This is a genomic window from Bacillus sp. NPDC057893 (assembly GCF_042796455.1).
GTDB lineage: Bacteria > Bacillota > Bacilli > Bacillales > Bacillaceae_G > Bacillus_A.
Window position 1 is genome coordinate 249526 of the sequence record NZ_JBHVNG010000004.1, and the last position, 56056, is coordinate 305581.

At 33.1% G+C, this 56056-nt stretch carries 65 protein-coding genes and 5 pseudogenes (1 of these 70 cut by a window edge); 49 read left to right on the top strand and 21 right to left on the bottom strand.

What is annotated here, in order from left to right:
• Positions 1–111 precede the first annotated feature (111 nt).
• The 5 genes from ACFVQC_RS19720 to ACFVQC_RS19740 all read right to left on the bottom strand — a co-directional run bounded on the left by ACFVQC_RS19720 (position 112) and on the right by ACFVQC_RS19740 (position 3380).
• Complete coding sequence (locus ACFVQC_RS19720) at positions 112–477, bottom strand: hypothetical protein (protein ID WP_377898992.1); 366 nt, start codon at positions 475–477, stop codon at positions 112–114.
• 178 nt (positions 478–655) lie between these two features.
• A complete protein-coding gene (locus ACFVQC_RS19725; protein WP_377896210.1) occupies positions 656–958 on the bottom strand; it encodes a hypothetical protein in 303 nt (100 codons plus the stop codon).
• Positions 959–1125: 167 nt separating this feature from the next.
• Positions 1126–2328, bottom strand: coding sequence for an MFS transporter (locus ACFVQC_RS19730; RefSeq protein ID WP_377898993.1), 1203 nt, complete (start codon positions 2326–2328; stop codon positions 1126–1128).
• A 294-nt stretch (positions 2329–2622) separates the two neighbouring features.
• Positions 2623–3057, bottom strand: a complete 435-nt coding sequence (exsC, locus tag ACFVQC_RS19735; RefSeq protein ID WP_219919051.1) for an exosporium protein ExsC — start codon at positions 3055–3057, stop codon at positions 2623–2625.
• A 170-nt stretch (positions 3058–3227) separates the two neighbouring features.
• Positions 3228–3380, bottom strand: a complete 153-nt coding sequence (locus ACFVQC_RS19740; RefSeq protein WP_080001761.1) for a YqbF domain-containing protein — start codon at positions 3378–3380, stop codon at positions 3228–3230.
• A 458-nt stretch (positions 3381–3838) separates the two neighbouring features.
• Here ACFVQC_RS19740 and ACFVQC_RS19745 point away from each other — a divergent pair, with 458 nt between their 5' ends.
• The 8 genes and pseudogenes from ACFVQC_RS19745 to ACFVQC_RS19780 all read left to right on the top strand — a co-directional run bounded on the left by ACFVQC_RS19745 (position 3839) and on the right by ACFVQC_RS19780 (position 8653).
• Positions 3839–4213 (top strand): hypothetical protein, encoded by a 375-nt coding sequence (locus ACFVQC_RS19745; protein WP_016095638.1) that lies wholly within the window; start codon positions 3839–3841, stop codon positions 4211–4213.
• Positions 4214–4400: 187 nt separating this feature from the next.
• Positions 4401–5186, top strand: coding sequence for a class I SAM-dependent methyltransferase (locus ACFVQC_RS19750; RefSeq protein WP_377896021.1), 786 nt, complete (start codon positions 4401–4403; stop codon positions 5184–5186).
• Positions 5187–5255: 69 nt separating this feature from the next.
• Complete coding sequence (locus ACFVQC_RS19755) at positions 5256–5444, top strand: DUF3970 family protein (RefSeq protein ID WP_377896020.1); 189 nt, start codon at positions 5256–5258, stop codon at positions 5442–5444.
• 74 nt (positions 5445–5518) lie between these two features.
• Positions 5519–6484 carry a nucleoside hydrolase gene (locus ACFVQC_RS19760; RefSeq protein ID WP_215573430.1) on the top strand — a complete coding sequence of 322 codons (966 nt, stop codon included), beginning with the start codon at positions 5519–5521 and terminating at the stop codon, positions 6482–6484.
• Between the two features lie 124 nt (positions 6485–6608).
• The gene (locus ACFVQC_RS19765) at positions 6609–6851 is read left to right on the top strand and encodes a GlsB/YeaQ/YmgE family stress response membrane protein (RefSeq protein ID WP_002013368.1); all 243 of its coding nucleotides are present in this window, start codon (positions 6609–6611) and stop codon (positions 6849–6851) included.
• A 92-nt stretch (positions 6852–6943) separates the two neighbouring features.
• Positions 6944–7339, top strand: a complete 396-nt coding sequence (locus tag ACFVQC_RS19770; RefSeq protein ID WP_002110404.1) for a hypothetical protein — start codon at positions 6944–6946, stop codon at positions 7337–7339.
• A 247-nt stretch (positions 7340–7586) separates the two neighbouring features.
• Positions 7587–7793: pseudogene (locus ACFVQC_RS19775) on the top strand (hypothetical protein); the annotation flags it as partial.
• 155 nt (positions 7794–7948) lie between these two features.
• Positions 7949–8653, top strand: a complete 705-nt coding sequence (locus ACFVQC_RS19780; protein WP_377896019.1) for a YjgB family protein — start codon at positions 7949–7951, stop codon at positions 8651–8653.
• Between the two features lie 15 nt (positions 8654–8668).
• Here the strand turns inward: ACFVQC_RS19780 and ACFVQC_RS19785 are convergent, their stop codons facing one another.
• Complete coding sequence (locus ACFVQC_RS19785) at positions 8669–9874, bottom strand: MDR family MFS transporter (RefSeq protein WP_377898994.1); 1206 nt, start codon at positions 9872–9874, stop codon at positions 8669–8671.
• 62 nt (positions 9875–9936) lie between these two features.
• Here ACFVQC_RS19785 and ACFVQC_RS19790 point away from each other — a divergent pair.
• From ACFVQC_RS19790 to ACFVQC_RS19810, 5 genes and pseudogenes are all read left to right on the top strand, one after another.
• Positions 9937–11713 (top strand): annotated as a pseudogene (locus tag ACFVQC_RS19790) (ABC transporter substrate-binding protein).
• 157 nt (positions 11714–11870) lie between these two features.
• Complete coding sequence (locus ACFVQC_RS19795) at positions 11871–12494, top strand: YhbD family protein (RefSeq protein WP_377898995.1); 624 nt, start codon at positions 11871–11873, stop codon at positions 12492–12494.
• A gap of 13 nt (positions 12495–12507) precedes the next feature.
• Positions 12508–13218 carry a bactofilin family protein gene (locus ACFVQC_RS19800; RefSeq protein WP_002065925.1) on the top strand — a complete coding sequence of 237 codons (711 nt, stop codon included), beginning with the start codon at positions 12508–12510 and terminating at the stop codon, positions 13216–13218.
• Between the two features lie 17 nt (positions 13219–13235).
• Entirely contained in the window at positions 13236–13943 is a 708-nt protein-coding gene (locus tag ACFVQC_RS19805; RefSeq protein ID WP_219919040.1) for a polymer-forming cytoskeletal protein, read from the top strand.
• Positions 13944–13966: 23 nt separating this feature from the next.
• Complete coding sequence (locus ACFVQC_RS19810; RefSeq protein ID WP_002065927.1) at positions 13967–15502, top strand: MDR family MFS transporter; 1536 nt, start codon at positions 13967–13969, stop codon at positions 15500–15502.
• 55 nt (positions 15503–15557) lie between these two features.
• Here the strand turns inward: ACFVQC_RS19810 and ACFVQC_RS19815 are convergent, their stop codons facing one another.
• A complete protein-coding gene (locus tag ACFVQC_RS19815) occupies positions 15558–15878 on the bottom strand; it encodes a hypothetical protein (RefSeq protein ID WP_002065928.1) in 321 nt (106 codons plus the stop codon).
• Positions 15879–16016: 138 nt separating this feature from the next.
• Positions 16017–16118: pseudogene (locus tag ACFVQC_RS19820) on the bottom strand (isochorismate family cysteine hydrolase YcaC); the annotation flags it as partial.
• Between the two features lie 279 nt (positions 16119–16397).
• On the opposite strand from ACFVQC_RS19820, the gene ACFVQC_RS19825 reads away from it, so the two are divergent.
• The 4 genes and pseudogenes from ACFVQC_RS19825 to ACFVQC_RS19835 all read left to right on the top strand — a co-directional run bounded on the left by ACFVQC_RS19825 (position 16398) and on the right by ACFVQC_RS19835 (position 18846).
• Positions 16398–17168 (top strand): GNAT family N-acetyltransferase, encoded by a 771-nt coding sequence (locus ACFVQC_RS19825; RefSeq protein ID WP_264541045.1) that lies wholly within the window; start codon positions 16398–16400, stop codon positions 17166–17168.
• 73 nt (positions 17169–17241) lie between these two features.
• Positions 17242–17337, top strand: a pseudogene (locus ACFVQC_RS19830) (HD-GYP domain-containing protein); the annotation flags it as partial.
• Positions 17337–17483, top strand: a pseudogene (locus ACFVQC_RS30235) (CsxC family protein); the annotation flags it as partial. The pseudogenes ACFVQC_RS19830 and ACFVQC_RS30235, both read left to right, overlap by 1 nt.
• Before the next feature lie 127 nt (positions 17484–17610).
• Positions 17611–18846: a BC_2427 family protein gene (locus tag ACFVQC_RS19835; protein WP_377898996.1), complete on the top strand. Its 1236-nt coding sequence runs from the start codon at positions 17611–17613 to the stop codon at positions 18844–18846.
• Positions 18847–19215: 369 nt separating this feature from the next.
• Here the strand turns inward: ACFVQC_RS19835 and ACFVQC_RS19840 are convergent, their stop codons facing one another.
• The gene (locus tag ACFVQC_RS19840; protein WP_377898997.1) at positions 19216–19647 is read right to left on the bottom strand and encodes a GNAT family N-acetyltransferase; all 432 of its coding nucleotides are present in this window, start codon (positions 19645–19647) and stop codon (positions 19216–19218) included.
• Positions 19648–19871: 224 nt separating this feature from the next.
• Here ACFVQC_RS19840 and ACFVQC_RS19845 point away from each other — a divergent pair, with 224 nt between their 5' ends.
• Positions 19872–20732 carry a DegV family protein gene (locus tag ACFVQC_RS19845; RefSeq protein ID WP_377898998.1) on the top strand — a complete coding sequence of 287 codons (861 nt, stop codon included), beginning with the start codon at positions 19872–19874 and terminating at the stop codon, positions 20730–20732.
• Between the two features lie 448 nt (positions 20733–21180).
• Here ACFVQC_RS19845 and ACFVQC_RS19850 read toward each other — a convergent pair whose 3' ends face one another.
• Positions 21181–21384 carry a hypothetical protein gene (locus tag ACFVQC_RS19850; RefSeq protein WP_377898999.1) on the bottom strand — a complete coding sequence of 68 codons (204 nt, stop codon included), beginning with the start codon at positions 21382–21384 and terminating at the stop codon, positions 21181–21183.
• Positions 21385–21848: 464 nt separating this feature from the next.
• Between ACFVQC_RS19850 and ACFVQC_RS19855 the strand changes: the two genes are divergently transcribed.
• Entirely contained in the window at positions 21849–23117 is a 1269-nt protein-coding gene (locus ACFVQC_RS19855; RefSeq protein WP_377895887.1) for a helix-turn-helix domain-containing protein, read from the top strand.
• 218 nt (positions 23118–23335) lie between these two features.
• Here the strand turns inward: ACFVQC_RS19855 and ACFVQC_RS19860 are convergent, their stop codons facing one another.
• A complete protein-coding gene (locus ACFVQC_RS19860; protein ID WP_377899000.1) occupies positions 23336–23923 on the bottom strand; it encodes a GNAT family N-acetyltransferase in 588 nt (195 codons plus the stop codon).
• A gap of 285 nt (positions 23924–24208) precedes the next feature.
• Here ACFVQC_RS19860 and ACFVQC_RS19865 point away from each other — a divergent pair, with 285 nt between their 5' ends.
• The 6 genes from ACFVQC_RS19865 (at position 24209) to ACFVQC_RS19890 (ending at position 29006) form a co-directional block, all read left to right on the top strand.
• The gene (locus tag ACFVQC_RS19865; protein ID WP_002110384.1) at positions 24209–24577 is read left to right on the top strand and encodes a DUF3888 domain-containing protein; all 369 of its coding nucleotides are present in this window, start codon (positions 24209–24211) and stop codon (positions 24575–24577) included.
• 209 nt (positions 24578–24786) lie between these two features.
• Complete coding sequence (locus ACFVQC_RS19870) at positions 24787–26406, top strand: M3 family metallopeptidase (protein WP_377899001.1); 1620 nt, start codon at positions 24787–24789, stop codon at positions 26404–26406.
• Between the two features lie 33 nt (positions 26407–26439).
• Positions 26440–27141 (top strand): 5'-methylthioadenosine/adenosylhomocysteine nucleosidase, encoded by a 702-nt coding sequence (locus ACFVQC_RS19875; protein WP_377899002.1) that lies wholly within the window; start codon positions 26440–26442, stop codon positions 27139–27141.
• Between the two features lie 29 nt (positions 27142–27170).
• Positions 27171–27845, top strand: a complete 675-nt coding sequence (locus ACFVQC_RS19880; RefSeq protein ID WP_377899003.1) for an HAD family hydrolase — start codon at positions 27171–27173, stop codon at positions 27843–27845.
• Positions 27846–27942: 97 nt separating this feature from the next.
• Positions 27943–28401 carry a GNAT family N-acetyltransferase gene (locus ACFVQC_RS19885; protein WP_377899173.1) on the top strand — a complete coding sequence of 153 codons (459 nt, stop codon included), beginning with the start codon at positions 27943–27945 and terminating at the stop codon, positions 28399–28401.
• A gap of 98 nt (positions 28402–28499) precedes the next feature.
• Positions 28500–29006, top strand: coding sequence for a DinB family protein (locus ACFVQC_RS19890; RefSeq protein ID WP_377899004.1), 507 nt, complete (start codon positions 28500–28502; stop codon positions 29004–29006).
• A 52-nt stretch (positions 29007–29058) separates the two neighbouring features.
• Here ACFVQC_RS19890 and ACFVQC_RS19895 read toward each other — a convergent pair whose 3' ends face one another.
• Positions 29059–29475 carry a hypothetical protein gene (locus ACFVQC_RS19895; protein WP_377899005.1) on the bottom strand — a complete coding sequence of 139 codons (417 nt, stop codon included), beginning with the start codon at positions 29473–29475 and terminating at the stop codon, positions 29059–29061.
• A 121-nt stretch (positions 29476–29596) separates the two neighbouring features.
• On the opposite strand from ACFVQC_RS19895, the gene ACFVQC_RS19900 reads away from it, so the two are divergent.
• The 7 genes from ACFVQC_RS19900 (at position 29597) to ACFVQC_RS19930 (ending at position 35639) form a co-directional block, all read left to right on the top strand.
• On the top strand, positions 29597–30244 hold the full coding sequence (locus tag ACFVQC_RS19900; RefSeq protein WP_377899007.1) for a response regulator transcription factor: 648 nt from the start codon (positions 29597–29599) through the stop codon (positions 30242–30244).
• Positions 30237–31613: a sensor histidine kinase gene (locus ACFVQC_RS19905; RefSeq protein WP_377899008.1), complete on the top strand. Its 1377-nt coding sequence runs from the start codon at positions 30237–30239 to the stop codon at positions 31611–31613. The genes ACFVQC_RS19900 and ACFVQC_RS19905 overlap by 8 nt, the downstream gene beginning before the upstream one ends.
• A 136-nt stretch (positions 31614–31749) precedes the next feature.
• The gene (locus tag ACFVQC_RS19910) at positions 31750–33546 is read left to right on the top strand and encodes a Xaa-Pro dipeptidyl-peptidase (RefSeq protein ID WP_377899009.1); all 1797 of its coding nucleotides are present in this window, start codon (positions 31750–31752) and stop codon (positions 33544–33546) included.
• A 310-nt stretch (positions 33547–33856) separates the two neighbouring features.
• Positions 33857–34120, top strand: a complete 264-nt coding sequence (locus ACFVQC_RS19915; RefSeq protein ID WP_002147285.1) for a hypothetical protein — start codon at positions 33857–33859, stop codon at positions 34118–34120.
• A 195-nt stretch (positions 34121–34315) separates the two neighbouring features.
• Positions 34316–34531: a hypothetical protein gene (locus ACFVQC_RS19920; RefSeq protein WP_377895906.1), complete on the top strand. Its 216-nt coding sequence runs from the start codon at positions 34316–34318 to the stop codon at positions 34529–34531.
• A gap of 210 nt (positions 34532–34741) precedes the next feature.
• Positions 34742–35233 carry an invasion protein gene (locus ACFVQC_RS19925; protein ID WP_377895908.1) on the top strand — a complete coding sequence of 164 codons (492 nt, stop codon included), beginning with the start codon at positions 34742–34744 and terminating at the stop codon, positions 35231–35233.
• A 175-nt stretch (positions 35234–35408) separates the two neighbouring features.
• The gene (locus tag ACFVQC_RS19930) at positions 35409–35639 is read left to right on the top strand and encodes a hypothetical protein (RefSeq protein WP_000789035.1); all 231 of its coding nucleotides are present in this window, start codon (positions 35409–35411) and stop codon (positions 35637–35639) included.
• A gap of 256 nt (positions 35640–35895) precedes the next feature.
• Here the strand turns inward: ACFVQC_RS19930 and ACFVQC_RS19935 are convergent, their stop codons facing one another.
• Entirely contained in the window at positions 35896–36327 is a 432-nt protein-coding gene (locus ACFVQC_RS19935; protein ID WP_377899010.1) for a cytidine deaminase, read from the bottom strand.
• 159 nt (positions 36328–36486) lie between these two features.
• Between ACFVQC_RS19935 and ACFVQC_RS19940 the strand changes: the two genes are divergently transcribed.
• Positions 36487–36978, top strand: a complete 492-nt coding sequence (locus ACFVQC_RS19940; RefSeq protein ID WP_377895831.1) for an ankyrin repeat domain-containing protein — start codon at positions 36487–36489, stop codon at positions 36976–36978.
• Positions 36975–37565, top strand: a complete 591-nt coding sequence (locus ACFVQC_RS19945; protein WP_377899011.1) for a DJ-1/PfpI family protein — start codon at positions 36975–36977, stop codon at positions 37563–37565. Before ACFVQC_RS19940 ends, ACFVQC_RS19945 begins: the two co-directional genes overlap by 4 nt.
• A 53-nt stretch (positions 37566–37618) precedes the next feature.
• Here ACFVQC_RS19945 and ACFVQC_RS19950 read toward each other — a convergent pair whose 3' ends face one another.
• Positions 37619–38545 carry an aldo/keto reductase gene (locus ACFVQC_RS19950; protein WP_377899012.1) on the bottom strand — a complete coding sequence of 309 codons (927 nt, stop codon included), beginning with the start codon at positions 38543–38545 and terminating at the stop codon, positions 37619–37621.
• 288 nt (positions 38546–38833) lie between these two features.
• Between ACFVQC_RS19950 and ACFVQC_RS19955 the strand changes: the two genes are divergently transcribed.
• The 7 genes from ACFVQC_RS19955 to dltD all read left to right on the top strand — a co-directional run bounded on the left by ACFVQC_RS19955 (position 38834) and on the right by dltD (position 45193).
• Entirely contained in the window at positions 38834–39190 is a 357-nt protein-coding gene (locus ACFVQC_RS19955; protein WP_377899013.1) for an FtsB family cell division protein, read from the top strand.
• Positions 39129–39404, top strand: a complete 276-nt coding sequence (locus ACFVQC_RS19960; protein WP_341306544.1) for a hypothetical protein — start codon at positions 39129–39131, stop codon at positions 39402–39404. Before ACFVQC_RS19955 ends, ACFVQC_RS19960 begins: the two co-directional genes overlap by 62 nt.
• An 88-nt stretch (positions 39405–39492) precedes the next feature.
• The gene (locus tag ACFVQC_RS19965; protein WP_219919005.1) at positions 39493–39819 is read left to right on the top strand and encodes a DUF3870 domain-containing protein; all 327 of its coding nucleotides are present in this window, start codon (positions 39493–39495) and stop codon (positions 39817–39819) included.
• Positions 39820–39938: 119 nt separating this feature from the next.
• On the top strand, positions 39939–40991 hold the full coding sequence (locus tag ACFVQC_RS19970; RefSeq protein ID WP_377899014.1) for a dipeptide epimerase: 1053 nt from the start codon (positions 39939–39941) through the stop codon (positions 40989–40991).
• A gap of 39 nt (positions 40992–41030) precedes the next feature.
• A complete protein-coding gene (locus ACFVQC_RS19975) occupies positions 41031–42032 on the top strand; it encodes a C40 family peptidase (RefSeq protein ID WP_377899015.1) in 1002 nt (333 codons plus the stop codon).
• Between the two features lie 20 nt (positions 42033–42052).
• The gene (locus ACFVQC_RS19980) at positions 42053–43675 is read left to right on the top strand and encodes a peptide ABC transporter substrate-binding protein (RefSeq protein ID WP_377899016.1); all 1623 of its coding nucleotides are present in this window, start codon (positions 42053–42055) and stop codon (positions 43673–43675) included.
• Between the two features lie 336 nt (positions 43676–44011).
• Positions 44012–45193, top strand: coding sequence for a D-alanyl-lipoteichoic acid biosynthesis protein DltD (dltD, locus tag ACFVQC_RS19985; RefSeq protein ID WP_377895816.1), 1182 nt, complete (start codon positions 44012–44014; stop codon positions 45191–45193).
• Between the two features lie 47 nt (positions 45194–45240).
• Here dltD and ACFVQC_RS19990 read toward each other — a convergent pair whose 3' ends face one another.
• Positions 45241–45465 (bottom strand): hypothetical protein, encoded by a 225-nt coding sequence (locus tag ACFVQC_RS19990; RefSeq protein ID WP_002136772.1) that lies wholly within the window; start codon positions 45463–45465, stop codon positions 45241–45243.
• A 148-nt stretch (positions 45466–45613) separates the two neighbouring features.
• Between ACFVQC_RS19990 and ACFVQC_RS19995 the strand changes: the two genes are divergently transcribed.
• On the top strand, positions 45614–46114 hold the full coding sequence (locus tag ACFVQC_RS19995; RefSeq protein WP_377899017.1) for a DinB family protein: 501 nt from the start codon (positions 45614–45616) through the stop codon (positions 46112–46114).
• A gap of 24 nt (positions 46115–46138) precedes the next feature.
• Here ACFVQC_RS19995 and uptA read toward each other — a convergent pair whose 3' ends face one another.
• A complete protein-coding gene (gene uptA / locus ACFVQC_RS20000; RefSeq protein ID WP_377899018.1) occupies positions 46139–46744 on the bottom strand; it encodes an undecaprenyl phosphate transporter UptA in 606 nt (201 codons plus the stop codon).
• Positions 46745–47018: 274 nt separating this feature from the next.
• Between uptA and ACFVQC_RS20005 the strand changes: the two genes are divergently transcribed.
• From ACFVQC_RS20005 to ACFVQC_RS20015, 3 genes are read left to right on the top strand one after another with little or no spacing between them, the layout of a single operon-like run.
• Entirely contained in the window at positions 47019–48134 is a 1116-nt protein-coding gene (locus ACFVQC_RS20005) for an HD domain-containing protein (RefSeq protein ID WP_377899020.1), read from the top strand.
• 38 nt (positions 48135–48172) lie between these two features.
• The gene (locus tag ACFVQC_RS20010) at positions 48173–48670 is read left to right on the top strand and encodes a GNAT family N-acetyltransferase (RefSeq protein ID WP_377895804.1); all 498 of its coding nucleotides are present in this window, start codon (positions 48173–48175) and stop codon (positions 48668–48670) included.
• Between the two features lie 54 nt (positions 48671–48724).
• Positions 48725–49561, top strand: a complete 837-nt coding sequence (locus ACFVQC_RS20015) for a metallophosphoesterase family protein (RefSeq protein WP_377899022.1) — start codon at positions 48725–48727, stop codon at positions 49559–49561.
• Positions 49562–49739: 178 nt separating this feature from the next.
• On the opposite strand, the gene ACFVQC_RS20020 is transcribed toward ACFVQC_RS20015, so the two are convergent.
• A complete protein-coding gene (locus ACFVQC_RS20020) occupies positions 49740–50504 on the bottom strand; it encodes a DUF1836 domain-containing protein (protein ID WP_377895799.1) in 765 nt (254 codons plus the stop codon).
• 260 nt (positions 50505–50764) lie between these two features.
• On the opposite strand from ACFVQC_RS20020, the gene ACFVQC_RS20025 reads away from it, so the two are divergent.
• The 4 genes from ACFVQC_RS20025 to ACFVQC_RS20040 all read left to right on the top strand — a co-directional run bounded on the left by ACFVQC_RS20025 (position 50765) and on the right by ACFVQC_RS20040 (position 52922).
• Positions 50765–51214 carry a hypothetical protein gene (locus ACFVQC_RS20025; RefSeq protein ID WP_002012966.1) on the top strand — a complete coding sequence of 150 codons (450 nt, stop codon included), beginning with the start codon at positions 50765–50767 and terminating at the stop codon, positions 51212–51214.
• Positions 51202–51510, top strand: a complete 309-nt coding sequence (locus tag ACFVQC_RS20030) for a YxcD family protein (protein ID WP_016095605.1) — start codon at positions 51202–51204, stop codon at positions 51508–51510. Before ACFVQC_RS20025 ends, ACFVQC_RS20030 begins: the two co-directional genes overlap by 13 nt.
• Positions 51511–51896: 386 nt before the next feature.
• On the top strand, positions 51897–52409 hold the full coding sequence (locus tag ACFVQC_RS20035; protein WP_377899174.1) for a DUF6609 family protein: 513 nt from the start codon (positions 51897–51899) through the stop codon (positions 52407–52409).
• Between the two features lie 39 nt (positions 52410–52448).
• Positions 52449–52922, top strand: a complete 474-nt coding sequence (locus ACFVQC_RS20040) for a hypothetical protein (RefSeq protein ID WP_235713302.1) — start codon at positions 52449–52451, stop codon at positions 52920–52922.
• 101 nt (positions 52923–53023) lie between these two features.
• Here the strand turns inward: ACFVQC_RS20040 and ACFVQC_RS20045 are convergent, their stop codons facing one another.
• The 4 genes from ACFVQC_RS20045 to ACFVQC_RS20060 form a co-directional block, all read right to left on the bottom strand.
• Positions 53024–54259 (bottom strand): NAD(P)/FAD-dependent oxidoreductase, encoded by a 1236-nt coding sequence (locus tag ACFVQC_RS20045; protein ID WP_377899023.1) that lies wholly within the window; start codon positions 54257–54259, stop codon positions 53024–53026.
• Complete coding sequence (locus tag ACFVQC_RS20050) at positions 54256–54588, bottom strand: (2Fe-2S)-binding protein (protein ID WP_002110336.1); 333 nt, start codon at positions 54586–54588, stop codon at positions 54256–54258. Before ACFVQC_RS20050 ends, ACFVQC_RS20045 begins: the two co-directional genes overlap by 4 nt.
• On the bottom strand, positions 54585–54857 hold the full coding sequence (locus tag ACFVQC_RS20055) for a (2Fe-2S)-binding protein (protein ID WP_002065856.1): 273 nt from the start codon (positions 54855–54857) through the stop codon (positions 54585–54587). The genes ACFVQC_RS20050 and ACFVQC_RS20055 overlap by 4 nt, the downstream gene beginning before the upstream one ends.
• Positions 54858–55083: 226 nt before the next feature.
• On the bottom strand, positions 55084–56056 hold the 3' portion of the coding sequence (locus ACFVQC_RS20060; RefSeq protein WP_377899025.1) for a sigma-54 interaction domain-containing protein. The gene runs 689 nt beyond the window's last position; 973 of the gene's 1662 nt are visible here — the last part of the coding sequence; its start codon lies beyond the right edge, outside the window — the gene reads right to left on this strand; the stop codon is at positions 55084–55086.

A 56056-nucleotide genomic window follows, 5' to 3' on the forward strand; every position in this document is an offset into this window, starting at 1 on the left:
CCTACCTCAAAATTCGGCTGGAGCAAAGAAGTGAGGTGGGAGATCAACTGCCCGTAAAAGCCCGATTGGTGAGGGCTAATAATCAGTGGGGGATGAACCCCCCCCCACTGATTAAAGTTTCACTTTATATGTACATGTTTTTTCAGTTGTAAAAAAGTATACATTTAATTTATCATCGACAACCTTTAAAGTTTGATCCGATGTAAATGAGTTACCATAATCAATGTGATATACATTAGAATTTTTGACAAATGAACCTTTATATAAATCCTCTTTTTTATTGGTTGTTTGCATTTCCACTAAATTGTGAACAACCTTTTCTTTCTTTTCTTCTTTTACAACTGTTTCAAATTTATAATACACAGGGCATTCACCTTTTTTATTATCAATGACTTCCCAAGAGCCGTATATATCATTATTGCTACATCCACTAAGTAGAACGATTAATATAGGGAAAATAAGTAGAAACTTTTTCATTGTGTACTCCTTTCTTATTATTTTTTATAAACGTGCGAATACAATAAGAATATTGTAATGAATAAAGTTTAAATTTTTATAAAGAATTAATAAATTTCACATAAAAATTTGGAGAAGGGTGGGATTTCAAAATAAAAAGGCATGAATCTAGTGTAATACCAGATTCATGCCTAAAACTCTATCTTATGTTATGTCTTTTGAGGATAAATGAAGCGGAAAGAAGAATGACAATTCCATTTACAACATACATATTTGCAATAATAAAGGCTAGGTTAGCTGCGCCAAATCCACCTTTATCGAATATGGTAGCGAATGCTGTAGTAGTCAAAAAGATAATGGGAGTTAACAGTAAGAATAAGAAACCTGCAACAATCCTTCTTTTAAAGTTATTTTGAGATAGGGAAATGGCTAAAAAATTAAGGACGCCAAACATAACGAATGAAAACAGAAGGGTAATTAATAATTGCATACCAGCAGACATTTCCACAGCTCCTTTTTGAAGAATCTATAATTTATTGTATTCGAAAGTAATAGGGGATACTCCTTTAAAAATTGGAACTATACAAAGCATATAAATTTCAATCCTAGAAATTGAAAAAGAATGGAGCCATATTAAAATACTGGATCCATTCTTAAGAAGTATTAGTTTTATAAATTCGCAGATTGCGAAGGTTGTTTTTCATATTGTTTCTGTTTAGATAGGGAAATGAAAATAATTAACAATGAAATGACTCCGAAAATGAGCACCATATATTGTAACCCAATCGTATCTAAGAAGAAGCCAGTTCCAAGTAAGACAATTTGGAACATAACTCTCTCAAACATATTACGGAATGAGAAGAGGCGGCCGTGATAGCTTTTTTCTACTTTCGTTTGGAAAATTGTCGACATAATAGGGAAGAAACAGCCGACACTAAAGCCAAACAAACCAAACGATGTAAGAGCCATCCATTTTATATCGCTAAAGAACAATGAAAGGTGTGCAAAAGCGGTACAAATTGCGAAGAAATATAGTAACTTTTCAGGTTTGAAATGATCAGATAAACGTTTAATAACGAAGGCACCTAACATAAATGCTACACCTTCAATTGTATATATGAATCCTTTAATCGTTGGATCGTGTTGCATTTCGCTAATGTTAATAACCATTAAATTGAATCCAGCTATAAATAATAGAGGGATAATACTTAATATAAGTGCTGTGAAAGCAATAGGAATTCCTTTTAAAATACGAAATACTTCCATAAAGCTATTATCTTTAGCTGATTCTTTACTTGATGTAGTTGACTTTTTATCTTCAAATTGTAGGAAGAAAGTTGAGAGGAATAATAAAGCGTATGCTGCCATTGAGAAGGCATACATATACTGTAAACTCATTACAACTAAAAGAATTCCACCCAGTGAAGTACCTGCAATACGAGCGATTGTACCGATATTCATATGTACACCGTTCATCTGCAATAGTTCATGTTCCCGAACGATGAGTGGGATTACAGATTGTAATGCAGGGAAATAAAATGCCGCTGAAATTTGAAGTGCAATCATAAAAGCAATCATAAAGGCGATACTTTCATATTGAATAGCGAAAAACATGAAAATAACACTAAGAACACGACCAAATCCAGCGTAAAGAAGAACTTTTTTCTTTTCATACTGATCGATGACACGACCAGCCATAGGACCAACTAGAACACCTGCTAATAGTCCGATAAATAATATAACTGATTTCATAAAATCAGAAGGGACATATTTTTGCATAAACTCAAGGTTGCCAAGAATACCAAGCCATAACCCTAGACCAGCAATAAACTCCCCAATTAAAACGATCCAAACATTTTTATTAAGCCACATAATGTAAAACCTCTCCGTCTTTTAAAGTGAAAAACTCGTATATAAAACCTCCTTATTTATGTAGTATTTTTATACGAAATTTTTTAGAGTCAGAGTCTATATTACGTGTTTCATTAATGGATTTCAATCTTTTTGATTTGTAAAAAAATGATGAATTAAGTGATACAATGGGTAACTAAAAATACAAAAAATTCACAAGTAAATTCAAAGGAAAGGTAAGTGTGGAGAAAATAAAAAAAGTAAGAACGCAGATAATACGTCTTACTTTTCTCGAAAAAACAAAAATAGATTAAATTAGCAACACTTATGATCTTGTCCAATAGCTAAACCACTAAAAGATAGAGGGCCAACAATGTCTGCACTTGCAGCACTTGTTAGATTTTCCACAGTTAATGAATACTCGTGAGTCCCGCAGCTTACATCTTGATCTATAGCTTGAAATGTTTGCGCGTAAAATTGCTCAGAACCTGTAGATTCAATCCCTACTTGAGCGTTGAAGATTTCTGTATTGTCACGGAAAATTCTAAATAATATTTGTGCTATGTCAGTTATACCTTTAACCCCAACTGTTGCAATTAATTCTACTCGATTATTACGTGAATCTCTTCTTGAAATTTTTAATTTAATATTTGCTAGAATTGCTTTTTCTGGGGAATCGGGAATTACAAAAGTTGTTTCACCAGTTCTATTTAAAGGTTGAGTAGCTTGGTAATCAATGATATGAGTCATATTCGTCACCTCCTCATATACTAAAATATGAAGGTAACGATGAATTAGCTTGGACATATACTATAAGATTTTAAGAGAATTGAGGAGTAATGTTGAATATAGAGAGATAATATAAAAGCATCAAGAAAAAATCCCAATTATGAGAGTCATTTTTTGATGCTTTTCATACTTTAGGCAGAATATTCTTCTTTACGTACTTCGAAGAATTCATTCCGGCGTAAGTAATTAAAAATTTTTTCCGAAACCTCTTCTTCATGAGACACTAAGAATCGATGATCAAAAGCATAGAAAGATTGGCCTTTAATTAATTTTACGTAGTATATTTTACACGCCTCCTTTAAATTAGGATTCTTAAATACTTTCTATTATGATGACCTATCTGGTTGTTAATAATACTTAAAGTTTCAAAGGGAAGAAGTATAAATTCAAAAAACATTGAAACAGCTTACAAATCTGTAATGTTTTTGTCATCTTTAACGATAGTTAAAATTAACCAATATCTCCTATACTACAAATAAGTTACATAAAACAAGGAGGTAGAAAGATGGAGGAAGTAATTGGAGAAGTTGTAGCAGGGATTTGTGAATTTGTAGTTGAAGTTACGGTGGATGCTTTAGGGAATTTAGTTTCCGAAAATGAAGAGGAGAAAGAAACGTTATAAAAATTTGTAAAGGCTGATTTCTAAAGGGAAGTCAGCTTTTATATTTTTTACATTATATTAACATTATTTAAATATTCATTTGTTATGATATTGGTGAAACCAATAAAGGAGCTGATCAAAATGAATATACCGAATTTTAGATTTGATGTATCTGATACTCGTATGATTGTGGCGAATATAGATGAAAAGGAATATCACTTTATTGTTCGTGAACATTCACTTGTAGGAAAGGTTATATCGCTATTCGAAAATGGAAAAGAATATGGTTTGATAGATAAGCAAATCGCCGTTAGGGATAAATTTATTAGATCAGAACTTACTAAGTTGGAGCATTTCAACATTGATATGCTTTATAATTCACCAGGCTGGATATGGGTTGGCATGAATCAATTTGGATTGTATGCAAGAGAGGCTACACCTAACGAAGTAGAAATTTTTATGAGGTTAAAGGAGAATGTAAATTATTTAGACGTATATATAGGTACCACGATGTAAGAGTTATTTTTCGAGGTTATGGGATTTGTTCCCGTAACCTTTTTTTGTTTTGAAAATAAAAATTCACGAGTTATTTTATTTTGATACTAGTCCTCTTTTATAAGGGATAGATCCTAAAAGAGGATTTGAAATTATATAAAGAGAACTTATTAATTATATGAATACTTATAGAAAGAAGATGATAAAAATGAGTAAAGAAGAGCTTGTGAAACAACAATTTGGTAGTAATGCAGAGAAGTATGTGGAAAGTAAAATTCATGCAAAAGGACCGGATTTACAATATGTAGTTCAGCAGGTTGAAACTCGTCATAATACTCGTCTTCTTGATATTGCTACTGGTGGTGGACATGTTGCAAATTTGTTAGCCCCAATGTTTAAAGAGGTAGTCGCTCTTGATTTAACAGAAAAAATGTTAGAAAAAGCAAAAGGTTTTATAGAAGGGAACGGGCATGAAAATGTATCATTTGTAGCAGGAAATGCAGAAAATTTACCATTTGCTGATGAATCCTTTGATACAATTACATGCCGAATTGCAGCACATCACTTTGTTGATCCCTTGCAATTTATTTTTGAAGTAAATCGAACGCTAGAGGATAATGGATTATTTATATTAATTGATAACGTTTCACCAGAAAATAATGAATTTGATACATTTTATAACTTTATCGAAAAGAAGAGAGATCCGAGCCATGAACGAGCTTTGAAAAAAACAGAATGGATTACTTTATTAGAGAAACATGGTTTGCAAATGCAGTCATGTCATACTTTTGACAAGAAGTTCAATTTTGATTGGTGGTGCGATATGATGGATGTTCCTATGCAAAAACGTGTAAAGTTAACAGAGTGTATGATGAAAACATCAAATGAAATGCAGGAATTTTTCAAGATTCAATTTGAAAACAATAAAATAGAATCGTTCTATACTGAAATGGCACTGTTCGTATGTAAAAAAAGTTCAACATTAAAAAGATAAATTTCTTGCAGTCTTTCTGATGTACGATATACTTAGTACAGAGAAAATGAGAATTGAGGAATAGTAATAATGATTCGTGTACGTATTGAGGGAACTGAGGAAGAGATGCTTGAATTTTTAGAAAAAATTCCTGACATTCCTGGGTTTGAAAAAACACATATGAGGGAACCGAGAAAAGGGAATAATCCGAAATATGATTCAAGCAAAAATGTATTAGCGTATATATCGTATAAGAAGATTGAAGTCGCCAATAAATAGGCGGCTTTTTTAATTATCTTCGTTTCACCACCTTGTCTTTTTCGCATAATAATGGTAGTAGATTATTAGAGAGGGTGAGGAAAGTTAATGAAAAAATAATCTTTTTCGGAGATTTTGGTATTGACGATGCAGTTGCGTTAATTTATGCAAATAAAACATGCAAATTAGATATTATAGGTATCGTTGCAGAGTATGGTAACGTGTCGCGGGAAATTGTAACGGAAAATGTTTATTTTTTAGAAAGATACTATGCTACAAAAGTGAAGATTATTGAAGGTGCCAGTAGACCAATGACAGCTGAAGAACCTTTATTTTTCCCTGAAATTCATGGGGATCACGGTTTAGGTCCAATCATTCCACCGAAAATGAGAATTTGTGACAGAGAAAATTTTTGTGAATTGATTAAATTAATTGAGCCTTGTCCAGAAGATATTATTATAGTGGCGACGGGACGATTAACAACACTTGCAACATTATTTTTATTGTACCCCAATTTAATGAATCGAGTATGTTCTTATTATATAATGGGTGGTGCTTTTCTTTTTCCAGGAAACGTTACACCCGTATCGGAAGCTAATTTTTACGGCGATCCAATTGCCGCGAATATCGTGATGAAATACGCGAAGAATGCTACTATATATCCGTTAAATGTAACGCAGCGCGCTCTTATCACCCCTGAAATGGTCGATATTATTGATAAAGAAGGAACAGGACAGGCGAAACTTATTAAGCCAATGATCGATTTTTATTACGAGAACTTTTACAAAAAAGAATATCCAGGTATCGCTGGGAGTCCGATTCACGATTTACTTCCGTTCATTTCATTTATAAATGATGATATTTTTGAATATAAAAAATCAGCAGTTTGGATAAGTACGACAAATGATGTAACGAGAGGTCAAAGTGTTGCTGATTTTAGAAAAATAGCTGAGCCGACGACATTTGATAATCGGCCTGTACAAAGAATTGCTGTTGAATTTAATTATCAAGCTTTTAAAGACGAATTTATGAGAACAATATTGAAGCCAGATTGTCCTTAAAAGGTTGAGCAGATTTGAATGATTTTCATAAGACGAATAACTTACGAAAAATGAAACATAACTAATGGTAAGCAATTGTTTCTGATTATAATTTTTATTGGTCAATTATAAAGGAGGAAATGATATGATTTGGTCTTTAATCGTTGGTGGTATATTAGGATGGTTTGCAAGTTTGATTACTGGGAAGGATGTACCTGGCGGTGTAATCGGTAATATTATTGCAGGTATTGTCGGTTCTTGGCTTGGTACAGCGTTACTTGGTAAATTCGGACCTGTTATAGGTGGATATGCGATTGTTCCGGCTTTAATAGGTGCGATTGTTTTGATTTTCATCGTAAGCTTTATATTCCGTGCAATGCGGAAATGAATACAGGGGACTGTTTACATTTGTAAGCAGTCCCTTTGTATTATGTTGTCTAATCTGTTATGCTACTGTTATACAATCAGGAGGTGTCAGCATTGAAATCATTTACAGTAAATTTCCATCAAGAAGATAATGCAAAGGCAACAACAGTACATAAATTAAGTGAAGAGGACTTCGATAAAGCAACAGAAAAAGGTACTCGTCATCTATTTGATTTGGATACAAATGTTGGTTTCTTCGTATTCTTTGATGCTGAAGATGCAGAAGGAAACGAGCAATATTTAATGTTACAATATGAAGGGGATCATGAAGAGCCAAGTGCTTGCTACGGATTTGATTTGAAACTGTTCTATCAATTTTTAGCATTATACTTAAATGATCTTGAATTCCAAGGTGAAACAAATGAAGAAGAGGAAGAAAATGGTCCAATTCATCATTTAGCACACTTACTTTACCATATCGTTGAAGATGGTAAATCTATCGAAGTATAAAATACATAATTGAAGCTGTCCTTTAATAGGGCAGTTTTTTTAATTATATAAATAGGCAATCTCAATGGAGTTTTGATGGCGACAGGTTGTTTAATTATATTTCAGAAAAAAATTAAACCGGCAAGGAAGATTAATCACTTCCTGCTGGTTTTTAGCATTTAAAGGAGCTTTTGTGATAGTTTATTTTAAGTTATAAAAAAGGATATAACGAGTATGGAGAGAAGGTGTATACAAGGAGAGGAATAAGATGATTAACAATACAATTCCAATCTTTTTGAAGCTTTTGGAAAGCAATGAAATAGGATTACATGACTTGAACAAATATTATGATATGCACCCAGAGGCATTCGAAGAGTATTTTAAGTTTCACTGTCCTAAGACGGAAGAACGTCTTTCTAGTGCGATTGAAAAGTATCCTGCAAAACTAGAAGACATTCGTATTATTTCGGATACAACCGACTCGGCTATTTTTTAGGAACATCATATATAGAGTATATGGTCCATGCTTTCGGAGAAACCGAAGCACTTACTTTTTGGAGAAAAAATAATTTGAAGAGTAGTGTAATGGAATGGTTACAAAAGTGAATATGTTGAAGAAGGAGGCTGAAAATGATGAAAGTATATATGAAAGTACTTATATTTTTCCTAACTTTAACGTGTGTAGCGGCTTTAACCGCGTGTAATAACGCTGAGGAAAAGAAACAAACTAATTCAACATCAGAAAATAGTACGGAAAAAAAGAGCGATACGTCAGAAACGGGTAAAAAGAATGAGGACACCGCTTCGAAAAAAGAGAAAGAGTCTGTGGAAAAACCAAAAGGTCAAGATTCGGTAAAACCTTCAATGGAGTCTAATACGAAAAATACAGCGCTTAATCAAAAATCAATTAACCATGTAAAAGATTTATTTGAGCAAGCGAAAGAAGGAAAAGTACCTAATGTTCCATATGCAGCGCATACAGGAGATATTGAAGAAATAGAGAAGGCGTGGGGGAAAGCAGATAAAACTGAGCAAGCAGGAAACGGGATGTATGCAACTTTTACAAGTAAAAATGTGGCATTTGGCTTTAACAAAGGATCGCAAGTATTTGACGTCCGCTCGTATCATTCAGAACTCAAATCGATTACGTTACAAGAAATTGAAAAAGCTTTGGGAAAACCGGCGTCTGTTAAAGTCAACGGTAATGATAAAATATACATTTATAAAGTAAATAATCAGTTTGAGTTGAAATTCGTTATTCCGAAATCTACTGGTAAAGTAGATCATATTTCTGTGTTCTCACCGGAGGATAGTATTAATAAAATGGCAGGTTAAATAAAAGAGCTGTTCCTATAGGGACAGCTCTTTTACTTTGCTTTTTTCTAACGATTGAACAAAAAAAGCTTGAATGATACCGCCAATTATTAATAAGAAGGCACAAATATAAAATAGAGTACTGCCGCTAAATTTGCTTAATATTAGTGCACCTACAAAAGGCCCACAAGTCCTTGAAATGTCCCAATGTATACCGTAAATAGAAAAGTACAATCCACGTCTATGACTTGGAGCCATTTGTGAAACGAATCGTAGTAAATGATTTAAAGCAATACTTTCCCCAATTACTAAAAAGAGTAGTGTTAAGAGTAATGACCATATTGTTGTGGAATAACCGTAGCCAATAGCAGCTAAAGTAAAGCAAGTATAGGAAATAACAATGATTTTAGCCATAGAAAATTGTTCAGACCATTTCACAAGGAAAATTTGGAGAATAACTTCCATGACAGCTTTACAAGTTGAGATAAATACAAGTATGAATAGAAAATTTGGAAATACACTTTCGGCGAATATACGATAATTCGATTCGGTTTGAGCGTAGAAAAAACTAATAGGAATTGTAGAAACCATGAGCCCAAATACAGCATAATGTTTTGAAATAAATTGTTTTGGCGAATATACTTCTTTCATTTTTTCATTGTTTCTTATAAGCGGGGCAGTTTCAGGAAGCTGCGTCCAAACGAGAATGGCATATAGCGTAAGGGCTACACCTTGTAAAATAAATAAATATTCAGGATGATTATTATAGAAAAAGGCGCCGATTAATGGGCCGATTACAGAGCCAATTGCTCCCATCGTTTGCAGAACCGCAAATATTTCAGCCTGTTGTTCTTCCTTCGTTAAGTCAGCGATTTGAGCGCGCTGTGCCGGAATATATAAAGAGCGGCCAATACCATTTACGACATACAATAAGGCGAAAAAGGCGACCGATTCAGCAAAAACGAACCCGCTTACGGCGAAAGCTTGTAAAACTAATCCGAGTAACATGATTTTCTTACGACCGTATTTATCTGTTACACCTCCAGCGATTAATGTAAACACAATATCAGCGAGAGGCTGCAATCCGAAAAGAAGCATTGTAACGATGACATTACCATTTAACGCTTTATTAACGTGAACGATAAAAATGATAGCTAACATTGCTTCAGTCGTCCGGACTAACAATTCACCGAACAACCGAATGAGGATTGGCCTATTATAACGTTTTAAAAGATGATTCATTTCTAATTCCTCCTTTCTATATTAAAATGATAAGATGGAAGCTACGAATGAAAAAGGGTAGAATGAAAGGGGAAGATTTTTCATCTTTTAGGGGGGCGTTTTATGAGCATTTTGGAGCAATATATGAACCTATGGCTCCAGTATGGAAAAGGGAGAGCAGAGGGGGAGCAATTAGAAATAACAATACAAAATATATCCGAAACATTATTTTGTACAGAGCGGAATAGTAAACTAATCATAAAAAAATTAGAAGAATTACATTGGATTGTGTGGTTTCCTGGCCGAGGAAGAGGGAATCGTTCAAAGTTGTTATTTCAAAAACATCCACTTTTATTAATTTTAGAAAGAGGAAAAGAAATAACGAAACAAGGGGACGTAAAAAGCGGGATCGCTTTTATCGAACGGTATAGCTCGTATTTTCCATCGCTTCAACCACAATTTCAAACTTGGATTGATTCAATATTTGGTTATCAAGTTGAAAGGACGTCTCAAGGGAGAAGAGATGTGCTACGTTTGCAAGTTCAAATGAATCTAGACATTGCATTAGATCCTGTATACGCCACGATGCGTTCGGAATGTCATATGGTCAAACATATATATGACACGTTAGTGTATGTAGACGGAAGTACAAACAATGTAGAGCCACGACTGGCGTTTTATTGGGAATATGATGATCAGAAACATATATGGACCTTTTACTTACGAAAAGGCGTTCAGTTTCATAACAGGAAAGAATTTACCGCTTATGACGTAGTACATACATTTGAACAATTCTTGAAAGCTAAAAATAATCCGCATGCTTGGATGTTACAGCACGTTGAAAGTTTACATATTCTTGATGACTACATTGTGCAGATTCGGTTATCTACAGATAATAAGCTGTTTTTACATGCTTTAAGTGCAGAACAGTGTTCTATTATAAGTGAAGATGGAAAAGGTAATTTAATTGGTACAGGACCGTTTCGATTATGCGAAAAAAATGAGGATGTATTCGTATTAGAAGCACATGATTTTTATTTTCGCGAGCGATCTTTTCTCGATCGAATTGAATTATGGAATGTAGGGCACAGTGTAAATACGTGCGATATTTTAGCGAAAGCACACTATAACAATATAGAAAAGTATCATAAAGAACTAACTAGACTGGAGTCGAATGTAACATACATTACATTAAATACCGCAAAAGAAGGACCTATGCAAAACACGATGTTTCGGAAAGCTCTATATAAAATCATTCATAGCCATGCGCTTATTGAGGAATTGCAAGGAGCGCGCGGAGAAATAGCAGAAGAATTGGTTCTAACAAAGGATGACACATTACATATAAATGAGGATATATATACGCTTATTAAAGAGAGCTCTTACCGTAATGAAACACTGCGACTATATACATTTACAGAACAAGATCATGCTGAAGACTCATATTGGATACAAAACGAGTGTGCGAAGTATGGCGTCACTATTGAAGTCGTTTTACTTGAAACAAAAGAGTTATTGCAAACAAGTACGATACAAAAAGCTGATATAATGCATGATAGTGCGACAATTAGTGAGCGTATTGAAGAAAGTTTACTATATATGTTTCTTACAAAAAACAGCTTTATTCATCAGCATTGCAATATAAAATTTGACGAAGTATTACAGCCTTATTTTACAGAAAAACAATTAGAGAAACGGATGACACTGTTACGCGATACTGAGGACACACTGTTGCGTGAAATACATATCATTCCTTTATATCGCAATAAACAGCGAGTAAGTTCACACGAAAAAATACAAAATATAATGATTAATTCACAGGGCTGGATTGATTTTTATGATATATGGTTTAAAGCTTGATATATAAAGGTTCTTACGCATTTTAAAGGTATGCGCAAGAACCTTTTTTGTATGTAAGGCAGGTTTGTTTCACACATTGTTACGCTACTTGTTATAAAAGTCTATTTACAGCGTAACAGTGTTATGTTACATTGTTATCAGAAGGAGTGATATACAGTTGAGTACAGATTTAATTTCAAAAAAAGATTTATTAGAACTAACTGGTATTTCATACGGACAATTATATAGGTGGAAGAGAAAAAATTTAATACCGGAAGATTGGTTTGTACGGAAGTCAACGTTCACAGGCCAGGAAACATTTTTCCCGAAAGAAAAGATATTAGAACGTATTGATAAAATCCAAACGATGAAAGAGGATTTATCACTTGATGAATTAGCAAATATGTTCTCACCGAGCGTGACAGAAATTCATTTAACAAAAGATGATTTGTTACGTAGGGGTATTGCATCAGAGCCAGTTTTACAATTCTTCATAGAACAAACGAATAAAACAACAGAATTTCAATTTGTAGATATTCTTTATGTGTATATGTTAGAAGAACTTCTTCAATCAGGAGACGTTAGCTTAGAAGAAGGGAAAATGGTTTTACAAGTTTTACGTGAAAATTATGAAGCGATTAAACATAAAAATTGTGACTTAGTTATTATTCGGAAGTTAGGGATTTCTACATGCTTCTTAGTATCAAGCGTTGAGGATTTAATTTTTGAAAAGGGAACAAAGATTGTTTTACGTGTAGCAATTATGAAATATACCGAAGCATTAAAAACTAAACTGTTGTAGTGGAGGAGAAATAATGCGTACAGAAAATTTAATTATAAATGGATATGGTTCATCAAACGGTGGAGAGTTTCATAAAGTGCAACTAAATGGAAAAGGAACTGTTAATGGAAACGTTGAATGCGACCAATTTGAATGTAATGGTTACGGAACTGTTACTGGTGATTTGAAAAGTGGCGATGCGAGAATTAGCGGATCAGGCAAAGTTGAGGGTACAGTTAGTGCAGAAACGATGCGAATCGATGGGAAAGGGACAATTACACAAGATGTAAAGGCGACCACTTTGAAAATTGCAGGAAAAGGGACGATAGGTGGTAATGTAACTGGTGAAGAATTTAAAATCAATGGTCAAGCGACGATTGATGGTAATTGTGAAGTTGATATTTTTTCTTCAGAAGGACAATTTACAGTTGGTGGATTATTAAGCGCAGATGAAATTAATATAAATATTCACGGTACATGTAGAGCGAAAGAAATTGGTGGTCAAACGATTAAAGTAAGACATAGATTAAGTACTTTTAGTAGACTTTTTAAAACAGTATTTGGCCTGCAGTTAGAAGCTGAACTGCTAGAAGGTGACAATATCGATATTGATTATGCTCACATAAAAACGGTAAGAGGAAATAATGTTACAGTAGGACCGAACTGTGAGATTGAACTCATTGAATATACCGGAGTTCTTACTGTTGATAAAAGCGCAAATGTAAAAGAAATTAAGCAGGTGTAAAGAAGGGAGCAATTGATATGGAAAATCAACATAGTCTTACTGTTAATGGATCAGGTAGCTCAGCAGGTGGAGATTATAACAAAGTAAAGATTCGCGGTGAAGGAACAATTTCTAATGATATGAGTTGTAATGAATTTAAAACGTACGGCACGAGTGAAGTACGTGGCAATATGAAAGCAAAGAATTATGTCGTGTATGGAGATAGTGAAGTGCAAGGGAATATGAAGGCGGAATATGTAAAAGTATATGGTAATGCCCAAGTACAAGGCGACGGACAAATTCATAAAACAAAAATTAGAGGTATGATAGAATTTAAAGGGAAGCTATCTGGTGATTTTGTAGATGTGACAGGCGCTTTAAATGTGAAGGGAGATATAGAAGTAGAGGAATTATTACTAACTGGCGGTCTTGAGAGTGATGGTTTACTTAATGCTGAAAATATTGAAATCTCACTTCGTTATGAAGGAAGTAAAGTAAAAGAAATCGGTGGGAAAAAGATTACAGTACGTAAAAAGGCGAGATTTATTCCTTTTACAAGTCATTCAGGAAGCCTTCAAACATCAATTATTGAGGGGGATGATATTTATTTAGAACATACAATAGCAGACGTAGTAAGAGGAAATCATGTTATAATAGGCCCTGGCTGTGAAATTAGTGTTGTAGAATATCATACTAGTTTTAATCAGAAAGGTAATACAGTCGTAAAAGAACATAAACAAATATAAGTAGTATGAGGGAGAGCAAGGCTATGGTTGAGAAGAATAATAAAATCGGCTTCGTTGTTGCCGGTTTATTGCTAGGTATCTTAATGGCATCAATGGATAATACCATTGTCGTAACAGCGATGGGAACGATTGTTGGTGACTTAGGAGGTCTTGAAAACTTTGTATGGGTCGTTTCTGCCTATATGGTCGCAGAAATGGCAGGCATGCCGATTTTCGGTAAACTATCAGATATGTATGGTAGAAAGAGATTCTTTATTTTCGGTTTAATCGTCTTTATGATTGGTTCGGCTCTTTGTGGAACTGCTGAAAATATTACACAGTTAGGTATTTATCGTGCCATTCAAGGTATTGGCGGCGGGGCACTAGTGCCGATCGCATTTACTATCGTTTTTGATATTTTCCCTCCAGAAAAACGCGGGAAAATGGGTGGATTATTCGGAGCAGTATTTGGTTTATCAAGTATTTTCGGGCCATTACTTGGCGCATATATTACGGATTATATTAGCTGGCACTGGGTGTTTTATATTAACTTACCACTTGGAATTTTAGCACTTATTTTTATTACATTATTTTATAAAGAGTCACGAGTTCATAGAGAACAAAAGATTGATTGGTTTGGTGCAATTACTTTAGTTGGTGCAGTAGTTTGTTTAATGTTCGCCTTAGAATTAGGCGGACAAAAGTATGATTGGGATTCTAGCTTTATTTTAAGTTTATTTGCTGGATTCGCTATTTTAGTAATTGCTTTTATTGTTATTGAACGAAAAGTAGCAGAACCAATCATTTCATTTGAGATGTTTAAGCAACGTCTGTTTGGAATGAGTACAATTATTGCCTTATGTTATGGGGCTGCATTTATGTCAGCAACTGTGTATATTCCGTTATTTATTCAAGGTGTATACGGTGGTACGGCAACAAACTCAGGATTATTGTTATTACCAATGATGTTAGGATCAGTAGTTACAGCGCAGTTAGGTGGATTTTTAACATCGAAACTTAGCTACCGTAACATTATGATTATTTCTGCTGTTATTATGCTAATTGGATTATTCTTATTAAGCACGTTAACACCAGAAACAAGTCGTATATTATTAACAATTTATATGGTTATTATCGGTTTTGGAGTTGGTTTCTCATTCTCTGTACTAAGTATGGCTGCTATTCATAACTTCGGTATGGAGCAACGCGGGTCTGCGACTTCAACTAGTAACTTCATTCGTTCATTAGGTATGACACTTGGTATTACAATCTTCGGAATGATTCAAAGAACGGGTTTCCAGGATCAATTAGAAGAAGCGTTTAAAGGTATGAGCGGGGGAATGAATTCAAACGCTTTAGGAGATTCAAGAGCCATTTTATCAGAATCGGCTAGATCTCAAATTCCGCCACAAATATTAGATAAAATTATTGACGCTCTTTCTAGTTCAATCGTTCAAACATTCATGTGGGCATTGGTACCAGCTGGTTTAGCATTCGTATTCATTTTCTTTATGGGAAATGAGCGCATGGTGTTTCAGAAAGAACAAAAGAATATAAAGAGTGAAACATCAAAATCTTAATGAAAAAGCTCCTTTCAAATTTGAAAGGAGCTTTTGTCGTATGTACGGTATTAGATTAGCCTTCGATAATTTCGTATTCTTCGTCTGCTAATAATAAAACTTGTGTTTTCTTACCTTTGTTTTGAACTTCGATTACATCGTATGTACCTAAGTCTCTTAGTTTGTTTTGAGAAGCATTAACCATAACTTCCATAGAATCAATTAAGATATCTTCTTCAATGTATGATTCAGGCAATGCCATATCTTCAGTTTCTAATACACATGCGTATAGATTTTGTAAGTTTTCAGCAGTTGGGTTTTGTTCCTCAACATCAATGATGTTTTTTACTGCATCCATATTTTCTTCTTTTGCTTGATATACTTTAATTTTAGCCATTGTTTTAATCTCCTTTATAACGTAATCGTAGAGGCTACACCTTATTATAACGTTTTTTTCATGAAAGATGAAATTGTTATATGTATTTATAGTAAAAAATATGTGTTATTACTTATTATTGGTGTAATTCCCTTATTAATCTAATGAGTAGTGCACTAGGCTGGAAATCAGACCGGTTTGATGATCCACTAGAAGAACAGCGACATCACTTTTTGAAAGACGGGAATAGAAATCAGTCATTTTATAATCCCCCTTAAAAAGCTTATTTATAAATCAATCTTACAGTGATGCGACTTGATTGGTATATGGTTAAAATTTTATCAACAAATAGGTTTTATTTGGATTATAAGATGTACGTTTTAAAATTGAAAAAGTGAATCTTTCATTTTTGATTAGATGTTATAATAAATTTATAATTGCTCGAAATTTAAGTTTAATGAACGGATATATATAACAGAAACATATGTTACCTCATGAAAATGTAGAATTATATTGATTTTGTAGAAAGCAGGAATGTAAATGATATATGAAGCGAATATACATACAAGAAAAAAATTAGTTTCCATGTTCGAAGATTTTAATAATGTTATTTTACTTTCTTATTTACAAGGACATATGGGTACTGCTTGGGTAAACGATCTTGAAAATCCGACAGTAGCACAAGTTACAGTAGGGATTTTTACATTTTATACTGGAGATCCAAATGTGAAAGAAACAGAAGCGTTATTACGTAATATTCCTGAAAGAATGTTAGTAATCGTAAATAGTGAAGAATGGAAAAAGCGTTTAGAAACATTTTATGAAAGAAAAATAGATAAGTTTTTACGCTATAAATTCAAACGTAATTCGGAAGTTTTTGATCGTTCAAAATTACAATCTTTTATATCAACACTTCCAAAAGGATATGAGTTAAGAAGAATAGATGAGCATATCGCAAATAATCCTACACTACATAAGCTTTCTGAAGATTTTACAAGTCAATTCCAATCAATAGATGATTATGTAAATCGAGGCATAGGTTATAGTATTTTATATGATGGAGAAGTCGTATGCGGCGCATCATCATATAGTATTTATGATGATGGTATTGAAATTGAACTTGCTACTGACCCGAATCATAGAAGAAAGGGTTTAGCGAATGTAGTTAGTGCGGCCTTAATATTGGATTGTTTAGAAAATGGGAAATATCCAAACTGGGATGCAGCCAATAGCACTTCTGCTAAACTAGCTGAAAAACTAGGATATGTTTTTGATAAGGCGTATGATACTTATTTTGTGAATAATAGGTAAATGAACGGAGAGTTGTACGAATTGTACAACGTAAAGGAATTAAAGTGAAAAATAGTGACTAGAATGTTTCTATAGAATTGTTGCGAAAGCAGATGCGTTCGATGCAATGACTTCTTCGAGAGCATATCGTGCGGCTCTATCTCCTGAAGAAGCTTATAAACGTATCATTATGTCGAATTAGTAAGTGCTCAATTTTTCGAATTAGACTTTTCACCTTGTCCAACAGAATTAAACGAGCCATTTGGAACTCTTCGTGAAAAAATTGTACTAGACCTTACTTTAAAAGTTTTACAAGTACAACAAGTACAAGTATAAAACTAAAAAAGCATTGTCTTTATTAAAAAGACAATGTCTTTTTTATTATTATAAAACATATATAATGATGAAATGGTCGCGTACAAAAAGCATATTTTTAGGAATTACATCAGATGGGGGGATGGTGATGAATAAGCCATGGGTTGGTAAAGAAATATGGAACAAAGTTTACAAATGGAAAATGCTGAATGTTCAAGATGATTCACGTGAAATAAGAGAAAAAAAGAAAAGTAAAGATACAGAGTCAAAAAAAGAAGATAAAGTAACTGGAATAGAGAAAGAAAGTGAAGAAACTGAATCAAAAAAAGAAGATAAAGCAATTAAATTAGAGAAAGAAAGTGAAGAAACTGAATCAAAAAAAAAAGATAAAGCAATTAAATTAGAGAAAGAAAGTAAAGAAACAGAGTCAAAAAAAGAAGATAAAGTAATTGGATTGGAGAAAGAAAGTAAAGAAACAGAGTCAAAAAAAGAAGATAAAGTAATTGGATTAGAGAAACAAGAAATAGCAATTGAATCAAAGAAAGAAAGTGAAGAGACTGAACCAGCAAAAGAAAATAAAGTGATTGGATTAGAGAAAGTAGAAGTAGCAAATGAATCAGAGAAAAAAAGTGAAGAAACTGAATCAAAGAGAGAAAGTATAGGTTTAGGATCAAAAATAGAGACTTCAGTGCATTCAATGGTAGTGAAAACTCCATTTTCTATTATTTCAGAAGTGTCTAGCTTTAAAGTATTTCCAAAAATAAATGTGAAAAATCAAGATGCATTTGTATTTCGAAATGAAAAAGATGCGGAGGGGCGTGAATTAGATTCTAAGTTATTAACTACAGTGCAACAGCATCATTCGGAGGCTTATTGTAAATTAGTTTCTTTAAATCTTCATGAAAAGAGAGTGCTTGTTGAATTATATAATCAAAAAGTCAAAGGGAATATTGAAGAGAATCGGGTAGAGACATCTACATGGATACCTATCCACAGTATAATATTAGAGAGTGGAAATGAAGGAGAAATAAATAATAATATAACAGCCAGACTACCAATAGAAATAGGGAAATATAAAGGTGAAATTAGTTTACGAGAAAAAGTTGTATTTACAGAAAAAGTCATAGGAATAAAAGAGGTGGAACAGGAGATTGTTTTGACAAAAACTGAATTCTTAGTGCCAAAAGTAAAAAAGAATGGACAAAATGCATTTACAGTTGAAAAAGGTAGCTTATTGGTAGAAGGCTATATTTATCAATGTATTGAATACATTTCAGAACAAAGTACATTTCATGATAATGTGTATCAGTTAGTACAAAATATTGTATTAGAATTAATCATTCAAGTGATACAAGAACAGGAAGTGCAAGTGCGAATTACATAAAAATGATTATATTCCCTTGATTAGCTCATTATTTTTATTCATTGCGTACCAAGGCGTAATCTTTAGTAAATCATTTAGTGCTATAGAATATCCTCCAAACGGTTTATCCTCAATGAATTCATTTTCATATTTATGAAGGATGATATTATTGCTAGCTAGGATAGTTACTTAATTGTATGAATTTCTTCAGGGGTATGTTTTAAAAAAGTGCTAACAAGTTTGTAAACGTTCTTGCTAACACTTATTTAAAACGGACATAAAATTGGCGTACATGTTGTTTGATTAATGAAGCTAATTAAATAACATAGATAATTACATCTTATAACCTAGGGTGTAATATAAAGTATATTCACTCCTTTTTTACAAAACTCACAACTTAAATAGTAAAACATGTTTATCGTAATTTTCCAAACACCAATTATATTTTTTTAGAATAATTGGGTGGACAACTTCTTTCGTAGTATTAACTTCAGTAAAGCCATATTTTTTATAAAAACTTTCTAGTTCTTCAAAAGGAAGACAATACACATTTTGTATTTGTAATTTTTTCGCAGTTTGTACTAAAAATGAAACAAGTTCCTCAGCTAATTGTAGACCCCTGAATTTAGGAAGAATGAAAATTCCACCCATTTCAATTGTATCTTCATCTATTTGGACTAAACGTCCAACACCTGCGTACGCATTGTTGTATGTAATGATCGCAACTGTATCCCGCTTTAAATCACTTCGTACAAACCCTATCGATTCATATTGATTATTAATCCATTCTAAATCATTTGATGTAGCCAGTTGAATACTCATATGTATCCTCCTTCAGAAAACTTTTACTATTTCTGTTATACATAATATAATATCAGGAAAAAAGTGGTTTGAATGGAATGATTTTTATTAACAGTTCAAGTTTTGAAGAATAGTGCATACAATATAAAGTGTTTTCCTTTCTTCATTTAAGTTTTACGTATATAATTTAAAAGTACTATTTATATTTTATTTTTTTATATTTATAACAGAATAGAGGTTTAAAAATGGGCGTTAAAATCATTACGGATAGTGCGGCGGATTTACCGGTAGAATTGCTGCAAGCATATGATATAGATTTAATTCCACTCCGTGTATATGATGAAGCAGAAACAGAGTATTTAGATGGGGTTACATTAAAATCAGTTACATTACTGCAAAAAATGAGAGAAGGCGCAGTTTATAAAACGTCATTGCCTTCACTTGAAACATTCCAAGAAAAATTTGTTTCCTATGGAAAAGAAGGTAACCCTTGTATATATTTAGCCTTTTCATCTGAATTGTCTGGTACATATCAATCGTCAGTTCTCATTAAAAAAGAAGTGAAAGAAACATACACTGATTTAGATTTAGAAATTATTGATACAAAATGTGCCTCACTCGGTCAAGGTATTGTCGTATTAGAAGCTGCTAAAATGGCAAAAGAGGGCGCGTCAAAAGAAGAAATCTTAAACCGTGTCGCTTTTCTAATGGAGCATATGGAGCATATCTTCACTGTAGCTGATTTACAATACCTTGTAAGAGGTGGCCGTTTAAGTAAAGTAGCTGGTTTCATCGGTGGTTTGCTAAACATTAAGCCGATTTTAAATGTGGATGAAGGAAAGCTTGTACCACTTGAAAAGGTACGAGGGAAAAAGAAAGTATTAAGCCGCATTGTTGATATTATGGAAGAGCGCGGAAAAGACCTTAAAGATCAAACAATCGGTATGACTCACGGTGACGACTTAGAAACAGCTGAAGCATTAAAATCATTAATTACTGAAAGATTCGGCTGTGAAGTATTTATCGTAAATACAATTGGTGCAGCAATCGGAGCGCATACAGGACCAGGTGCGTTAACATTGTTCTTCTTAAATGAAGTAGAGTAAAGGATTGATCTTTTGATCAATCCTTTTTTTATTCTAATATAATTGTTTTTTATGAATGAAAAACATGTAATTTTTTATTAGTTAGTAGCTTTCTTTTTAGTAGGTAAGAGGGTAGATAGGAAAATGGTGAAGGCTAGTATGAAACCAAATGTTTCAGTATCATCAATTACTAAACCATTGTTCCACTGATAAAGGAAGGATGCTAGTATTAAAAGAGTTGCGGATCCTCCAGAATATCTTACTATTTTTCGTGTTGAATCGTTTTTAGGTTTTACAATCATATTTATCGCCCTTTCATATTTACTAAATAATTCGATAAACTAACTTATAAGATGTGATATTTGGAATTAATCTATTAAGCCTATTTAAATCAAGAAAGATAGTTAACATTTGATGAATCCTTTTTAACTTCTAAAATAAATGTTTTATGCGAATGAAAAATATGTAATTATTTATTAACTTTCTCTTTAAAAGGTAAGAAGGTAGATAGAAAAGTAGTGATGGCTAGTGCGAAGCTGACTCTTTCAGTATGATCAATTACTAAGTCATTTTTCCACTGATAAAGGAAAGAAGTGATTATTAAAAGTAAAACAGCGCCTCCAACATATCTTACTATTTTTCGTGCAGATTCATCTTTAAGTCTTACAATCATGTTTATCATCCTTTCGTGTTTAATAAATGATTTGATAAACTAATTTTTAGGATTTGAAATTGATAATTCGTCTATTAAGCTCATTTAATTTATTAGGATTTACAATAGATATCTTCCATGTACTAGCTAAATGTAATTAACCATACGATCTAAATTAAGAATCGTAGTTTACATGAAGTTAAATCCTTTTCATTAAGTTTATCGTAATTCAAGTATATGGCGCTGTCTTTGTTAATAACAAGTAGTAAAATTGTATGAAAAAAATAGCCGGAAAAATCGATTTTTTACCATTTAATTTAACAAGAAGTATAGAAATAATCAAAGTATGAATGTACAATTTAAATAATCGATACATTTTTTTACATATGTGAGAATGCCCATTTTATATAGTATGAAAGATTAAGAAATACATAATGACTTAATTAGTAAAAAGCATGAAATGGTTAAATAGGGAGAGTAGAGAGATGGAAATTGGGGAACGTATTCGGCAAGTTCGTATGCATAAAGGATTAACACAGGGGGAGCTCGTATCAGAAATATGCTCAGTAACCTATTTAAGTAGAATTGAGAGTGGGAAAATAAAACCATCATCTTCTTTTTTAAAGAAAGTTTCTAAGAAACTGGATGTTGATGGCGATTATCTCATAGAAGGTAATCACGAGGAGATAAAGCTTACTATTCTTGAAATATGTAATAAATATAAAAAAGATAAAAGTATAACTGAAGCTGAATTATCCTCATTAGAATTATATGTTCGTGAAGTGGATTCAATCCCTTTATTATTAAAGGTATATGGTGTACTTATATACTATCATGCCCGCCAAAAAAACTTGTTATATGTGAAGTCGTTTGTAGATCAAGCTTCGCAAATGATACCAAGTCAGGTCGAAATGCAAGATCCTGAAGATTATATTTATTATTTAAAATCTCGAGGTTATTATTTTTATAATAAACAAGACTACATTGCTGCGCATGATATTTATGTACAGGCTGAGAGTTTACTTGGAGTAGAAGAAACTGAACAACATGCTCATATATACTATAATTTATGTCATGTATATAAGGAGCTTTATAAAGATAAAAGTATTAGTCGTTTGTATGCCTTAAAAGCTTTCAATATATACAGAAAAAACGGTATGCAGAAAAACGTAATAAATGCACTTTTAATGCTTGCCGTATTGTATATTATGGATGAGTTATATGAAAAGGCACTTGAAATTTTACAGCAGGTAGAAAATAGTTTGGCTACTAATGGTGATTCAAAGTATTTACCTATCATTTCTTATGATTACGGGAAAATTTATCAAGGTTTGAAAGACTATACGAATGCCATTAAATACTATGAAGAAACTTTGGAGTTAAGTGGATTTTTATCGGAGAAAGATCAAAAGGTATATGCATTACGAAACATGATAGAGGTGTACATAGAACTTAAAGATTGGAAAAATGTTAATAAAGTTATGGATGAAGCATTTCATTTTTTATCGATTTATGATGTACCAATTGCACATGTCCAACTATATGGTTTGAAAGCTAAAGTATTCAAAATACGTGGAGATTATTATGAATACGAGAAAAATATGCAAAAAGTAATTGAAGTGGGAGTAGAAAAAAAGCAACATCGCTTAGTTGCTGAATTATCCTATGAATTAGGTAACTTTTATAATGAGAATCGCTCTTATAAATTATCTGCGAAGTACTTTAAAATTTCAGCTGAAAATAAAATGGATTAAAACAGGGTTTCAGTAATATGTTTTCTTAGTTTATAAATTATTAGAGGTTATCCTAAAGATTACGTGTTTTAACGCTCTTAGGGAGACCCTTTTTTTATCCCACATTAGCAGTTCTGTATGGGAAGGAATCACAAAATACGAATTCCGTATGTGAAGCAAAATAAAAAAGAAAAAGCCAATGTCCTTATCATATGGGAATTGGCTTTTGTTTATCTGTATTATAGAAACTGACCAACTGGAAAATCAAGATTAATAGTGGTATGGCGCAATATTGATTTATGAGATTTCGCTTTCTTTGAAAACAAACGCATTAAAACAGCAACTTCTAATGATGCACTAGATAAAGCATCTTCATCTTCTCTACCAATAAGCATTACATCCGGTATAACAGGCCAAGAACCAGCACGATTATAAAAGGGAGCTAAAGATGGTTTACACGTAAATATCCCGAAATCTATATCGCTTTGTTTTTCAATCCATTCGGTAGCGGCAGTAACTGTATGTAAACCTAAACCTTGACCATGATAATCTGGATCAGTCGCTACACAACTCAGTCCGGCTATATTAAATGGTTGTCCCTTATGATGGATAGTTTTGCGCACTACACCTGCATAGCTGACTAGCTTTTCATCTATATAGGAATAAAATGAGTGTACATTAAATTCTTTAAGATGTGTTTCAGGAATTTCCCCCTCAGGCAGGGGATCGGAATCTGGCCAAACCCGCTGTAGCATTACAGCAATTTCGCGTCGTAATGCATCAGATACTTGGCTATAGTCTGTCGATTGTACAATATGAGTAGTCATAAGTTATTTTCTCACTTTCTTCTATGTTTAAATTCACATATATATCGGTAAAATTCAGCATCTTTAGATTGTTAGGTTGGTATTTTTTTTTCGATCTGTTTGAAATATATTTAAAAATCAGTTCCAGTCATTCGAGATAGCATAAATGTTATTAAAAAGATTGACTCGCAAGTAAAAGCTCTGATTTATTTGATGCTTAGTAAGCTAAGAATAACATAAAAAGAATAGTCATTATTTTTTAGAGCATCCTAAAGTTTATCATCTAATAAGCCTGGAGTGAATCTCATGCTAAAGAGTAAACTATCCCTAATAATTTACGGGATTTTAATAATGGTCATATTTGCATCTCCGAAAGAAGGAAACGCAGCTAACATATCTGATAAAGATTTTTATGATTCATATAACACTTTATTGGCTCCGTATGCAAGTCGAACGATTCAAAGCAAACTTGGACCTTCGCATCAGTATAGTTTAACTGATGCGAAGGTTATAAAAATTGACAGATCCCCAAAATACACTTTTAACTTCATTGTCGTTGCAAAGTATCGAACTTATACAAACGCCCATAACCCACCAAATCATGTTGTAACAATTACTTATAACATTAATCCAAGTGGAGTAAAAGTTATAAACTTCAAACAAAAGAAAGAGTAAATAAACAGTGTAGTCTATACGAACCTAGAAATTCCCTAGAAGAAGTAGTAATACTTACAACTCATATAAATAGGAAGAAATAGAAAATGAAATATCAAATTACATTCATATAAGTTTGAATATTTTAAGATATTAAAATTTAGATAGTTCATATATAATAGTGAAGAGAGTGGTGTTTTGTAACTATTTGTAAAAAAGGAGGGTGCAAAATGAATAAAATAATACAAGCCCAATCTCGATGGGATTTGGACAGGCTATATCCTCAAAAACAAAACTTCACGTTTTCTATAGAAACGATAGAAAGATTAAAAATTGAATATAAAGCAACAAAAGACTCAGTAATCCTTTCACAACTTATACAGGCTATTGAAAAAGCAGAGTATTATTTATATTGCCGTGCTGCTGAAGATGAGAAGCATCCTGAAGATACTTTACTAAGTGTAAAAGTAAATCAATTAAAGAAAGAAGTTCAACTATTAATAGAATCTAGTAAGGGACAAAGTGTTAATGCAAATCATTCAAGTATTAAACTAATAGAAAATGAACTAAAAGCTTGGGAAGATATGTACATACAATTACGGAATAAATTAGAAATAACTCATGATAAAGAGACTTCATCTTTTGGACAAGCAAATTACGTTGCGATGAATAGTGATGATCATAATGAAAGGTTAAAAGTATTCGATTCTCTTACAAATGCTTTGAATAAGGAAAAAGAAATCTTTGCTACTGTATTGAATCAAATAGGAAGATTACGTAACACAAAGAGTAATGAATTAGAAAGGAGAGCAGTTCTAACTCAATCCCTTCAAATGAATGGCATTTCTGAAGTTGTATTATCACAAATGTGGGATGCAACGGAATCTAAACTTGATAAGCTAGTAAGTGCTTTAAACGCTTTTAAAAAGGAAAAGAATTCGATTACATGGCATGAACTTATGACATTAAAAGAAAGTAATGAGACCGTTATTCCTTTTTCAGTAGCAGTAAAAAATATATATGATGCACTAAAAAATATAGATGAAGAATTAGCAGAATTTGCACGAAATGCAATAGCAAATGGATGGGTAGATGCGGAACCAAGAGACAGTAAACCACCAGGTGGATTTTGCGCTCCTTTTTTCAGTGAAAAAGAATCGCGAATCTCTATGCGTTATGACGGAAGTATCGATAGTGTAAGAGTACTTGCTCATGAGTTAGGACATGCTTGGCATTTTTATAATATGAGTTTTGATCGATCTACTTCATTTTTAGATGATTATCTGCCAATGAGTACAGCAGAATCAGCGTCTATTTTCTTTGAGATGGTGCTTGTAGATCACTTAATAAAAACAGCAGAATGTACAGAAATGAAAAAGGCATTGCTTAGCTGGAAAATTAGAAATAGCTTTAATTATGTTATGGCAATTCGTGCATCGTTCCAGTTCGAAAAGAGTTTTTATGAAAAAAGTAAAGAAGGTCCTATAAGTGCTGATGAAATTGAGGAATTATCTATAGCAGTGCAAGAAAAGGCATACGGAAATGCACTAACAGAATATCAGCCGTTTGTTTGGATGAAATACGTTCAGTTTTATATAGCAGATGTTCCTTTTTATAATTATCCATACACATTTGGTTATTTAGTAAGTTTTAGTTTACTAGAATTAGCGAAAGAAAATAAAAGTGAATTTCATTTGAGGTATAAAGAATTTTTGAGAGAAACGGGGAAAGCCCCAGTTGAAGAACTTATGCAGATACATTTTGAAATTGATTTAACAAATTATGAGTTTTGGGATAAATCTTTTATACAAATAAATAAAGATATTGATGAATATTTGCAGATTATGTAGGGGGAGAACAAATTAATAAAGGGGACTACACACATGAACAGAATCGGTATTATCGGAGCAATGCAAATAGAAATAGACTTACTATTAGAAAAACTGCTTATTAAAGAGGAACATACAGTTGCCAACATGCCTTTCTATAAGGGAGAGTTCATGGGTACAGAGATTATAATTACTCGCTGTGGTGTAGGGAAAGTAAATGCAGCTGCATGTACACAAATATTAATTAGTAAGTTTGATGTAGACTCTATCATTAATACAGGTGTTGCGGGTGGATTACATCCGGATGTGAAAGTTGGCGATCTAGTTATTTCTACAAATGTTACGCATCATGATGTTAATAAAAATCAAATGAAGAATCTATTTCCGTTTCAAGAAGAGTTTCATGCAAGCGATGAATTAAGAGATTTAGCCCGAAAAGCTGTTAATAGTAGTAGTTTAAATATTACTGTTCATGAAGGAAGAATCATCAGCGGAGAATGCTTCGTCGAGGATTCAAAATTAAAGGCGCAATTAGTCACTGAATATGCACCTCATTGTACAGAAATGGAAGGAGCGGCAATTGGACATGTTGCTTATATAAATGACATACCATTTCTAGTTTTGAGATGCATTTCTGATAGTGCAGATGATGAGGCGCAAGTTTCATATGATGATTTCGCGAAAACCGCAGCGAATTATTGTTCAGAAATTATTGTTGAGATGCTTAAAAATATTTCGAGTAAAGCTGTATTGTAGTTAATACGTAAAGAATGGGAGAGTATAAAATGTTGCAAGCACTAATTTTCGATATGGATGGAACTTTATTTCAAACAGATAAAATCTTAGAATTATCACTAGATGATACATTTGATCATTTACGCTCACTACAATTATGGGATGCGGAAACACCTATTGATAAATACCGTGAAATTATGGGTGTTCCTTTACCTAAAGTTTGGGAAGCGCTATTACCTGATCATTCAAATGAAGTAAGAAAACAAACAGATGCTTATTTTTTAGAGAGATTAATTGAAAACATAAAGAGTGGGAAAGGTGCTTTATATCCGAATGTAAAAGAAGTTTTTAATTATTTAAAAGAAATTGGTTGCTCAATTTACATAGCTAGTAATGGTTTAACGGATTATTTAAAAGCAATCGTATCTCATTATGATTTAGAGCAATGGGTTACTGAAACGTTTAGTATCGAACAAATTTCATCGCTTAATAAAGGTGACTTAGTAAAAAATATTTTGAAAAAATATGATTTAAAAGGGGCAGCGGTAGTTGGAGATCGTTTATCTGATATTAACGCAGCTAAAGATAATGGCCTAATTGCGATTGGATGTAATTTTGATTTTGCACAAGAAGATGAACTTGCTCATGCTGATTTAGTAATTGATGATTTAATGGAGTTGAAGGGGATATTACCAGAATTGAAGAATACTTACATAACAAAATGAATAAGTTCACATTCAAATGAATGCTCAGGATGATATATTCTTGGGCATTTTTATTTTTCAAAAAGATACATTTGGATAGAGAAAGTGGGGGATTAAGCTGGAAGATATACAAATTAAGCAGATTGAAGATTTGTTTAAATATGAGATCAATCATCTTGTTATGGAAAGTAAAGAAGAAAGATTTAACTTCTTAATAAAACTAATAAATGAATATGAAAGTAGAAGAAATACATTTAGTAAAACGGGTGAATGTTTATATGGCATTTTTCGAGGTGATACGTTAATTGGAATTGGGGGGGTAAATCAAGATCCGTATACGAAAGATAAAAAAATTGGTCGATTAAGAAGGTTTTACATTGCAAAAGATTACCGGCGGAAAGGATTAGGGAGGTTACTGTTAGGGAGAATCTTAAGCGATGCAAAAACCTATTTTACTATTGTTGTCTTACATACAGATACAGAACAGGGGGATCACTTTTATACTTCGAGTGGATTTGTGAAAGGGACAATGTATGTAGGAACGAGCCATTATCTAAACTTAGATAAAAGGATGTAGTGAATTATTATTAACCTTTCGATAAGAACATTTGTTCCTATTCGTGTGGATTAATGGTATAATTTATCTAAATCTATTATTAGAATGGGGATTAGATGATGGGAGAAAATAAAATTATTAATGATTTTAAAGATTATTCAATTTGGATAACCACATTGAGAGATATGAAAGAAGCATTGTGGACAGCGCCATTATCAGAGGGGAAATGGACTATTGGTGAGATTGTATCTCATATTATGAACTGGGATGACTATCTTTTACGTGAGACATTATCATCAGTGAGAGATGGACAGGGAATGGAGTTCCCTGACTTTGATACATATAATAAACTAGCCTCTTATTATGCAAAATCAGGTATATCTAAGAGGAAACTTCTTGAAGAAGCACAAGCTAAAAGAGATTTACTTGTTCAAGAGCTTAACCGACTGTCTATTGGAAAGTTAAAGGAACATTTAACTGCCAATGGAGTATCATATTGTCCTCATACTGGAATGCCGTACTCTCTAATATATATTATTAAAGAATTCGTAGATCACGATAACCATCACAAAAGGCAGATTATTAATTTTTTAAATGAAAATAATATAAAAAAATCAACTTGTTAACTGATTAAGAAAGATCCCACGAATGATAATTGTGGGATCTTTCTTAAATTAATTATAATTTAACATTCATTTGTTTCAATAATCCCTTCGGATCACCTTTTACATAATAAAAATGCGGATTATTCTCATCATCGTAAAGCATAATGTAAGGTTTTTCATTAAGTGGGAGAAGGATGAGTACTTCATCGATTGTTGTATGTAACCATTGATTTGTAATAGGAACGGGTTTCGATAACGGGATTTTTATCATATGACCATCTCTCGGAACGACATTTAAGTTTTTAAATGGACCAGTAACTGATTTTGCATATTGAACTGCTTCTTTTTGAATAGCCGCATCTAAAGATTGCTTTTGGACTACCATTTCTTTTTTGCAATCAAATACTTCAATTTGTTTATTTGTATTTGCGAACGCATTTGTTGATAATAAAAAGAAGAGAAGAGTAATGACTCCTATTTTTTTGAACATGAAACAACACCTCACACTTACTATACCCTCAAACATTGTAAATATTTTTATGTCACATTGATGTAACAAAGAAGTTGTATGATAAAATTGATATTTGTTTATAGGTAATGGAGGAAATGTAATGAAAGTATTAATCGCAGATGATGAACAAGATATGTTGAAAATTTTAAAAGCTTATTTTGAAAAAGAAGGCTTCGAAGTTTTATTAGCAAAAGATGGAGAGGAAGCACTTCAAATATTTTATGATGAGAAAATTGACTTAGCTATTTTAGACTGGATGATGCCGAAAAGTAGTGGTATTACTGTCTGTCGGGAAATAAAAAAGAATTCGAGCGTGAAAGTATTAATGCTTACTGCGAAAAGTGAAAGTGAAGATGAATTAGCGGCTCTTCAAAGCGGGGCAGATGAGTACGTAAAAAAACCATTTCATCCAGGCGTGCTAATTACGCGAGCGAAAAAGCTTGTACAGCATGATGATGTGATTCAAGTTCAAGATTTAAAAATAGATTTTACCAAAAATAAAGTGTATAAAAATGAAAAAGAATTAGACATTACAAAGACGGAATTACAATTAATAAAATGCTTTTTAAATCATAAAGGCACGATTTTAACGAGGAAAAAGTTGTTAGATATCGTCTGGGGATTTGATTATTTTGGAGATGAGCGAACGGTTGATACACATGTAAGAAGATTACGTAAAAAAATAGGAGAAAATATTATAAAGACACATCGTGGTTTAGGGTATAGTTTGGAGGAAGAGTGTGAATAAGCTTGGTAAGAAGTTATTTTTCAGCATTTCCTTAACAGTCATTCTTATTTTTACGATTTCTTTATTATTGATTAACTATTTTTTACCAAAATATAATGTTCACAAAACACGTGAAAGTTTAGATGGGATTACAGCACAAATACAGTCAATACCGCGTAAAGAACTGGATGATGCTATAAATCGTATTGAAAATGAAGGTAATGTTACGATTGCTTACACATCAATAAATAGTTCAGAAGATGCAATTAATGAAGATTTACGCATGCAACTTACAAAAAAGAGAGTTGCATTGAATAAACTTTGGATTACAAAAGAAGAAATTACGAAAGTGAAGAACCTCGGACAATCGAATAAAATATATGATCAAGAAAAGATAAAATCTAGTTTTTTTGCGAAATACATTGCGAAAGATGATATGTTGATTTTAGTAGGAGTTTCTATCGCACATTCTAATGAAGTGATTAAAACGCTTAACACACTTTACTTATACATTTTAGGATTCTCAATAGTTCTTATTATTGTTCTTGTTTGGATTCTTTCAAAAACAATCACTACTCCGCTGAAAGAATTGAGTGATGTCGCAGAAGATATTTCACGTCTGAAATTTAAACGGACGAAAGTTAAAACGAATGATGAAATAGGTGATTTAGCAAATAGTATTAACATCATGAGTGATAAATTACATGAGGCACATCAAGATTTAACAGATCGAAATGACCACTTAAAACGATTTATGGGCGATGTAACTCATGAATTAAAAACACCAATCGCATTAGTAAAAGCATATTCTATGGGAATAAAAGATGGTTTAGATGATGGCACATATGTCGATACAATCATTAAACAAACAGATCAAATTTCAAATTTAATTGAAGAGTTATTGCGATTTTCTAAACTAGAAAGAGATATTTTACAAAAAGAAGAATTCCCTATTGAACCACTAGTCCAAAGTATAATAGATAAGCATAAAATTGAATTGGAATCGAAAGAAATCAAGTTGCAAGTGAACTATAGTGCTGGTGATACGATTGTTTATGCTGATTTAAATAAAATGAGAATGGCCTTTCAAAATTTAATCTCTAATGCGATAAAATATACAACGAATCAAAATATACAAATCACATTAGAAGAGAAAAATGACGTTGTGTATTTTCAAATTCAAAATGGTATTGCTACTGAGGGAATTAAAGAAATAGATAAAATTTGGGAACCTTTTTACGTATTGGAGTCTTCACGTAGCAAAGAAAAATCAGGTACTGGATTAGGATTAGCGATTGTAAAAAGTATATTAGAAAGACATGGTTTTGAATACGGAGTTTTGGTAGAAGATGGAGAAATACAATTTTATATGTATATAGAAAGGAACTAATTGTTATTAGTTCCTTTTCTATTATCTTGAAAGATTCTAATGTTTTATAATTTTCTAAACTTTCCGTAAAATATAAACTGAATTTTCTGTATTTTTGATGTATAGTAAGAGAAGGAATATATGGGGAGGGAAGGGCATGAAGAAAAAGAAATTAGCAATAACACTTTCAGCTATATTATCTTTAACAATTACTTCAGGAGTTTCTAGTATGACTGCACATGCAGAAAATAAGGAAGGGAGCTCTGTAAAAGGGAGTGATGTTAAGTTAAATGGTCAAGTTTCAGAAGCTTTAACTCCAAACACAAAAATTCAATTGGAAAATGGGATGACGAAACCAATCTATTCTCTTGATGAGGCAATTATTGAAAATTTATTTGTAGAGACAGAAGTCGATAGTGATAGAGATGGTAAGAAAGATCGAGTATCAATTAAAGTTATGCGTCCAAAGACAGAATCAAATGTAAAAGTTCCTGTTATATATGAAATGAGTCCATATCGATCTGGATTAAAAGACGTTCCTGTTTATAATGTTGATGAAGAATTGTATGCGTATGAAGGAAAACCGTATGCAGCGGTTAATCTTGGTTCATACGGCAATTATTATGTTCCAAGAGGATATGCAGTTATTTTAGGTGAAAGTATCGGAACTGGAAAATCAGATGGATGTCCGACAACCGGAGATGAACAAGAAATACTAGGGACTAAGTCTGTTATTGATTGGGTGAATGGTCGTGCAAAAGCATATACAGAGGATGGCAAGGAAGTAAATGCAAATTGGTCTACAGGAAATGTAGGAATGACAGGAGCTTCTTATAATGGGACATTGCCAAATGCTGTCGCAACGACTGGAGTGGAAGGGTTAAAAACAATTATACCAATTGCAGCAATTAGTAGTTGGTACGATTATTATCGTGCAAATGGAGCAGTTATTGCGCCAGGAGGTTATCAAGGAGAAGATACAGATAATATGGCTGAAGCAGTACTGACAAGAAAGAACCCTGAAGTTTGTGGTCCGATCATTAAAGAACTTACTGCTGGACAAGATCGTAAAACAGGCGATTATAACGACTTTTGGGATAAGCGTAACTATGTAAAAGATGCTAAAAATGTGAAGGCTAGTGTGTTTGTTGTTCACGGGCTAAATGATTGGAATGTAAAAACGAAGCAGTTTGCACAGTGGTGGGAAGCTCTTGGTGAAAATAATGTTCCTCGTAAAATGTGGTTACACCAAGGGGGACATGGCGGGACATCAAGTAATAACTGGCAGCAAACGCAAAATAAATGGTTCGATTATTGGTTATATGGAATTGAAAATGGGGTTATGGATGAACCGATGGTGGATGTACAACGTGAAAATAAGACATGGCAAAAAATAAAGAATTGGCCAGATCCAGCGGCTATACCGTCAAAAATCCGTATGTATTTAAGTAATAAAGCAGTCAATCTACCATTAAGTATGGGATCAGTAAACAAGGTTTTCTCATTAGTAGATGATGCAAAAATAAAATCGAATCAATTAGTAGAAAACCCAGAGCTAGAAATAGCGAACCGATTAGTATATACAATGCCTGTACTGCAAAAAGATATGCGAATAAGTGGGACGCCGAAAATTTCAATAACAGGTAATATTGATCGGTCTGTTTCAAATTTAACCGCTTTACTCGTTGATTACGGCGGAGCGAAGCCTGAAATTGTAACGAGAGGTTGGATGGATCCACAAAACTTGAATAGTATAAATAATTCAACAGCGATTCAACCTGGTAAAGATTATACATTTACTTGGGATATGCAGCCAGATGATTACGTATTTAAAGCAGGACATCAAATAGGAGTTGTTTTAATCGCAAGTGACTACGATTATACAATTAGACCGAAAGCAGGAACAAAGCTTACGGTGAAATTGAGTGAAGTGACATTGCCTATTGTAAAGTAAAGGTTTATTAATGAGATTGAAGAGCTTACTACTGTGAGCTCTTTTATATTTAGTGGATCTGTTTACTGATACTTCATAAATAAATGTTTCAGTTATTTTGCATTATTTTTAGAGACAAAATTTGAGTACTAAAGAAGTATCCTTAATGATTAAAGGGAAGTTTCGTAAAATACTTAAATATTGTTACACTTTCATTGTCCAAGCACTCTCCTAATAACCACATATACTATTTATATTAAAGCCAGTCACTATTATAAAGAGGGCTGTTTTTTTAATATAAATGATAATTTAGAAAGTAGGGAGAGTAAATTTGGAAAACGAAGAACAAGGAAGAATTGAAAATCAAGTGTATTCTAATCGGGTTGTAAGATCAGAATTTGATAAGCATTGGGAAACTTGTATTTCCAAAAGTGGTTATGTAATCTATGTAGCGACAAGTGACCATGCTGAAGTAATAGTGCTACTTTCAGATGGTTCAAGTAAATTATTGATCTTCGAAAAAGGCGGTAAAGTAGTAGTAGGTGGCGGTGGAACGAGTCATTACAGCAAACCACATATTGCAAGAAATATTTAAGGTAGAGCATGTTAATTGAGAAGATGCTGGTAGCCTTATAGCCTTTAATTTATGTTTGGAAATAAGCATCCTAAAGTAAGTTTTTGTTTTAGATTCTGGCGTTTTTTGTAACAAAAATAAGATGAAAAAGATCTTTAACGTATAAAGGTCTTTTTTGTTTTATTCACAAATAAAATTAATGGAGGTGAGCTAATAATGAAAAATATTGGAGTAACCTATGTTCTTTCAGGAGTTCTCCTATTCGGCCTTACATATATAACTTCCGCAATTTACGCGGGTTCATTAGAAATTTGGGATAGAGCAAGCGGAAAATTCTTTACTGCATTTTATGAAATTCATGGCACAACTTTATCGATAATTTCAATTTGTTTTATAATAGTGGGGATATACTGTATACATAAAAAAGTGTAGTGAAAAACAGTCAGCCTTTCATGTACTATACATGAAAGGCTGACCATTTTTATGTATTGAAGGAGTCTTTTTAGAAGAATTGCAGTTTTCAGATGGATAGTTAAAAATGTAACTACTTATGTATAATTAATATCATTTCGTCAAATGAATGTCACATAAAAGTTTTATAGTGTATGTAGAAAGTGAAACATACAAAAATCAGGAGATGGAATGATGAAAAAAGCGCTACAATATATATTCATATTACTTACGTTAGTTACTTTAAGTTATGTAATTTATACCAACTATGAAAAGCAGAAAGAAATTAAAAATAATAAACAAGTAATTAGTGAAGTTGCAAAGAGGTATGGTATTCCAGATTGGATACCATTATCTATTGCTGATCATGAAACGAAGTTTAATCGAAAAGCGATAGGCGATAAAGGAACATCTTTCGGTCTATTTCAATTACATCGTGGTGGTTTAGCACCAGCGCAATTATCGGAAGAGAGCTTAATGGAATCACAAATAAATGCAACAATAGCGATTTCTAATATGGTTAAATCGTATGAACGCGGTGTGAGAAAAGGATTGGTTGATTGGGATTTACTTAAATACGTTGCCAATACATCAGGATGGCCAGGAAACTTAGGGGGAGAATGGACGGATAATAATACGAAATATAATAAAGGGCTAGAACAATCATATCAATTATATAAATAAGAGAGATACATATAAAAGGCATTTCCAATTTGGGGAAATGTCTTTTATATGTTATAGTATAATAGTGTTTAAAAGGTATTCTATATCGATATATCTTTAATTTTGTTATGTATTATTTTTATATTAAATAATTGCTAAAATCATTTTTTTATATAAGGAGTAATAATTAGGGAACATGAAAAATATAGATTTTATACTAGAAAGCGACGAAACATTAAAACCGTCAGAACGATTAGTACTATTATTATTAGAGAAGCATAGAATGTTATACACGAATGATCTATTAGCTCTTTCAAATTTATCATATAAAACATTAACGGATTCACTAACAGCACTCGTTTTAAAGTCTTATGTACTGAAAGATACAGGTAAGGGAAGAAGACAGAATTGTTATAGATTAGTATGATAAGATTAGTAACTATAGATATTTTATATATGATTTTTTCAAATGTAAGGTAAAACACATTTTTTATTTTCGAATGAAAAAATCTATTATGGAGTATATATATATTTAAAATTCATTTTTTTATTGTGTTTTTTCTAGTGATAGAAATAAGAAAAAATAAACTGTATAAAAATGAAATATAAAAAAACAATCCGTTTTTAAAACGGATTGTTTTTTATTGGAATAATATTATTTGATAAATTGAAAGCATGAATGATTATTCTACTTCACTTGTATACTTTTCAGGTAATAATTCCATTACGCTACATTTTACAAGTTCACCATTATAAAAAAGTATAACGTTTGTATTTTTTCCGTAATCACTTATTAATTCTCGGCACATACCACATGGAGCGACAACCCAACATTTTTCTATATCTTCATGAGGATGTGGGTGAGCAATTGCTACAATGGTATCAAATTCATGATCACCTTCTGAAATAGATTTTCCGATTGCCATAGCTTCACCGCATACTGTTATTCTTCCAACATTTGCTTCAACATGTACTGCTGCATACACATTACCCGTTTTGGTTCGTACAGCTGAACCGATATGATGACGACCATATTTATAGTTTTTTTCGATTACTTTTTCAGCGGCTCTAATTAAATCATAGTCTCTCTCCTTTATTAAGCATAATACGACCATCTTAAAAGGAAATTTAAATATTTAAATTCAATCGCTACTATTTTTAAAAAAAATCAAATAATATTATTATGTAAACTATTAATTTAAAAAGGAAGATATAATAATGAATAGAACATATAGAAAGGGATACTCAAATAATTTGAAAACTGGGGGATTATTATGAAACATTTACAATCAATATCACAAGCTGTCATAAGCGGCGACAAGGAAAAGGTAGAGGGATTAATAAAGATGGATCCAAGTGTTGTTAACGAATTTAGTGAAGATGGCTGGACACCACTTCATTTAGCAGCTTATTTTGGACAGATAGAACTAGCAAGTTTTCTTTTAAAAAGTGGTGCAGATATACATATTAGAGCAAAGAATGAAAATGAAAATACACCACTTCAAGCGGCAATTGCGAACAAACAAAGCGAGCTTGTAGCATTCTTAATTGAAAAGGGATCAGATGTGAATGCAGTTCAAAGTGGTGGTTGGACAGGACTTCATGAAGCTGCTTTATTAGGAAATGAAGAAATAATTATATTATTACTTGAAAACCGGGCTAATAAAACGATTAAGAAAAATGATGGGAAAACAGCGTACGATATTGCATTAGAGAAAGGGCATGAGCATCTTTTACATCATTTACAGGGGGAAGTAAGTTTATGATTAATCGCTGGAATGTAGGGATTTTTCTTTTTAATGAAGTGGAAGTGTTAGATTTTGCGGGCCCATTTGAAGTTTTTTCCGTTACTACAACGAATGGTGAACAACCATTTACTGTACATACCGTTAGCCAAGACGGGGAAATGATTATAGCGCGGAACGGATTAAAGGTACAACCGGATTATAGCATTGAAAATTTACCTCCAGTTGATATTTTAATTATTCCTGGTGGATTAGGTGTTAGAGAAAACGAAGTGGAAAATGAAATTATAATAAATTGGATTCGTCAGCAAATGAAAGAAGTGAAGTTAATGGCTTCTGTTTGTACTGGAGCGCTTTTGTTAGCGAAAGCAGGTTTACTTGAGGAAAAACAAGCGACAACACATTGGGCTAGTATTGAAAACTTTAGAAATGATTTTCCAAATATTGAAGTATTAGAAAATGTAAAGTTTGTAGATGAGGGGCATATTATTACGTCTGGTGGAATTTCAGCCGGAATTAACATGTCATTTCATATTGTGAAAAACTTGTTAGGTGCTCGGGTTGCTGAAGAAACAGCGAAGAGAATGGAATATGATATTGATTTATAATATTGAAAGTAAAACAAGACCAGCAGTTGAAATATCTAACCGCTGGTCTTGTTTTATATTGACTGAATATACGCTAATTCCTCATCCGTAAGGATCGGACGGGTAGTTGCATCTGCATTTTCTTTCGCTTGTTTTTCTGTTTTTGCGCCAGGAATTGCGACCGATACTGCTGGATGAGAGAGGACGTAGCGAAGTGCAAGTTGTCCTAATGTCTGATTTTTATTTGAGAGTAACCTTAATTTTTCTACTTTTTGTAAATCTTCTTGAAACCACTTTTCTTTTGGCCATTCTTTGCGTAAATCTCCGTCAGGAAAAGTTGTTTTATTTGTAAACTTTCCGGTTAATATCCCCATTTTTAAAGGGCCGCGTATAACAGCTCCTAAATTGTTCTCTTGTAGGTAGGGCAGTATGTCGTTTTCTGGTTTTCGGTTTAATATGTTGTAATCAAGTTGCACAACATCAATATCAGCGTTTTTATTGAAGTGTTTTATATATTGTATGTCGTGAGTTGAAACTCCAACAGCTCTTACTTTTCCGTCCCGTTTTAATATTTCAAATGCGCGTAAAAATGCTTCTGTTTCTTCTCGTTTATCCCACCAAATGTGACAGAAATAAACATCAATATAATCTGTTTCTAGGCGCAGTAAGCTAGTTTCAAATACTGCGATCACTTTTTCGGCAGTATTATAAACAGGCTCTCCACTTGGATCATAGTGATGCCCAATTAAACCGCCTTTCGTTGATAAAATGATATTATTACGGTGCTCTCTTATCGCTTGAGTTACTAACCTTTCACTATGTCCTAATCCGTATACATCAGCAGTATCAATAAAGTTTACGCCGTATTCAATAGCTTTCTGCATAGCGGTTATAGATTGTTTGTCGTTAACAGGACCCCATTCATCGCCGCCAATCGCCCACGCTCCAAAGCCAATTTCAGAAACAGTAATGCCAGTGTTACCTAATGTACGGTAGTGCATCGTTTTTCCTCCTTGTATGCATGTTATAACATCGGTATGCAAAACTGGAATTTATGTGTGTAAAAATGTTTTCTACAATTGGGGAAAAAGAATAACATAAACTACTATTTTATAGCAGCATAAATAAAATTTTTTATTTTAAATACAGAGATGTCGTCGAACGCTATCTCTAATTGGTTAATTTGTGAGTTTTTTTGGTGAAGGAGCTTATTTTATAAGAATAGAATTTAAGTTAGTAAGAGATCGTGCCGATGGTAGTGAAAAAATATGGGTTAGGGGGATTTGAAAATGAGGAAACTCAAAAGAGTAAATGTTCCTAATATACCAGAGCAACTATCACAGCCTAATGACAATCGAGCAATAAATAAGAAGAAATTAAGGCGATTTATATTCATGTTTATTTTTATAGCTGCAACTACTTTGTACGTTCAATATATTTTGACGAAACAACAAGAAATAATTAATGAAAAAAAAGATACAATAACGAATCAAAAGAAACAACTAGTTTCTTTAAAGAAAGATCAAGTTTTTTTAAAGACTAACATCGAGAATTTAGGTGATAATGAAGAAGAAATTTTAAAGTTTGCGAGAAAAGAGTATCAATTTTCTAAGTCAAACGAAACAATATTCGTATTGCCAAAGTGAAGTGGTGGAACAGTTAGCGATAGCTAACTGTTTTTTGATGTATGAGGGAAAAGGTGTTTGTAGTGTGAATGTCATGGTACAAGGAGCAATGACATATTGTAAAAATGAGAAGTTTGAGCCATTTTTAATTGTTTTAAGAGACTTTCATAATTATGGAATATATGTCAAAATAAATATTGTTAAAATTCTGTCAATTGTTTATAATACAAGGTAAGCGGATACATTTCTTAATCAACGCTGAGTTAACAGCTCATACGTCTATTAAGAAAACCGTTATCCTCGTATAAGAAAGGAAGATAGCTGTGTACGCTTCAAATACAATTTACATCGTAGGAGATGCGAAAGCACCTCAAAATAATCCCATTACCGAAAAGTTTAAAAGCTATTTTGTAGCATTTGTACTTGAGAAGGATACAGGGGAAATTGTAGATGCAGATTGCTCAGCGACAATTGCATTAACATCTCAATTTGTTAAATATTTGTTTCTACATAAAAATATTAATGATCCAGCATTAGTAACAGAAATAAAAAATCGATACTTCGGTTCGTCTCAAAAGGCGCTACTTGTAGCGCTAAAGGATGCACAGAAAAAATATAATCAGATTGCTGCTTTGTCTACCCATTCATAGACAAAATCCAGCCGTAAGAATCTTCTTATGGCTGGATTTTTTTGTTTCGCATTAACGGGCAGAATAAAGCCTCCCGTGGATTAAAGTATCACGCTATAAACAACGAAAGGATGAACAAAATGAAAATTACCGATGTGAAGGTAAACCGCCGACATGTAAAGCTTCATACACCATTTAAAACAGCGCTTCGTACTGTAACGGAAATCGAAAGTATAGATGTGTTTATTCATACAGATGAAGGGATCGTTGGAAAAGGAGCTGCTGCAGCAACGCCGGTTATTACAGGTGACTTTGCGAGCGGAATGGAAGAGGCGATTTTAGGACCAATTCGTTCTGTATTAGTTGATAAAGACATATTGCAATTTCAAACGTTATTGTTACACATCCAAAAGAGCTGCGTTGGAAACACAAGTGCGAAAGCGGCGGTAGATATGGCTTTATACGATGTATATTGTCAATTTCACAACATACCGTTATACGCATTACTAGGCGGAAAGAAAGAGGTTTATACTGATATTACAGTAAGTGTGGATGAACCTTTATTAATGGCAAAAGAAGCGAAAAAGCATATCGAAAAGGGATTCCAAACATTAAAAATTAAGGTAGGTAAAGAGGCGCATTTAGATTTGGAACGCATAGAGGCAATTCGAAATGTAGTTCCAAAGAATACGACGTTACGTTTAGATGCAAATCAAGGATGGAAACCGAAAGAAGCGGTTTCTATTATTAGAGAAATGGAGAATAGAAATTTAAATATAGAATTTGTAGAACAACCAGTTCATGCGAAAGATTGGGATGGATTAAAGTACGTGAAAGACAATGTGCAAACGCCTATTATGGCAGATGAAAGCATGTTTTCAGCAAGTGATGCATTAAAGCTCATTCAAGGGGGGTATGCAGACTTACTTAATATTAAATTAATGAAATGCGGCGGCATACGAGAAGCTTGGCGTATTGCAGATATAGCAGAAGCAGCAGGTGTGAAATGTATGGTTGGAAGTATGATGGAATCTTCACTTTCAGTTAGCGCTGTTGCACATTTAGCTGCGGCTCATCCGAATATTCATTACTTTGATCTTGATGCACCGTTATGGTTAGTAGAAGAGCCAGAAGGAATGACTTACACTGGTCCAAAGGTAAACCTGCATTCTGTAGTGAATATAAAATTTTAGAAGTAGTACCTAGTAAACTATCTTTTAAGGGGGGTATATATGAAAAAAGTAGGAACTGCATTTTTAACAACTTTATTTATATTTTCAGCATTTACATCGGCAAATGCTGAAGAGAAGAAAGATAGCAAAGCATTTATAGATGTATCTGCCGCAACGTTATGGACTGCACCTGATTCATTACGGCCAATTGATGCACCGAGTGCAACAAATCCAGTTGATTTATGGAAATGGACGAAATCAATGACGCTCGATGAAAAACTATGGTTAACAAATGCAAATAAATTAGAAACGCAAGCACTACTTGGTCAAGAAGTAACGGTCATTGATAAAAAAGGTGACTGGGTAAAAGTGTTAGTACACGGACAACCGACACCACGAAATGAAGAAGGTTACCCGGGATGGATGCTGGAAAAACAATTAACGTATAATCAGGAGTTTGCAGATAAAACAAACGAACCGTTCGTATTAGTAACGAAACCGACAGCAATTTTATATATAAATCCTTCTGAAAAACAAAAAGCACTTGAAGTTAGCTATAATACGCGACTGCCGCTACTAAGTGAAGATACAATTTCATACCGCGTATTGTTGCCAAATGGACAGAAAGCATGGCTACGAAAAAATGATGGAACGGTTTACCGTTCTCAAAATGATATTCCAACACCGACAGCTGATGATTTAATCAACACAGGGAAAATGTTTTTAGGTTTACCATATATATGGGCTGGTACAAGTGGTTTTGGATTTGATTGCTCTGGATTCACACATACGATTTATAAATCGCACGGTATTACAATACCACGAGATTCTGGACCGCAATCAAGAGCGGGGGTTGCAGTTGATAAAGAAAACTTACAAAAAGGGGACTTAATCTTCTTTGCACATGATCAAGGGAAAGGTAGTGTCCATCACGTTGCAATGTATATTGGTGATGGTAATATGATTCACTCACCAAGAGCTGAAAGGTCAGTTGAAATAATCCCGTTAAATACACCAGGATATATAGAAGAATACGCTGGTGCTCGTCGTTACTTACCGTAAAAAATAGAGGGGGTTTGGAAATGAAAAAGGTAGTTCGCTACTCATTAGTTAGTACTCTATTAGTTTCTTCATTTTTAGTTGGTTGCGCAAAAGAAAAAACAGCTACAAAGCCGAAAGATGAGAAGAAAGTATTGCAGCTACTAGAAACGGGTGAAATTCCATCATTAAATTCAGGGAAAGTAACAGATGCGGTATCATTTAACGTTTTGAATAACGTAATGGAAGGGCTATTCCGATTATCGAAAGATGATGAAGTAATTGAAGCCGGAGCGCAAAAATATGAGGTTAGTAAGGATGGAAAGACTTATACATTCCATTTACGTGATACGAAATGGTCTAACGGAGATCCAGTAACGGCTCACGAGTACGTATATGCTTGGAAGCAGCTTATTAATCCAGATACAGCTTCTCAATATGCATATATTGCGTATGATGTGAAAAATGCGGAGAAAATAAATAAGAAACAACTAGGACTAGATGAATTAGGAGTAAAAGCAAAGGATGATAAAACATTTGTCGTAGAGCTAGAACATCCTGTACCTTACTTTACGAAACTATTAATATTGCCATCCTTCTATCCAATCAATGAAAAGTTTGCGAAAGAGCAAGGTGATAAATACGGTTTAGAGGCAAATAAAGCGGTGTATAATGGGCCGTTTACACTATCAGAGTGGAAGCACGAAGCAAGTTTTACAATGAAGAAAAACGATAAATATTGGGATAAAAAAGAAGTAAAGTTAGATGAAGTAAACTACCAAATTGTTAAAGAAATTTCAACGGCGGTAAATTTATATGAAACAGATAAAGTTGATAGAGCTGTCATTTCTACAGAATTCGTAGATAAATATAAAAATAATAAAGAACTGAAGCAATATACAGATCCAGTTATGTATTTCTTCCGTTTCAATGAAAATGTACCAATGCTTAAAAATAAAAACGCACGTCTTGCGCTAAGTACTGTGTTTGATAAGAAGGGACTTGCGACTTCATTTTTAAATGATGGATCGGTTGCTGCGAACTACTATGTACCAAAAGGGTTTTTAAAAGGTCCAGATAAGAAAGACTTTAGAAGTACAGCGGGCGAGTTTAATAAGACAGACGTACAGCGGGCGAAGGAATATTGGGAAAAGGCAAAGCAAGAGACGGGTACGAACGAAGTAACGCTTGAGTTATTAAACTATGACTTAGAAAACTTTAAAAAGGTAGGCGAATATATTAAAGAACAGCTTGAGAAAAACTTACCTGGATTAAAGGTAAATGTGAAATTACAACCACATACGCAAAAACTAGCGTTAGAGAAGAAAAAAGAATATGAAATGTCGTTATCACGCTGGTTACCCGATTATCCAGATCCGATGACTTATTTAGAAGTATTCCTTTCGGGAAGTACCGTAAATAATACAGGATATGCAAATCCAGAATATGATGCGTTAATTAAGAAAATTAAAACTGAATTAGGTAATGATGAAAAAGCCCGTTGGAAGGCATTGCAAGATGCGGAAAAAATGCTCCTTGATGATGCAGTAATCGCACCAGTATTCCAGCGCGGATTATCTTATTTACAAAAACCATACGTAAAAGATTTATATGTACATCAATTTGGCCCAGCAACAAGCTTGAAATGGGCAGATGTACAAAAATAAAGTGATGGAGAAACAGACTTCACGTATGTGATAGTCTGTTTTTTCTTATAGCTTCCAATGAATTATAGACATTTTATATATTTTTTCACTGTTTAAAAATAAAATTATTACTAAATTTCCAGTGTGAAATATATGTAGAATCTTGTATAATTAACGTGTTTCTTTGGAAACATTTTCTTGCGCTATTTTTATAGGATTTAATAGAACAAGGAAGGAAATACATACATGTATATAATAGATAAATAGAATAGAACATGTATAGAGAAAAAGGAGAGAAAAGATGACGTGTCAAAAACAAGGGTTACAATTTAATAGTAATGGAAAGAGGAATATTTGATGAAGATGAAGCATGCTTTCGGACCAATTATTTTAGCCTGTATACTTTTTTTCATTGTATTGCTCATTCCATCTAAAAGTTTAGTATCACTTATTAGTGATAAAAAAGTTGAAGATGCGGCAACTTCTTTACAAAAAGAAAAACTACAAAGTGTTTTCTTACAGCAGAAAATGTTAGAGAATTCGCAGTATTTGCCGATGTACGGTTCATCTGAATTTTTACGAATGGATGCATACCATCCATCTAACTATTTCAAAGTAAATCCAGCAGGTTTTACACCATTTTTAATTGGAACTGGCGGTACGCAAAGTTTAGCTCATATTTTAAATATGACCTCAACAATGGATGAATTAGAAGGTAAAAAAGTAGTGTTTGTTCTTTCGCCACAATGGTTTACAAAAACGGGTGTATCACAAGGGGATTTTACTAATAATTTCTCCAAACAACAAGCATATCATTTTATTTTTAATGATGAAATTAAACCTGAAATGAAGAAGCAGATCGCGAAACGACTATTAGATTATGAAGTTGTTCAAAAAGATGATATATTAAAAAATTCATTAGAAGGTATTGTTTATAATGATACGAAACATAACATAAAAGCAGGTCTAGTCAAACCACTTGCTTATATGCATCGAAACATTTTAGATCATAGAGATTTATTTAACTCGCTATTTAAAATCGAACCGATGAAAGAGAAAACAAATATGGGATTACGTTCACTTTCTTGGGAAGATGCACGTAAACATGCGGAACAAGAAGGTAAAGTAGGATCCACAACAAATACATTCGGAATTGAAAATCCATATTACTATAAACATAATTTAAAGAAAAAATTAAAAGGTTTAAAAAACTTTAGAGCAAATGAATCGTATGATGATTCACCAGAATATGATGACTTACAAATTGTTTTAGATCTTTTCAAAGAAAAAAATGTAAAACCACTCTTTATTTCTGTGCCTGTAAACGGACCGTGGTATGATTACGCTGGTTTCCCAAAAGAACGCCGTGATGTGTATTATAATAAGGTTCGCGATCAAGTCGAAAAAGCAGGATACCCAGTAGTTGATTTTTCTAGCCATGAATATGATAAGTATTTCTTAAAAGATACAATTCATTTAGGCTGGAAAGGCTGGATCTATTTTGATGAAGCAGTGCAAAAGTTTTACTCTGAAAAATAATGTATAAACAATGGAAATAGGAATGGCGATAAAGCCGTTCCTATTTTTTAATATATAGGATTTTGGTGCGGGCAATTTGGAAAGGCATGTATATCTTGAATTTGTCTAAAGTCATAATGTTTCATTGCGAACTGAGCTTGGTAGAGATATTCATAAACAAATAATTGATTATTTTGTACGCCGCATAAAACGCCGGATGTCCCTTGCCCATTAATGAGAGAAACACCAACAGGGCGTCCAATTAAGTAGGGTACTTTTTGCTGCCAGTGCATAGGGGAATCACTCCTTTTGAGTTACTATACGAATTATATGACTGAATTGTTGCTTATCCACGTAAATCTTAAACTGGAGGGGTTTTTATGTAATGTCTAGAAGTTATATATGAATCAATTATTAGTGTGAAAGAGGAAGGAATGAATTATGGAGAAAGAAAGTATTCTAGAAGAAAAGTTAAGACTAATAGAATGGTGCCAAACATTGAAGTGTGTAACTAATGATGTATGGTTTGAACCTTTTAGAAAAGGTTCATGGGGAATTGCGGATGTGATTTCACATTTAATCGTTTGGGATGAGTTTTTAATGAAGTTTAGAATTCCATACTTTATAAGTGGACAATCTGTATCCAATGTTCCAACAGGCGTTGAGGAAATGAATGAGGGTGCAATAAAATATGCGAGATCCGGTATTTCAAAAGAAGAACTATTAGATCAATTCAGCTTTATTCGTAAACAGTTAGTTGATCAAATTAATCAAATTTCTGCCCGTAATTTTAAAGATGATTACCAATTCGGGACGAAAAGAGTGAGATTAAACAATTATTTTTCATCACTCATTCAACATGATTTAAAACATAAAGAAGAAATTATACAATTCCTAAAACTTAGCGAAGCCAATAATAAAAACCGCTATAATTCTAAATGAATTTATAGCGGTTTGATTGAAAATTCAAGCCAGCTTTTTACGTTTCTTTGCCCATTTTTTTATTGCGAAATACAAAATAATAAGAACAACCCCGCCAATAGCGAAAGATTTCACATACGGTCCAGCAATTTCATTAATATTCTCCCAGTTTTCACCTAGTTTTTCACCTAGATAAATGAAAATGATAGACCAAGGGATTATCGCAAGTGCTGTTAATGTAGTGAAACGTGAAATTGGCATTTTAGTAATCCCAGCTGGAATTGAAATTGCATGACGAACGACAGGGATAAAACGTGCAGTGAAAATTACGCCAGTTCCGTATCGATTAAACCAATCTTCAGCAGCATCCATTTGTTTTTTATGTATGAAAATATACTTACCGTAACGTTCTAATACAGGGCGACCACCATATCGACCAATCCAGTAAACAAAGATTTGGGCAATAACACCACCAATTGTACCGAATATAACTGCGCCTACAAATGAGATACTACCATTGAATACTAAGTAACCTGCATAAGCTAGGACAATCTCACTTGGAATAATTTCAATCATAAGTCCGAGCATAATGCCCCAATAACCTAATCCTTCAAAAAATGTTAATACTGAGTGAATAAAACTACTTAACATGGTTGCACCTTCTAATTTATGAATTTTGAATATAAGCCCCTTTATTTAACAACATAAAAGGTTCACTATATGTAGATTATACCTTATTTATATAGGGGATTGCCATTTCAATTCTTTTATGTCTCTCATAAGTATTATAGTAAAGGATATAAGCCCAGTTTTCATGAAGAGATAATGAAAAGATTATTAAAAATTTCTCATATAATAATGATAATAGACTGAAAATTAAGTATAATAGTATAGGGTTTAATTTACAAAAATAGGAGGAGAATGTATGCGTGTTACAGATTCAATTTATGGCCCAATCTCTATTCATGATAGAGATATCCTTCAATTGATAGATACTAAAGCATTTCAAAGGTTGGCCTATATTAAACAACAAGGACATACATATTTTTTACATGAGAACGCAATACATACGAGGGAAGAACATTCGATAGGTGTATATGTACTAGTAAATAAAGTGATAGAACATCTTACTGAGATTGGTGATATACATTTATCGAAATATGAACGAAAGCTAGTATCTACTGTAGCTCTTCTACACGATGCTGGACATGGTCCATATTCACATTGTTTTCAGCAAATATCAGGTGAAAATCATGGTGAGTGGACAGTACGAATCATTCAAGAGGATGAAGAAATACGCACGATTTTAAATCAGACTCCTGGATTATTAGATGATGTAACGAAAGCTTTAACAGAAGAGGATGCTTTTCCAATTATAGATGAGTTATTATTTCATTCGTTAGGAATGGATCAATTAGATTTTTGGAATAGAGATTTATATTATTCCTCGCTTGAATTCGAGGGCCTACGGATAGAAGAATTGATTGCTAATATGCGTTTTATTAACGGTAAACTTGTTATCGCAGAACAAGGAATCCCTTACATCGAACAACTAATGAAAATGAAAGAAGAGCTTTACAATAATGGCTTTGGCCATCCGTTTGTAATAGGAAAAGACTTATTATTGCAATCCATTTTTCAAAAGATAAAGGAGAAAAATCTTTCGTTCTATACTCCTGAGCTACAAAATTTCTTTTATAAAAGAAAGAAGTTAGAGATAGAGGACTTTCTTCCGTTACAAGATGAAATGATTATAAATGAAATAAAATACTTTGCAAAATCAGATGACATAGAAATAGCAGCATTAATCCATCTTTATTTCTCAGCAACTAAAAGTTTGTCATTTGAAAAAGGAATAGAGGGTGATTATAAAAAGGAAAATAGCACCGCAGTGGTAATAACTGAGAAAAAGGCTTACAGTTCATACGTAGGTGGTATTTATGTTTACAGTGAGGGGCAGCTAGAGGACATTTTAGAAAAATCAAATTTCATTCAAGAGATAGTAAAATTGCCTAAAAAAGAATACGCGTATTCTTATTAATTAGGTGTAGTAATTTGAAATGTAGATGAGGTGAAAATATGGATTGGCATGAACGTTTATTACAAATAGATGATTTACCAATTATATTAGAATGGTATAACAACGAAGAATTACATAATATAGCAGATGTGAAACCATTCAAACGATATACAATAGAAGAACTTCGAAAGTATTGGACAGAAAAACTGTCTCGATCTTATGCAAGTTATCATGTGATCGTAGTAGATGATGAAGTAATAGGGAGAGTCGGATTAAAAAAGAAGAAATATGAAGATGCGTACGTGATGGAATACTCTATCCTCATTGGTGTTTCGAATTTATATTCAGAAGGGCTTGGAACGGAGATTACAAAGTATTTTATTAGTAAATCATTTTTAGATCCTGATATAGAAGTCGTTGTATTACAAGTTAGGGAAGATAATAAGAGGGCCATTCGTTGTTATGAGAAAGCTGGATTTAAAAAAGAAAAATCGTATATAGAGAATCAAGTGAAAGTGTATGATATGCACAGAGTTAAGAAAGAAGAAACAATATAGAAAAATACACGCAGTTAATTCGGAATATAATGTTAATTTAGGGGGATGAAATACATGAAACATAAAATTGCTTTACTGGCAGATGTGCATGGTAATGCGACTGCTTTAACAGCAGTTATTGAAGATACTATGAAAGAAAGTGTTACTGATTTTTGGTTTTTAGGAGATTTAATTATGCCTGGGCCTGGATCGAATGATCTATTTGAGATGTTAGATAATATTAATGTTGATACTTATGTTCAAGGAAACTGGGAAGACAGCTTCCTTGATGTGCTTAATAAAAACATTGATATTAATAACGCAACTGATATTTATGTTTCTAGATTAGTTAAGTATCAATGTGAAAATTTGGATGAAAACTATATTAATCGTATTAAAAATTTACCACTACATATAACCAAACGCGTTAATGATTTATCAATCAGTATTAGTCATAATCTACAAAATAAAAATTACGGAGGAGATTTATGGCCCACTAATAATCAGGAAAATTTTGATCAGTTATTTGATCATGATTATGATATTGCGATTTACGCTCATACCCATCATCAATTGTTACGTTATAGCAGTAAGGATCAATTAATTATTAATCCAGGAACTATTGGACAACCTTTTTATAAATGGGACAATTTAAACTCTGACCTACGTGCTCAATACGCAATTCTTGAAATTGATGAGGCAGGGATTGCCGAGGTGAGATTTAAAAAAGTTACTTATGATGTAGAAAAGGAATTAAAAAACGCTATTAGTAAAAAGCTTCCTTATATTGATTTATATCGCGAACTGCTCGAGACAGGAAAAACTCATACTCATGATATTGAATTATTGCAAGAGATTAATGATACATACGATTATGAAGATGAAGTAATTAATTTTATAGAGAAAATCTGATATGGATTTAATAGTATGAAATAAAAATTGTTGAATTCATGATAGGTTACTAATGATATTTACATAATCAAGAGCTATTGTAAAATGAAACTTAGATGTAAAACGATTTTTGTATTTTATATTGATGTAAAACAAGCATCCCCCTGTTCTACATATATGACAGGGGGATGCTTGTTTTTTACGGCTTCACATCTAAATTTTGTAAAAATAACGTTGCTGTCACATAACGTTTCGCTAACATTTGTACATATGCGGTATGTACAGATAGTGTAGCGATAATAATAGCGTTACGAATTGCTTCGCGTTGTTCGTTATTTATTTGATCGAACTTGCTTGCGATTTTATCCGCTTTTTCTTTTACAATATTTTCAATCGTATGAATTGTATCTGTAGCATTTAGTTGTATGCAATTCCCTTGATTTAGTTCTTCAAATAAAGAGGAGTAAGCAACATATAAATGAACAGGATTAATTAAATCATCACTTCGATCGGCCGGGTCATTTACGATGAGTCGTAATAGTTTACGAATAGATTCAAAATCAAGCGCTGTTTTTAAATCTTCAACAATAAATAGTAAGGCTGCTTGTTCGATTGAGTATTTCTTCCCTTTTTGAGGGGAGCCAATCATTTCTTTTATATCTCGTTTCACCCAGTTTTGCATAGCAGTTACAGAGAAACTCGTGTTTTCAATCTGATTGCCAAGCGCAACAATTTCATTTAAAGAAAAACCGACATCCGTATCATCAATCTTGATCAGTTTTTCAAAAATAGGTGAAAGTACGGTTGTAATAAAAGCAGTAACGCTTTGTCCGCTCTCAATATCTTTTTTATGTGACTTTGCCCAAGCTTCTTGTAAAATACCAAGAGGTTTTTTCGTATTCCATCCTCTTAATGATAGAAGGAGCGTTGCCATTTCGTTTCGTGTGAGATGAAATGTTTCCATCTTTTCACCTCCAAAATTATAAAAAGTTCTTATGAACTTATAATATGTTTTGTTTCATTTAAAGTCAATTCCGTTTTTCTTAATTTTTCCTTTGTTATGGAATTATTGTCGTAAGTAAATAATACTTGCATATTTCGACAAAAGTTCATATAATAAGTTCATAAGAACCTTTAAAATGGTTTTAAAACAAATCTATCATTCTGAATTTACTAGAAAGGTAGATTTCACATATATCTATATAAAAGGAGAATGGATATAATATGTTGAAAAAACTTGTAGCAGTAATGACAGCATTCATGGTTATCTTTGGGGCTAGTAGCTTTATGTTCGTAAATCACGCGGAAGCGAAAAGTTACAAATCTGGTAAAAAATCATATACACCAAGTTCTGGTCAAAATTCAAAAGTTGATTTAAACAAAAAAGATTCTAATGTAAATTCACAAAAAACGACAACAGATTCAAAAACAAAAGCAACAAACACAGCACCAAAAAGTAATAAAGGTGGCTTTATGAAAGGCTTATTACTAGGTGGTCTTGGTGGTTTACTAATGGGTAGCTTATTTGCAAATATGGGAGCTCTTGGTTCTGTATTAGCGTTTATGGTAAATATGTTAGTAATGGCTGGTATCGTAATGTTAGCAGTTCGTGCATTTAAATACTTCAAAGATCAACGTAAGAAAAAGGCAGATGAAGTAGCATGGAAACAATAAAAATTTCTGAGCAAGAATTAATAAATGCGCTTTGTGTATATATCGCTGAAAAAAGACAAGTTGGTCCAGAAGAAGTTTCAGTTGAACTAATGTATGATGACGACTACGGTTTCTCTGCAGAAGTAGAGGTAAATGGTCGCCAGCAAATTTTAATTCAAGCAAACTTAATCGAAGCACTACGCTTACTACTTGATCGAGAATACAACGTCAATTCATTTGCAGCAAGATTGCAACTTGAATTAGATGATGAAGAAGGTATTTACGCATTAGCGAAATTTAATAACGATGAACAATAAAACTGTTAGAGCCTTATGCTCTAACAGTTTTTTATTTTGATTAATATTGTTAGTATGTTTTTTCTTTTAGATTAAAATCCAGTATTTCATGTGTCTTCAATTTAGTATTTGCATCATTTTATCTATCTAATCCAAAGTTGGCTATCCAAATAAATAATAATTTTGACATGAAACGACTTTTATTTATTTATTCGACGAATTACGACAAATAAATCACAGCTATATTTGATATGATATTTCAGAAATCTTATATTTTATTATTCAAAGTGAGGTAGAAGAATGATGGTTTGAATTTAGCTGAATTTGCTCATAAGGCTTCTGGTAAAAAAGTATTTATATCAAGAATATCAGAAAAGTTCGAAAAAGTTCAAAAAGGAGAACGGAACATGGAAACACAAACTTATAAGTATCCTAGACAAAAGATTAATGGGATTTGGCTAATAATTGCTGGAGCAGCAATGTTTTTACTTTTAATAAAACATAACGGCTATCCAAATGTTTGGCCTTTTATTATTGTTTATACATTAGGAATGATATGGCAATTGAACCCTAAAACTAGGAAGAAATTTGCAGTTGATTCTGGAACATCAGAACAAAAAAAGTGGGCTAATTTTTCAATGATGCTTTTGGCTATTTTAGTTTTTCTCATTTTTCATTTTGTCGGCGATGATTATAGAAATTGCTGGCTATTAATTCTTTTAGCTGTAGGTATTCATTTCTTAATGTTTATTCCCGTACATGGAAAAATGATGTTTTTGCTGTCCATTATTTTAATATTCAATTCATTCGTAGGATTAATCATTACCAACGTAAATCTAGATGTATTTTTTGTAATAGATGGTTTAGTGAAAATTTTAGTTGGTGTAATTTTTATTAGGTTAAGTCCTATTGATTTTTAAAATACAGTTGATAAGTATATTAGAAAAGAAGGCGTAGTAATGCTATTTTTTATGTTAGCTATTAGTGTAGGATTAATATTTTTTGTTCATTATATAACGAAACAGATGTTTAAATACGAAGCAAATCACCTAAGTTCAAAAAAACGCTTTTTAATAAATCTTTTGCAATTTGTTAGATTTGCACCAGTAATTGTATTACTTGTAATATGCATACTGGTATTAACAACTTTGCACACGAAAACAGGTATTCGACTATCTCATGCATGGTATGCTGCGCAATTTTGGTCCTATTATACGTTTTTGTATTGTATTTATATGATAACTAGGAAAAAACTGCTTCTTTTTTCAATGGTTATATCCTTAATTATGGCCATTTATTACACTCCGTTGTTCCACTTTGAAAACCAATTTATAGGATTTTATGTAATTGTCGCTGATATTTGCGGAATTTTAATGTTTATAAATTTATGGATGTCGATATCGAAAGTTTTAGTCGGAATGAAAAATAGGTAATACCTTTGGTTCCTGTAATTGACAGAAATACTAGATGTAGTACAAAAATTATAAAAAAGGCGGTGGAAATGAATCCACCGCCTTTTTTATATGCTAGTATTTCACGCTTTCATTTGTTGATTTTCTTCAAATGATTGAAAATCACGCCAAATCTCATTCATCTTTTGTCTACCAACATCAACCATCGGATTAAACTGAATCGCAGCTTTCTGACGTACAGTGTGAACATTTTGAATTGCTTGTTGTAAATGTTTTTCAACCGAATTAGATGTTTTATTAGCCTGTTTTACGATTGAATATCCAGCGACAGTACCTTGCGCCATCGCGATTTTCCCGCTTTCAATTCCGGTAATATTTCCAGCTACAAATAAACCTGGAAGAGGGGTTTCCATTTCTTCTGAATGAAGCGGGACATGTCCGCCTAATTCCGGAATGTAATGGAAAGGGCATCCCGCTACAGCGGCAAGTTCAGCAAGCGGATATAGCCCTCCGGCAATACAAACGAAGTCAGCCTCATATATCTTTTCTGATCCATTAATAATATTTCCTTTAGAATCAATATTAGCTACACGGACACCTTCAACTTGATCCGTTCCGATAATTTCAAGCGCAGCTTTACGAAGATGAAGTGGTGTTCCGTTTATTTTCATTCCGCTATTTGGATAAAAGGTTAATCCGGCTTTTCGAATCCAATCATACTTCATAAAACGACTACCTATACGTAGGAAAGCAGATGGGGCAAGGTGAGCCGCATTTAAGAGTGAGTTTAATACTTCTTCTGGTTCACTAGCTTTTCCGCTCAACTCGCTTTTTTCAGGGAGTACAATATGATCCACTGTAATTCCAGCTAATTGCAATTCATTTAAAATGGCGAAAGATAAAATGTTAGCGCCAATTATGATTCCTTTTTTCCCAACTTGAACTCGGTGAACATTTGTCATAACTTGAGCTGCTCCAATTGACATAACTCCTGGAAGTGTCCAGCCAGGAAGGGGAATAGAATACTCGGCAGCCCCAGTAGCAATTAGTACGAACGCTGCTTCTAACGTACCGATATTTGTATGTACGAACCAAGAACTCTCATCTTTATCTAAATTATAGACGGAAACACCGCACCGGATATCGACTGAAAGTGATTTTGCTTCTTCTCGAAGGCGTTTTGATTCTTCTATTCCGTTCCACCATTCCCCAGTAGGCTCTTGATGTAACTGTCCTAACAATCTCCCGCCCGGCTTCATAAATTCATCAATAACAAGTACGTTAAGTCCAAAACGTGCACAAGAGATGGAAGCTGATAATCCTGCTGGTCCTGCGCCAATAATAATTACATCGATCATCGCTTTTTCACCATCTCTCTCACGATATTTGGATGTTGTTTTCCGCTTTCAACAACCATATCGTTTTCTACAACCGTTAAGCATGCTCGTACGTTCGTTTGATTGTTTACTGTCACACGGCATTCAGAACAATGTCCGATATTACAATAAATACCTCGCGGCGTCCCGCTATCTTCATGGACTCTTAACGTTCTTATTCCGTTTGCAAGTAGAGCGGCCGCTATCGTTTCATGTTCATATGCTTCATATTGTTGACCATTAAATTGAAAATTGATACGCTGACTACTATTTAAACTACCTAAAATAGGGTGATTTATAATTCTATTCATTTATTTTCACCTACCGCCCCAAAAGTAACTGCACGCACTGGTGGTTGATATTTTAATGGAATCTCGTCAGGAGATGTACCAGGGTTAGCGTTTTCGATCATTCGATCTAGGGTTGTTCTACATGTACGTCCCCCGCAAAAACCCATACCAGCACGCGTTCTTAGTTTTAACTCACGAGCTGAGCAATTATATTCAGCAATTGTCGATTGAAGTTGTCCGTATGTAACTTCTTCACAACGACAAACAATTAAATTCTCTTTATTCGTCATATGTATTCCTCCTCTAGTTCGGTTTACACAAATTATTATGCAATAACTATGCCAATATAGAGGAGGAGAAGGGGTTATCCCACATTAACGGGCAGTAAGACCTCACCTCAAAATTCAGTGAAAGCAAAGAAGTTAGGTGGGGGTCGGGCTGCCCGTAAAATTCCGATTGGTGAGGGCTGATAATCAAGTGGGGATGAACAAAACCCCCACTGATTAAAGTTTCACTTTATTGTAACCCAAGCCTTTTTAAGCGGTTATATAAAGTGGCCCTCGTTACCCCGAGTTGTTTCGCACATTCTAATTTATTACCATCTAAAATGTGTAAAGCTCTTTCAATTACCTTTTTCTCGTGCTCATCCATTTCTTCTTGTAAAGAAAGAATCATATTATTATTGCTGAGTAATAGGGAATGAGATGTTTTGTTCTCTAAAGTATCATTTGTATGAAACGGTAAATATTCTTGTTTTATAATGCCGTCTGTCGCAAATACGACGAGTCTTTCAACTACGTTGCGGAGCTCGCGAATATTACCAGGCCAATCGTAATGAAGTAGTTCATGCATAATACTTGAAGGTAAGTCGCGAATAGGCCTGTTATAGTTTATTGAAAAATCGTTTAAGAAGGAATAGGATAATTCGATAATATCCTCTCGTCTTTCGCGTAGTGGCGGAATATGCAAGCTTACTACGTTTAAGCGATAGTATAAATCTTCTCGGAAAGTTCCTTTTCTCATTTCTTCTTGTAAATCACGATTTGTAGCAGCGATAATGCGGAAATCGATATTAATTTCTTTTTCTCCACCAACTCGGTAATACTTTCGTTCTTGCAGTACACGCAAAAGTTTCACTTGCATATCGAGAGGCATTTCTCCAATCTCATCAAGGAATAAAGTACCGCCTTGCGCGAGCTCTATTTTCCCTTTCTTCCCTTTACTATTTGCACCAGAAAAAGCCCCGCGCTCGTAACCAAATAATTCACTTTCAAATAACGCTTCAGGAATTGCACCGCAGTTAATTGAAATAAAAGGGGCATTCGCTGTCTCACTTGCTTCATGAATTGCTTTCGCAAACACTTCTTTTCCAACTCCGCTTTCGCCGAGTATTAAAACCGTGGACTTCACTGAACAAACCTTTCTAGCTAATTGAATCGTTCGTTGTATAACAGGGCTTTTTCCATTCATCGCAAGGAAAGGATCGGAT

Excerpts from the sequence above, each read along its gene's own strand:
- ACFVQC_RS20035 (WP_377899174.1), top strand. The coding sequence starts at position 51,897 with ATGGAAACACAAACTTATAAGTATCCTAGACAAAAGATTAATGGGATT.
- ACFVQC_RS20025 (WP_002012966.1), top strand. The coding sequence starts at position 50,765 with ATGTTGAAAAAACTTGTAGCAGTAATGACAGCATTCATGGTTATCTTT.
- ACFVQC_RS20050 (WP_002110336.1), bottom strand. The coding sequence starts at position 54,588 with ATGAATAGAATTATAAATCACCCTATTTTAGGTAGTTTAAATAGTAGT.
- ACFVQC_RS20015 (WP_377899022.1), top strand. The coding sequence starts at position 48,725 with ATGAAACATAAAATTGCTTTACTGGCAGATGTGCATGGTAATGCGACT.
- ACFVQC_RS19995 (WP_377899017.1), top strand. The coding sequence starts at position 45,614 with ATGGAGAAAGAAAGTATTCTAGAAGAAAAGTTAAGACTAATAGAATGG.
- ACFVQC_RS19810 (WP_002065927.1), top strand. The coding sequence starts at position 13,967 with ATGGTTGAGAAGAATAATAAAATCGGCTTCGTTGTTGCCGGTTTATTG.
- ACFVQC_RS20030 (WP_016095605.1), top strand. The coding sequence starts at position 51,202 with ATGGAAACAATAAAAATTTCTGAGCAAGAATTAATAAATGCGCTTTGT.
- ACFVQC_RS19805 (WP_219919040.1), top strand. The coding sequence starts at position 13,236 with ATGGAAAATCAACATAGTCTTACTGTTAATGGATCAGGTAGCTCAGCA.
- ACFVQC_RS20010 (WP_377895804.1), top strand. The coding sequence starts at position 48,173 with ATGGATTGGCATGAACGTTTATTACAAATAGATGATTTACCAATTATA.
- ACFVQC_RS19835 (WP_377898996.1), top strand. The coding sequence starts at position 17,611 with ATGAATAAGCCATGGGTTGGTAAAGAAATATGGAACAAAGTTTACAAA.
- ACFVQC_RS20045 (WP_377899023.1), bottom strand. The coding sequence starts at position 54,259 with ATGATCGATGTAATTATTATTGGCGCAGGACCAGCAGGATTATCAGCT.
- ACFVQC_RS20020 (WP_377895799.1), bottom strand. The coding sequence starts at position 50,504 with ATGGAAACATTTCATCTCACACGAAACGAAATGGCAACGCTCCTTCTA.
- ACFVQC_RS19920 (WP_377895906.1), top strand. The coding sequence starts at position 34,316 with ATGAAAAATATTGGAGTAACCTATGTTCTTTCAGGAGTTCTCCTATTC.
- ACFVQC_RS19800 (WP_002065925.1), top strand. The coding sequence starts at position 12,508 with ATGCGTACAGAAAATTTAATTATAAATGGATATGGTTCATCAAACGGT.
- ACFVQC_RS19750 (WP_377896021.1), top strand. The coding sequence starts at position 4,401 with ATGAGTAAAGAAGAGCTTGTGAAACAACAATTTGGTAGTAATGCAGAG.
- ACFVQC_RS19890 (WP_377899004.1), top strand. The coding sequence starts at position 28,500 with ATGGGAGAAAATAAAATTATTAATGATTTTAAAGATTATTCAATTTGG.
- ACFVQC_RS19780 (WP_377896019.1), top strand. The coding sequence starts at position 7,949 with ATGATGAAAGTATATATGAAAGTACTTATATTTTTCCTAACTTTAACG.
- ACFVQC_RS19970 (WP_377899014.1), top strand. The coding sequence starts at position 39,939 with ATGAAAATTACCGATGTGAAGGTAAACCGCCGACATGTAAAGCTTCAT.
- ACFVQC_RS19815 (WP_002065928.1), bottom strand. The coding sequence starts at position 15,878 with ATGGCTAAAATTAAAGTATATCAAGCAAAAGAAGAAAATATGGATGCA.
- ACFVQC_RS19725 (WP_377896210.1), bottom strand. The coding sequence starts at position 958 with ATGTCTGCTGGTATGCAATTATTAATTACCCTTCTGTTTTCATTCGTT.
- ACFVQC_RS19880 (WP_377899003.1), top strand. The coding sequence starts at position 27,171 with ATGTTGCAAGCACTAATTTTCGATATGGATGGAACTTTATTTCAAACA.
- ACFVQC_RS19975 (WP_377899015.1), top strand. The coding sequence starts at position 41,031 with ATGAAAAAAGTAGGAACTGCATTTTTAACAACTTTATTTATATTTTCA.
- ACFVQC_RS19730 (WP_377898993.1), bottom strand. The coding sequence starts at position 2,328 with ATGTGGCTTAATAAAAATGTTTGGATCGTTTTAATTGGGGAGTTTATT.
- ACFVQC_RS19870 (WP_377899001.1), top strand. The coding sequence starts at position 24,787 with ATGAATAAAATAATACAAGCCCAATCTCGATGGGATTTGGACAGGCTA.
- ACFVQC_RS20040 (WP_235713302.1), top strand. The coding sequence starts at position 52,449 with ATGCTATTTTTTATGTTAGCTATTAGTGTAGGATTAATATTTTTTGTT.
- ACFVQC_RS19755 (WP_377896020.1), top strand. The coding sequence starts at position 5,256 with ATGATTCGTGTACGTATTGAGGGAACTGAGGAAGAGATGCTTGAATTT.
- ACFVQC_RS19980 (WP_377899016.1), top strand. The coding sequence starts at position 42,053 with ATGAAAAAGGTAGTTCGCTACTCATTAGTTAGTACTCTATTAGTTTCT.
- ACFVQC_RS19745 (WP_016095638.1), top strand. The coding sequence starts at position 3,839 with ATGAATATACCGAATTTTAGATTTGATGTATCTGATACTCGTATGATT.
- ACFVQC_RS19785 (WP_377898994.1), bottom strand. The coding sequence starts at position 9,874 with ATGAATCATCTTTTAAAACGTTATAATAGGCCAATCCTCATTCGGTTG.
- exsC (WP_219919051.1), bottom strand. The coding sequence starts at position 3,057 with ATGACTCATATCATTGATTACCAAGCTACTCAACCTTTAAATAGAACT.
- uptA (WP_377899018.1), bottom strand. The coding sequence starts at position 46,744 with ATGTTAAGTAGTTTTATTCACTCAGTATTAACATTTTTTGAAGGATTA.
- ACFVQC_RS19850 (WP_377898999.1), bottom strand. The coding sequence starts at position 21,384 with ATGATTGTAAGACTTAAAGATGAATCTGCACGAAAAATAGTAAGATAT.
- dltD (WP_377895816.1), top strand. The coding sequence starts at position 44,012 with ATGAAGATGAAGCATGCTTTCGGACCAATTATTTTAGCCTGTATACTT.
- ACFVQC_RS19855 (WP_377895887.1), top strand. The coding sequence starts at position 21,849 with ATGGAAATTGGGGAACGTATTCGGCAAGTTCGTATGCATAAAGGATTA.
- ACFVQC_RS19840 (WP_377898997.1), bottom strand. The coding sequence starts at position 19,647 with ATGAGTATTCAACTGGCTACATCAAATGATTTAGAATGGATTAATAAT.
- ACFVQC_RS19955 (WP_377899013.1), top strand. The coding sequence starts at position 38,834 with ATGAGGAAACTCAAAAGAGTAAATGTTCCTAATATACCAGAGCAACTA.
- ACFVQC_RS19900 (WP_377899007.1), top strand. The coding sequence starts at position 29,597 with ATGAAAGTATTAATCGCAGATGATGAACAAGATATGTTGAAAATTTTA.
- ACFVQC_RS19990 (WP_002136772.1), bottom strand. The coding sequence starts at position 45,465 with ATGCACTGGCAGCAAAAAGTACCCTACTTAATTGGACGCCCTGTTGGT.
- ACFVQC_RS19940 (WP_377895831.1), top strand. The coding sequence starts at position 36,487 with ATGAAACATTTACAATCAATATCACAAGCTGTCATAAGCGGCGACAAG.
- ACFVQC_RS19925 (WP_377895908.1), top strand. The coding sequence starts at position 34,742 with ATGATGAAAAAAGCGCTACAATATATATTCATATTACTTACGTTAGTT.
- ACFVQC_RS19860 (WP_377899000.1), bottom strand. The coding sequence starts at position 23,923 with ATGACTACTCATATTGTACAATCGACAGACTATAGCCAAGTATCTGAT.
- ACFVQC_RS19910 (WP_377899009.1), top strand. The coding sequence starts at position 31,750 with ATGAAGAAAAAGAAATTAGCAATAACACTTTCAGCTATATTATCTTTA.
- ACFVQC_RS19865 (WP_002110384.1), top strand. The coding sequence starts at position 24,209 with ATGCTAAAGAGTAAACTATCCCTAATAATTTACGGGATTTTAATAATG.
- ACFVQC_RS19935 (WP_377899010.1), bottom strand. The coding sequence starts at position 36,327 with ATGGTCGTATTATGCTTAATAAAGGAGAGAGACTATGATTTAATTAGA.
- ACFVQC_RS19845 (WP_377898998.1), top strand. The coding sequence starts at position 19,872 with ATGGGCGTTAAAATCATTACGGATAGTGCGGCGGATTTACCGGTAGAA.
- ACFVQC_RS19945 (WP_377899011.1), top strand. The coding sequence starts at position 36,975 with ATGATTAATCGCTGGAATGTAGGGATTTTTCTTTTTAATGAAGTGGAA.
- ACFVQC_RS19875 (WP_377899002.1), top strand. The coding sequence starts at position 26,440 with ATGAACAGAATCGGTATTATCGGAGCAATGCAAATAGAAATAGACTTA.
- ACFVQC_RS19765 (WP_002013368.1), top strand. The coding sequence starts at position 6,609 with ATGATTTGGTCTTTAATCGTTGGTGGTATATTAGGATGGTTTGCAAGT.
- ACFVQC_RS19895 (WP_377899005.1), bottom strand. The coding sequence starts at position 29,475 with ATGTTCAAAAAAATAGGAGTCATTACTCTTCTCTTCTTTTTATTATCA.
- ACFVQC_RS19930 (WP_000789035.1), top strand. The coding sequence starts at position 35,409 with ATGAAAAATATAGATTTTATACTAGAAAGCGACGAAACATTAAAACCG.
- ACFVQC_RS19825 (WP_264541045.1), top strand. The coding sequence starts at position 16,398 with ATGATATATGAAGCGAATATACATACAAGAAAAAAATTAGTTTCCATG.
- ACFVQC_RS19720 (WP_377898992.1), bottom strand. The coding sequence starts at position 477 with ATGAAAAAGTTTCTACTTATTTTCCCTATATTAATCGTTCTACTTAGT.
- ACFVQC_RS20005 (WP_377899020.1), top strand. The coding sequence starts at position 47,019 with ATGCGTGTTACAGATTCAATTTATGGCCCAATCTCTATTCATGATAGA.
- ACFVQC_RS20055 (WP_002065856.1), bottom strand. The coding sequence starts at position 54,857 with ATGACGAATAAAGAGAATTTAATTGTTTGTCGTTGTGAAGAAGTTACA.
- ACFVQC_RS19950 (WP_377899012.1), bottom strand. The coding sequence starts at position 38,545 with ATGCACTACCGTACATTAGGTAACACTGGCATTACTGTTTCTGAAATT.